General features: G+C 67.1%; 55 protein-coding genes and 2 tRNA genes (1 of these 57 only partly in view). 22 read left to right on the top strand and 35 right to left on the bottom strand.

Annotated features, from left to right (window positions below; genetic code table 11):
* On the bottom strand, positions 1-149 hold the start of the coding sequence (locus QP609_RS04865) for a YitT family protein (protein ID WP_014036228.1). 559 nt of this gene lie to the left of the window's left edge; the window shows 149 of its 708 coding nt (coding positions 1-149); it begins with the start codon at positions 147-149; its stop codon lies beyond the left edge, outside the window.
* 110 nt (positions 150-259) lie between these two features.
* On the bottom strand, positions 260-472 hold the full coding sequence (locus QP609_RS04860; RefSeq protein WP_014646220.1) for a DUF4287 domain-containing protein: 213 nt from the start codon (positions 470-472) through the stop codon (positions 260-262).
* Positions 473-770: 298 nt separating this feature from the next.
* Between QP609_RS04860 and QP609_RS04855 the strand changes: the two genes are divergently transcribed.
* The gene (locus QP609_RS04855; protein WP_014646219.1) at positions 771-1,667 is read left to right on the top strand and encodes a LysR family transcriptional regulator; all 897 of its coding nucleotides are present in this window, start codon (positions 771-773) and stop codon (positions 1,665-1,667) included.
* 62 nt (positions 1,668-1,729) lie between these two features.
* Here QP609_RS04855 and QP609_RS04850 read toward each other — a convergent pair whose 3' ends face one another.
* The 3 genes from QP609_RS04850 to QP609_RS04840 all read right to left on the bottom strand — a co-directional run bounded on the left by QP609_RS04850 (position 1,730) and on the right by QP609_RS04840 (position 5,114).
* Complete coding sequence (locus QP609_RS04850) at positions 1,730-2,713, bottom strand: aldo/keto reductase (protein ID WP_049405029.1); 984 nt, start codon at positions 2,711-2,713, stop codon at positions 1,730-1,732.
* A 121-nt stretch (positions 2,714-2,834) separates the two neighbouring features.
* Positions 2,835-3,998 (bottom strand): PilT/PilU family type 4a pilus ATPase, encoded by a 1,164-nt coding sequence (locus QP609_RS04845; RefSeq protein ID WP_042358565.1) that lies wholly within the window; start codon positions 3,996-3,998, stop codon positions 2,835-2,837.
* 78 nt (positions 3,999-4,076) lie between these two features.
* Positions 4,077-5,114 (bottom strand): type IV pilus twitching motility protein PilT, encoded by a 1,038-nt coding sequence (locus QP609_RS04840; RefSeq protein ID WP_004147099.1) that lies wholly within the window; start codon positions 5,112-5,114, stop codon positions 4,077-4,079.
* A gap of 87 nt (positions 5,115-5,201) precedes the next feature.
* On the opposite strand from QP609_RS04840, the gene QP609_RS04835 reads away from it, so the two are divergent.
* Positions 5,202-5,879 (top strand): YggS family pyridoxal phosphate-dependent enzyme, encoded by a 678-nt coding sequence (locus QP609_RS04835; RefSeq protein WP_032958502.1) that lies wholly within the window; start codon positions 5,202-5,204, stop codon positions 5,877-5,879.
* A gap of 18 nt (positions 5,880-5,897) precedes the next feature.
* Positions 5,898-6,719, top strand: coding sequence for a pyrroline-5-carboxylate reductase (gene proC / locus QP609_RS04830; protein ID WP_014646216.1), 822 nt, complete (start codon positions 5,898-5,900; stop codon positions 6,717-6,719).
* 59 nt (positions 6,720-6,778) lie between these two features.
* On the opposite strand, the gene QP609_RS04825 is transcribed toward proC, so the two are convergent.
* Positions 6,779-7,654 carry a LysR family transcriptional regulator gene (locus QP609_RS04825; protein ID WP_032958506.1) on the bottom strand — a complete coding sequence of 292 codons (876 nt, stop codon included), beginning with the start codon at positions 7,652-7,654 and terminating at the stop codon, positions 6,779-6,781.
* Positions 7,655-7,752: 98 nt separating this feature from the next.
* Here QP609_RS04825 and QP609_RS04820 point away from each other — a divergent pair, with 98 nt between their 5' ends.
* Positions 7,753-8,355 (top strand): short chain dehydrogenase, encoded by a 603-nt coding sequence (locus QP609_RS04820; protein WP_014646214.1) that lies wholly within the window; start codon positions 7,753-7,755, stop codon positions 8,353-8,355.
* Positions 8,356-8,427: 72 nt separating this feature from the next.
* Here the strand turns inward: QP609_RS04820 and soxR are convergent, their stop codons facing one another.
* Complete coding sequence (soxR, locus tag QP609_RS04815) at positions 8,428-8,862, bottom strand: redox-sensitive transcriptional activator SoxR (RefSeq protein WP_021202603.1); 435 nt, start codon at positions 8,860-8,862, stop codon at positions 8,428-8,430.
* A 29-nt stretch (positions 8,863-8,891) separates the two neighbouring features.
* On the opposite strand from soxR, the gene QP609_RS04810 reads away from it, so the two are divergent.
* Entirely contained in the window at positions 8,892-10,313 is a 1,422-nt protein-coding gene (locus tag QP609_RS04810) for an MFS transporter (protein ID WP_142234369.1), read from the top strand.
* Between the two features lie 87 nt (positions 10,314-10,400).
* Here the strand turns inward: QP609_RS04810 and QP609_RS04805 are convergent, their stop codons facing one another.
* Positions 10,401-12,422, bottom strand: coding sequence for an alpha/beta hydrolase (locus QP609_RS04805; RefSeq protein WP_134808570.1), 2,022 nt, complete (start codon positions 12,420-12,422; stop codon positions 10,401-10,403).
* Positions 12,422-13,396 (bottom strand): DUF4105 domain-containing protein, encoded by a 975-nt coding sequence (locus tag QP609_RS04800; RefSeq protein WP_014646210.1) that lies wholly within the window; start codon positions 13,394-13,396, stop codon positions 12,422-12,424. The genes QP609_RS04805 and QP609_RS04800 overlap by 1 nt, the downstream gene beginning before the upstream one ends.
* Positions 13,397-13,567: 171 nt before the next feature.
* On the opposite strand from QP609_RS04800, the gene QP609_RS04795 reads away from it, so the two are divergent.
* Complete coding sequence (locus tag QP609_RS04795) at positions 13,568-13,972, top strand: GFA family protein (protein WP_014646209.1); 405 nt, start codon at positions 13,568-13,570, stop codon at positions 13,970-13,972.
* Positions 13,973-14,250: 278 nt separating this feature from the next.
* On the opposite strand, the gene QP609_RS04790 is transcribed toward QP609_RS04795, so the two are convergent.
* Entirely contained in the window at positions 14,251-15,768 is a 1,518-nt protein-coding gene (locus QP609_RS04790; protein WP_197620920.1) for an MFS transporter, read from the bottom strand.
* 106 nt (positions 15,769-15,874) lie between these two features.
* On the opposite strand from QP609_RS04790, the gene QP609_RS04785 reads away from it, so the two are divergent.
* Positions 15,875-16,792, top strand: a complete 918-nt coding sequence (locus QP609_RS04785; protein ID WP_197620921.1) for a LysR substrate-binding domain-containing protein — start codon at positions 15,875-15,877, stop codon at positions 16,790-16,792.
* 49 nt (positions 16,793-16,841) lie between these two features.
* Here QP609_RS04785 and QP609_RS04780 read toward each other — a convergent pair whose 3' ends face one another.
* Entirely contained in the window at positions 16,842-17,705 is an 864-nt protein-coding gene (locus tag QP609_RS04780; protein ID WP_032958514.1) for a DMT family transporter, read from the bottom strand.
* A 133-nt stretch (positions 17,706-17,838) separates the two neighbouring features.
* Here QP609_RS04780 and QP609_RS04775 point away from each other — a divergent pair, with 133 nt between their 5' ends.
* Both QP609_RS04775 and QP609_RS04770 read left to right on the top strand, forming a co-directional pair.
* The gene (locus QP609_RS04775) at positions 17,839-19,218 is read left to right on the top strand and encodes a PLP-dependent aminotransferase family protein (RefSeq protein ID WP_069117551.1); all 1,380 of its coding nucleotides are present in this window, start codon (positions 17,839-17,841) and stop codon (positions 19,216-19,218) included.
* Between the two features lie 98 nt (positions 19,219-19,316).
* Positions 19,317-19,991, top strand: coding sequence for a methyltransferase (locus QP609_RS04770; RefSeq protein WP_197620922.1), 675 nt, complete (start codon positions 19,317-19,319; stop codon positions 19,989-19,991).
* A gap of 3 nt (positions 19,992-19,994) precedes the next feature.
* Here QP609_RS04770 and smqnr read toward each other — a convergent pair whose 3' ends face one another.
* On the bottom strand, positions 19,995-20,642 hold the full coding sequence (smqnr, locus tag QP609_RS04765; RefSeq protein WP_164077245.1) for a SmQnr family pentapeptide repeat protein: 648 nt from the start codon (positions 20,640-20,642) through the stop codon (positions 19,995-19,997).
* Positions 20,643-20,804: 162 nt separating this feature from the next.
* On the opposite strand from smqnr, the gene QP609_RS04760 reads away from it, so the two are divergent.
* Positions 20,805-21,581 (top strand): DeoR/GlpR family DNA-binding transcription regulator, encoded by a 777-nt coding sequence (locus QP609_RS04760; protein WP_019659483.1) that lies wholly within the window; start codon positions 20,805-20,807, stop codon positions 21,579-21,581.
* Between the two features lie 11 nt (positions 21,582-21,592).
* A complete protein-coding gene (locus QP609_RS04755; protein WP_197620923.1) occupies positions 21,593-22,726 on the top strand; it encodes an MFS transporter in 1,134 nt (377 codons plus the stop codon).
* 9 nt (positions 22,727-22,735) lie between these two features.
* On the opposite strand, the gene QP609_RS04750 is transcribed toward QP609_RS04755, so the two are convergent.
* The 3 genes from QP609_RS04750 to QP609_RS04740 form a co-directional block, all read right to left on the bottom strand.
* The gene (locus tag QP609_RS04750) at positions 22,736-24,241 is read right to left on the bottom strand and encodes a PepSY domain-containing protein (protein ID WP_197620924.1); all 1,506 of its coding nucleotides are present in this window, start codon (positions 24,239-24,241) and stop codon (positions 22,736-22,738) included.
* Between the two features lie 11 nt (positions 24,242-24,252).
* Positions 24,253-26,391 (bottom strand): TonB-dependent receptor, encoded by a 2,139-nt coding sequence (locus tag QP609_RS04745; RefSeq protein WP_197620925.1) that lies wholly within the window; start codon positions 26,389-26,391, stop codon positions 24,253-24,255.
* Between the two features lie 129 nt (positions 26,392-26,520).
* Positions 26,521-26,916 carry a DUF2946 family protein gene (locus tag QP609_RS04740; RefSeq protein WP_014646198.1) on the bottom strand — a complete coding sequence of 132 codons (396 nt, stop codon included), beginning with the start codon at positions 26,914-26,916 and terminating at the stop codon, positions 26,521-26,523.
* A gap of 241 nt (positions 26,917-27,157) precedes the next feature.
* Here QP609_RS04740 and QP609_RS04735 point away from each other — a divergent pair, with 241 nt between their 5' ends.
* The 3 genes from QP609_RS04735 to QP609_RS04725 are packed head-to-tail and all read left to right on the top strand — an operon-like array spanning position 27,158 to position 28,865.
* Positions 27,158-27,736 (top strand): hypothetical protein, encoded by a 579-nt coding sequence (locus QP609_RS04735; protein ID WP_032958533.1) that lies wholly within the window; start codon positions 27,158-27,160, stop codon positions 27,734-27,736.
* Positions 27,737-27,768: 32 nt separating this feature from the next.
* Positions 27,769-28,161 carry a hypothetical protein gene (locus QP609_RS04730; protein ID WP_289213872.1) on the top strand — a complete coding sequence of 131 codons (393 nt, stop codon included), beginning with the start codon at positions 27,769-27,771 and terminating at the stop codon, positions 28,159-28,161.
* Positions 28,122-28,865, top strand: a complete 744-nt coding sequence (locus tag QP609_RS04725; protein ID WP_289213871.1) for an XVIPCD domain-containing protein — start codon at positions 28,122-28,124, stop codon at positions 28,863-28,865. Before QP609_RS04730 ends, QP609_RS04725 begins: the two co-directional genes overlap by 40 nt.
* Positions 28,866-28,899: 34 nt before the next feature.
* On the opposite strand, the gene QP609_RS04720 is transcribed toward QP609_RS04725, so the two are convergent.
* On the bottom strand, positions 28,900-29,280 hold the full coding sequence (locus QP609_RS04720; RefSeq protein WP_014646195.1) for a tautomerase family protein: 381 nt from the start codon (positions 29,278-29,280) through the stop codon (positions 28,900-28,902).
* Positions 29,281-29,844: 564 nt separating this feature from the next.
* On the opposite strand from QP609_RS04720, the gene QP609_RS04715 reads away from it, so the two are divergent.
* Together QP609_RS04715 and QP609_RS04710 are read left to right on the top strand one after the other, a co-directional pair.
* Positions 29,845-30,273, top strand: a complete 429-nt coding sequence (locus tag QP609_RS04715) for a hypothetical protein (RefSeq protein ID WP_014646194.1) — start codon at positions 29,845-29,847, stop codon at positions 30,271-30,273.
* 199 nt (positions 30,274-30,472) lie between these two features.
* On the top strand, positions 30,473-31,519 hold the full coding sequence (locus tag QP609_RS04710) for an RHS repeat-associated core domain-containing protein (protein ID WP_080281850.1): 1,047 nt from the start codon (positions 30,473-30,475) through the stop codon (positions 31,517-31,519).
* 595 nt (positions 31,520-32,114) lie between these two features.
* On the opposite strand, the gene QP609_RS04705 is transcribed toward QP609_RS04710, so the two are convergent.
* The 14 genes from QP609_RS04705 to QP609_RS04640 all read right to left on the bottom strand — a co-directional run bounded on the left by QP609_RS04705 (position 32,115) and on the right by QP609_RS04640 (position 43,450).
* Positions 32,115-32,189: transfer RNA gene (locus QP609_RS04705), tRNA-Val, on the bottom strand.
* Between the two features lie 116 nt (positions 32,190-32,305).
* Positions 32,306-32,659 carry a PilZ domain-containing protein gene (locus tag QP609_RS04700; protein WP_005412452.1) on the bottom strand — a complete coding sequence of 118 codons (354 nt, stop codon included), beginning with the start codon at positions 32,657-32,659 and terminating at the stop codon, positions 32,306-32,308.
* Positions 32,656-33,612 (bottom strand): DNA polymerase III subunit delta', encoded by a 957-nt coding sequence (locus QP609_RS04695; protein WP_197620926.1) that lies wholly within the window; start codon positions 33,610-33,612, stop codon positions 32,656-32,658. Before QP609_RS04695 ends, QP609_RS04700 begins: the two co-directional genes overlap by 4 nt.
* A complete protein-coding gene (gene tmk, locus QP609_RS04690) occupies positions 33,609-34,274 on the bottom strand; it encodes a dTMP kinase (protein ID WP_197620927.1) in 666 nt (221 codons plus the stop codon). Before tmk ends, QP609_RS04695 begins: the two co-directional genes overlap by 4 nt.
* Positions 34,271-35,332 carry an endolytic transglycosylase MltG gene (gene mltG / locus QP609_RS04685; RefSeq protein ID WP_142234361.1) on the bottom strand — a complete coding sequence of 354 codons (1,062 nt, stop codon included), beginning with the start codon at positions 35,330-35,332 and terminating at the stop codon, positions 34,271-34,273. Before mltG ends, tmk begins: the two co-directional genes overlap by 4 nt.
* Positions 35,333-35,524: 192 nt before the next feature.
* Positions 35,525-36,889 carry an aminodeoxychorismate synthase component I gene (locus tag QP609_RS04680; protein WP_197620928.1) on the bottom strand — a complete coding sequence of 455 codons (1,365 nt, stop codon included), beginning with the start codon at positions 36,887-36,889 and terminating at the stop codon, positions 35,525-35,527.
* A gap of 92 nt (positions 36,890-36,981) precedes the next feature.
* Positions 36,982-38,244, bottom strand: a complete 1,263-nt coding sequence (gene fabF, locus QP609_RS04675; RefSeq protein WP_197620929.1) for a beta-ketoacyl-ACP synthase II — start codon at positions 38,242-38,244, stop codon at positions 36,982-36,984.
* A gap of 143 nt (positions 38,245-38,387) precedes the next feature.
* Positions 38,388-38,627 carry an acyl carrier protein gene (acpP, locus tag QP609_RS04670; protein ID WP_005415509.1) on the bottom strand — a complete coding sequence of 80 codons (240 nt, stop codon included), beginning with the start codon at positions 38,625-38,627 and terminating at the stop codon, positions 38,388-38,390.
* A gap of 152 nt (positions 38,628-38,779) precedes the next feature.
* Positions 38,780-39,523 (bottom strand): 3-oxoacyl-ACP reductase FabG, encoded by a 744-nt coding sequence (fabG, locus tag QP609_RS04665; protein WP_005408312.1) that lies wholly within the window; start codon positions 39,521-39,523, stop codon positions 38,780-38,782.
* Positions 39,524-39,605: 82 nt separating this feature from the next.
* Positions 39,606-40,550, bottom strand: a complete 945-nt coding sequence (gene fabD / locus QP609_RS04660) for an ACP S-malonyltransferase (RefSeq protein ID WP_197620930.1) — start codon at positions 40,548-40,550, stop codon at positions 39,606-39,608.
* A 159-nt stretch (positions 40,551-40,709) separates the two neighbouring features.
* Positions 40,710-41,492: a serine/threonine protein phosphatase gene (locus QP609_RS04655; RefSeq protein ID WP_046429200.1), complete on the bottom strand. Its 783-nt coding sequence runs from the start codon at positions 41,490-41,492 to the stop codon at positions 40,710-40,712.
* A gap of 77 nt (positions 41,493-41,569) precedes the next feature.
* Positions 41,570-42,547, bottom strand: coding sequence for a beta-ketoacyl-ACP synthase III (locus QP609_RS04650; RefSeq protein WP_014646186.1), 978 nt, complete (start codon positions 42,545-42,547; stop codon positions 41,570-41,572).
* 91 nt (positions 42,548-42,638) lie between these two features.
* Complete coding sequence (gene rpmF / locus QP609_RS04645; RefSeq protein WP_004154640.1) at positions 42,639-42,833, bottom strand: 50S ribosomal protein L32; 195 nt, start codon at positions 42,831-42,833, stop codon at positions 42,639-42,641.
* Positions 42,834-42,940: 107 nt separating this feature from the next.
* Positions 42,941-43,450 (bottom strand): YceD family protein, encoded by a 510-nt coding sequence (locus tag QP609_RS04640; protein WP_049404889.1) that lies wholly within the window; start codon positions 43,448-43,450, stop codon positions 42,941-42,943.
* Positions 43,451-43,563: 113 nt separating this feature from the next.
* Here QP609_RS04640 and QP609_RS04635 point away from each other — a divergent pair, with 113 nt between their 5' ends.
* The gene (locus QP609_RS04635; RefSeq protein WP_046429198.1) at positions 43,564-44,133 is read left to right on the top strand and encodes a Maf family nucleotide pyrophosphatase; all 570 of its coding nucleotides are present in this window, start codon (positions 43,564-43,566) and stop codon (positions 44,131-44,133) included.
* 103 nt (positions 44,134-44,236) lie between these two features.
* Here QP609_RS04635 and QP609_RS04630 read toward each other — a convergent pair whose 3' ends face one another.
* Positions 44,237-46,072: a glycosyltransferase family 39 protein gene (locus QP609_RS04630; RefSeq protein ID WP_197606096.1), complete on the bottom strand. Its 1,836-nt coding sequence runs from the start codon at positions 46,070-46,072 to the stop codon at positions 44,237-44,239.
* 42 nt (positions 46,073-46,114) lie between these two features.
* Between QP609_RS04630 and QP609_RS04625 the strand changes: the two genes are divergently transcribed.
* The 4 genes from QP609_RS04625 to QP609_RS04610 are packed head-to-tail and all read left to right on the top strand — an operon-like array spanning position 46,115 to position 50,481.
* Complete coding sequence (locus QP609_RS04625; protein WP_032958559.1) at positions 46,115-47,068, top strand: AAA family ATPase; 954 nt, start codon at positions 46,115-46,117, stop codon at positions 47,066-47,068.
* Positions 47,069-47,091: 23 nt separating this feature from the next.
* Positions 47,092-48,015, top strand: coding sequence for a DUF58 domain-containing protein (locus tag QP609_RS04620; protein ID WP_049441032.1), 924 nt, complete (start codon positions 47,092-47,094; stop codon positions 48,013-48,015).
* Positions 48,008-49,957: a DUF3488 and transglutaminase-like domain-containing protein gene (locus QP609_RS04615; RefSeq protein WP_197620931.1), complete on the top strand. Its 1,950-nt coding sequence runs from the start codon at positions 48,008-48,010 to the stop codon at positions 49,955-49,957. Before QP609_RS04620 ends, QP609_RS04615 begins: the two co-directional genes overlap by 8 nt.
* Positions 49,954-50,481, top strand: a complete 528-nt coding sequence (locus QP609_RS04610; protein ID WP_014036182.1) for a Slp family lipoprotein — start codon at positions 49,954-49,956, stop codon at positions 50,479-50,481. Before QP609_RS04615 ends, QP609_RS04610 begins: the two co-directional genes overlap by 4 nt.
* 103 nt (positions 50,482-50,584) lie before the next feature.
* On the opposite strand, the gene QP609_RS04605 is transcribed toward QP609_RS04610, so the two are convergent.
* The 4 genes from QP609_RS04605 to dnaX all read right to left on the bottom strand — a co-directional run bounded on the left by QP609_RS04605 (position 50,585) and on the right by dnaX (position 54,086).
* Entirely contained in the window at positions 50,585-50,944 is a 360-nt protein-coding gene (locus QP609_RS04605; RefSeq protein ID WP_014646179.1) for a histidine triad nucleotide-binding protein, read from the bottom strand.
* Positions 50,945-51,010: 66 nt separating this feature from the next.
* Entirely contained in the window at positions 51,011-51,610 is a 600-nt protein-coding gene (gene recR, locus QP609_RS04600; RefSeq protein ID WP_049441038.1) for a recombination mediator RecR, read from the bottom strand.
* An 82-nt stretch (positions 51,611-51,692) separates the two neighbouring features.
* The gene (locus tag QP609_RS04595) at positions 51,693-52,013 is read right to left on the bottom strand and encodes a YbaB/EbfC family nucleoid-associated protein (RefSeq protein WP_005408298.1); all 321 of its coding nucleotides are present in this window, start codon (positions 52,011-52,013) and stop codon (positions 51,693-51,695) included.
* 6 nt (positions 52,014-52,019) lie between these two features.
* Positions 52,020-54,086 (bottom strand): DNA polymerase III subunit gamma/tau, encoded by a 2,067-nt coding sequence (gene dnaX / locus QP609_RS04590; protein ID WP_197620932.1) that lies wholly within the window; start codon positions 54,084-54,086, stop codon positions 52,020-52,022.
* A gap of 143 nt (positions 54,087-54,229) precedes the next feature.
* Here dnaX and QP609_RS04585 point away from each other — a divergent pair.
* Positions 54,230-54,322 (top strand) — tRNA-Ser (locus QP609_RS04585).
* The last annotated feature ends 790 nt before the right edge of the window (positions 54,323-55,112 follow it).

Genomic DNA, 55,112 nt, shown 5'->3' with positions numbered 1-55,112 from the left:
CCCTGCACGTCCTCGGCGATCGAGTGACGCAGCGCTTTTTCGTCGGCGGTGGTGCCAGCACTGTCGGGCGGCGGGGTCAGCGGACCGGCGGTGACCAGGTGGCCGTCAGCGTCGTCGCACGGCGCGGGGCCATGGGAAGGAAGGGACATGCGGTGGGGGAACAGCAGGTGGGGAGCGGTATTAGACACGATCTGCATGACAGTTGCAGATGAAATCGTTCAGCTGAATGCGCCTCGCACTGCCCCGGGCTCGGCGCTGCTCAGCCCTTGCCGGCCAGATGGTGAGCCACCAGTGCGTTGGCATGGCCATGGCCCAAGCCATGTTCACTCTTCAGGAAGCTGACCAGTTCCATGTGTTTCAGGCCCTTCTTCCCGGCCAGCAACCCGAACCAGTGCGCCACCGGCTGCCCGTAGGTCTTCTCGATGGAGGGGAAATACGAGGCCGGGCCTTTCGGCTTGGTGTCAGTGCTCATGTGCAGCTCCCGTTGAAGTCATTCATTCGACGAACCACAGACGCAGAAATCGACACACCCAAACGTCCGACCCCGCCTCGCCCGACAGGCCGCAGCCAACTGTCGAAGGCGGGGTGGGTCCGGTTGAGGGGGTGTGAGCGGCATGGATGCCGCGACCAAGCCCCCGTGGATGGGTTTACGGCGTCCCCCTCAACCGGGCCCACCCCGCCATCTCACGGATAGCCAGTTTTTGAAGTTGACGTGGCCGTTGACGTTGCTTCGGCAGGTGCCGGGCGCAGCCCGGCCGTATCATTCCAGCATGCCCCGCGAAAACCTCAACGACCTGCAGGCCTTCGTCCACGTCGCCCGCGAGGGCAGCTTCACCCGGGCCGCCGCCCAGCTGGGCGTGTCCCAGTCCGCGCTCAGCCATGCCATGCGCGGCCTGGAACAGCGCCTGGGCGTGCGCCTGCTGACCCGTACCACCCGCAGCGTATCGACCACCGAAGCCGGCGCCCGCCTGCTCGACACCCTGGGCCCACGCCTGGCCGAGATCGAGGACGGGCTGGCCGCACTGGCCGAGTACCGCGAACGCCCGGCCGGCACCATCCGCATCAACGCCACCGGCCATGCCGCCGAGTACATCGCTTGGCCGCGGCTGGCGCCGTTGTTGCAGCGTTATCCGGACCTGAAGGTGGAACTGACCACCGACTATGGCCTGGCCGACATCGTCGCCGAGCGCTACGACATCGGCATCCGCCTCGGCGAGCGCCTGGCGCGCGACATGGTCGCGGTGCCGATCAGCCCGCCGCTGCGCATGCGCGTGGTCGGTGCACCCAGCTACTTCCGCCAGCACGTGGTGCCGCAGCATCCGGACGACCTGGCCAAGCACAACTGCGTGACCCTGCGCCTGCCTACGCATGGGGGACTGATGCCGTGGGATTTCGGCCAGGATGGCAACGAACTGAGTGTGCGCGTTGGCGGGCAATGGACGTTCAACACCATGGGCATGACCCGCGCCGCTGCGCTGGCCGGCAGCGGACTGGCCTGGCTGCCGGAAGACCAGGTGCAGCCGATGCTGGACGATGGCCGCCTGCAGTCGGTGCTGGACGACTGGTGCCCGCACTTCGATGGCTACTACGCGTACTACCCGTCGCGCCGCCACGTCACCGTGGCGATGCGCACGGTGCTTGATGCGCTGCGCGGGCCGCTGGGGTGAGGGGCAAGGCGTGCGGACCAACGGTCCGCACCCACCACCAACGGTCCGCACCCAGCTGGTGATCAGCCCTTGGCCTGGGCGGCGCGCTGCGCGTTGTAGCGCTCGCCGACGATCGACACTTCGTCCAGCGCCTGTGCGATGCGTTGCAGCTCCTCCGGTGCCAGCTGCAGGTCGGCCGCGCCCAGGTTTTCTTCCAGGCGATGGATCTTGGTGGTGCCTGGGATCGGCACGATCCACGGCGCCTGTGCCAGCAGCCAGGCCAGCGCCACCTGCGCCGGCGTCGCGCCCCGTGCTGCCGCAATCGTACTGATGCGATCCACCAGCGCCTGGTTGGCGCGGCGCGCCTCCACTTCGAAACGCGGAACGCTGTTGCGGAAATCGTTGGCATCGAAGGTGGTGTCGGCGTTGATCGTGCCGGTGAGGAAGCCGCGGCCAAGCGGGCTGAATGGCACGAAGCCGATGCCCAGCTCCTGCAGCGTCGGCAACAACTCGCGCTCCGGTTCGCGCCACCACAGCGAGTACTCACTCTGCACGGCGGCAACCGGCTGCACCGCATGCGCGCGACGCACGGTGGCAGCGCTCGCCTCGGACAGCCCGAAGTGGCCGACCTTGCCTTCGGCGATCAGGTCGCGCACGGTGCCAGCCACATCCTCGATCGGCACGTTCGGGTCGACGCGGTGCTGGTAGAACAGGTCGATATGGTCGGTGCGCAGGCGCTTGAGGCTGGCTTCGGCAACGGCACGGATATTCTCGGGGCGGCTGTCCAGGCCGTCATCGGTGCGCGCGCCCTTGAATCCGAACTTGGTGGCAATCACCAGCCTGTCGCGGTAGGGCGCCAGCGCGCGGCCGAGCAGGTCTTCGTTGGTGTACGGACCATACACCTCGGCGGTGTCGAAGAAGGTCACGCCGCGCTCGACGGCGGCCTGCAGCAGGGCGATGCCCTGGCCCTGCTCGACCGGCTGCCCGTAGGCATGGGTCAGGCCCATGCAGCCCAGGCCGAGGGCGGAAACCTTCAGGCCACTGCGGCCCAGTTCGCGTGTCTGCATCGTCGTGCTCCAGAGGGGGAGTGATGACGATACGCCTGTCGTGGCGCTGGATTGAGCCAGCCCGGCCGCAGTCGGTCATGACCGGAATTCATCAATCCAGCCACGACCGATGCCGGCCAGGTCAACGGATCTCCGAGATCTCCACGCCGTCCAGCCCCTGCGACAGGGTACGTGCGTCGCCGCCCTGGCTGAGCTTGATGCGCAGGCGCACCTCGTTCTGCGAATCGGCGTAGCGCAGCGCGTCCTCGTAGCTGATCTCGCCGGCCTGGTACAGCTCGAACAGGCTCTGGTCGAAGGTCTTCATGCCAAGCTGGACCGAGTCCTTCATCACTTCCTTCAGCTTGTGGATCTCGCCGTCGCGGATGTAGTCCTGCACCAGCGGCGTGCCCAGCAGGATCTCCATCGCCACCTTGCGCGAGCGGCCATCGGGCGATGGCACCAGCTGTTGCGCGACCACGCCCTTGAGATTCAGCGACAGGTCCATCAGCAGCTGGTTGCGGCGGTCTTCCGGGAAGAAGTTGACGATGCGGTCCATCGCCTGGTTGGCGTTGTTCGCATGCAGGGTGCACAGCACCAGGTGGCCGGTTTCGGCGAACGCGATGGCGTGATCCATGCCTTCGCGGGTACGCACCTCGCCGATCATGATCACGTCCGGCGCCTGGCGCAGGGTGTTCTTCAGCGCGGCTTCCCAGCTGTCGGTATCGATGCCGACCTCGCGCTGGGTGATGATGCAGCCCTCGTGCTTGTGCACGAACTCGATCGGGTCTTCGATGGTGATGATGTGGCCGGTCGAGTTCTGGTTGCGGTAACCGATCATCGCTGCCAGCGAGGTCGATTTACCGGTACCGGTGGCGCCGACGAACAGGATGATGCCGCGCTTGGTCATCGCCAGCGTCTTGATGATCGGCGGCAGGCTCAGTTCTTCCACGGTCGGAATGCGCGTCTCGATGCGACGCAGCACCATGCCGACCTGGTTGCGCTGGTAGAAGCAGCTGACGCGGAAGCGGCCGACGCCGGACAGGCCGATGGCGAAGTTGCATTCGTGCGTCTTCTCGAATTCCTCGCGCTGCGCCGGGGTCATCACGTTGAGGACCAGGTCGCGGCTCTGCTGCGGCGTGAGCGGGGTCTGGGTGATCGGCGAGATCTTGCCGTTGACCTTCATCGCCGGCGGCATGCCGGCCGTGATGAACAGGTCCGAGGCGCGCTGGTGCGCCATCAGCTTGAGGAACGAAGTGAAATCGATGGTGGTCGCGGTGCTGTTCACGGCGGGCTCCCAAGAGGGCATTTACCAGGAAACGGTCGGTGGAGGAAACGGCACGGGGACGGCGCCGCACTGGTGCACGCCGCCCGTGGTTGTCCCGCCTTACTCGAACAGGCGCTTGTCCTTGGCGTACTCGCGGGCCTGGTTGCGGGTGATCAGGCTGCGCTTGACCAGGTCCTGCAGGTGCTGGTCCAGGGTCATCATGCCGTACTGCTGGCCGGTCTGGATGGCCGAGTACATCTGCGCCACCTTGTCTTCGCGGATCAGGTTGCGGATGGCCGGGGTGCCGACCATGATTTCCCACGCTGCGGTACGACCGCCGCCAACCTTCTTCAGCAGCGCCTGCGAGATCACCGCACGCAGCGACTCGGACAGCATCGAACGCACCATCGGCTTTTCGCCGGCCGGGAACACGTCGATGATGCGGTCGATGGTCTTGGCCGCCGAGCTGGTGTGCAGGGTTCCGAACACCAGGTGGCCGGTTTCCGCGGCGGTCAGTGCCAGGCGGATGGTTTCCAGGTCGCGAAGTTCGCCCACCAGGATGATGTCCGGGTCCTCACGCAGTGCCGAGCGCAGCGCTTCGTTGAAGCCATGCGTATCGCGGTGCACTTCGCGCTGGTTGATCAGGCACTTCTGCGAGGTGTGCACGAATTCGATCGGATCCTCGACGGTGAGGATGTGGCCGTATTCGTTCTTGTTGATGTAGTCGATCATCGCCGCCAGCGTGGTCGACTTGCCCGAACCGGTGGGACCGGTCACCAGGATCAGGCCCTGCGGTTGCTGGATCACCTCGCGGAACAGCGGCGGGCAGGCCAGGTCCTCGAGGGTGAGCACCTCGGACGGAATGGTACGGAACACCGCACCGGCGCCACGGTTCTGGTTGAACGCGTTCACACGGAAGCGCGCCAGCGACGGGATCTCGAAGGAGAAGTCCACTTCGAGGAATTCCTCGTAATCGCGGCGCTGCTTGTCGGACATGATGTCGTACACCAGCGCATGGACCTGCTTGTGGTCCAGGGCCGGGATGTTGATCCGGCGAACGTCGCCGTCCACGCGGATCATCGGCGGCAGGCCTGCGGACAGGTGCAGGTCGGACGCTTTGTTCTTTACGGAAAACGCCAGCAGTTCGGCGATATCCATGAGCGGCTACTCCCCAATAACGGCTTCGACTGGAAGGATCTTTCCCCGGGCGGCAGTATAGCCTCCTGATTCAACGGAACGCGTTACGTGGCCACTCCCCTGCCCCAGATCCTGAGCAACCTGCATGCCGCCGCCGAGGCGGCCGGCCGGCCCGATCCGCGCCTGCTGGCCGTTTCCAAGACCCAACCGGCCGAGGCCGTGGCCGCGCTGGCCGCGCAGGGCCAGCAGGCCTTCGGCGAGAACTATGTGCAGGAAGCGCTGGCCAAGATGCAGGCGCTGCAGCACCTGGCGCTGGAGTGGCACCTGATCGGCCACCTGCAGTCGAACAAGGCCGAGGCCGTGGCCACCCACTTCGATTGGGTGCAGAGCGTGGACCGGCCCAAGCTGGTAACGGCGCTGGCGCGCCATCGCCCGGCAGCGCGTGGTCCGCTGAATGTGCTGATCCAGGTCAACATCGACGATGAATCCAGCAAGCACGGCTGTGCGCCGGAGGATGTCGAGGTGCTGGCCGCTGCGATTGCCGCCGAGCCCACCCTGCGCCTGCGTGGCCTGATGGCGATTCCCGCGCCATGGCCCGAGGCGGAACGCCGTCGGGATGCGTTCGTGCGCATGCGCACACTTTTCCAGTCGCTGGCCGCCCAGCACGCGCAGGTCGACACGCTGTCGATGGGCATGAGCAGCGACTACGCCGACGCCATCGCCGAGGGCGCCACTTTGGTGCGCATCGGCACCGCCCTGTTCGGCGCGCGTCCTCGCCCGGCCTGATCTTGCAAGGAGAGTTTCATGACAGCTGATTCCATCACCTTCATCGGCGGCGGCAACATGGCGCGCAGCCTGATCGCCGGCCTGATCCGCCAGGGCGTGCCCGCCGCACACATCCACGTGGCCGAACCGGTTGCAGCACTGCGCGAGTCGCTGGCCACGGATTTCGGCGTGCAGGTGCACGACAATGCCGCCGATGCCGCCGCACAGGGCCGCACCTGGCTGCTGGCGGTGAAGCCACAGGTGCTGCGCGAGGTCTGCCAGTCGCTGCAGGCACTGGCCCAGGCAAGCCGGCCACTGGTGGTGTCGATCGCCGCCGGCATCACCAGCGCGCAGCTGGAACGCTGGCTGGGTGGCAACCTGCCGGTGGTGCGTGCAATGCCCAACACGCCGGCCCTGCTCGGCGCCGGCGTGACCGGCCTGTATGCCACGCCGTCGGTGGATGCACAGCAGCGCTCGCAGGCCGAACAGGTATTGGCCAGTGCCGGCCGTACCGTGTGGATCGAGCGCGAGGCGCTGATGGATTCGGTCACTGCCGTGTCCGGCAGCGGGCCGGCCTACGTGTTCCTGCTGGCCGAAGCGATGGAAGCGGCGGGCATTGCCCAGGGCCTGCCGGCCGACGCCGCGCGCACGCTGGTGGTGCAGACCCTGCTGGGCGCCTCGCGCATGCTGGATGAAGCCGGCGAAAGCCCGGCCGAGCTTCGCCGCCGTGTGACCTCGCCGAACGGCACCACCCAGGCCGCGATCGAGAGCTTCCAGGCCGGAGGTTTCGAAGTGCTGGTGGACAACGCGCTGCGTGCTGCGCAGGTGCGCGGGCAGGAATTGTCTGCGGCGAATGATTGATCCCGATGTGTGCCGACCAACGGTCGGCACCTACCATCATCCACGCATGGCGTGGATGCTCATTGCCCCAACGTGGTCATGACGAAATCCACGAAGCACTGCAAGCGCGGGCGCGGGCGTCGATCGGGCAGGTAGATCAGGTGCATCGGTCGCGGTTCGGGCAGGTAGTCGCGCAGCAGCGGCTTCAGGCGCCCTGCTGCGATCTCCCCCGCCAACAGCGCGGTGGGCTGCAACACCAACCCGGCCCCGGCCACGGCGGCTTCGCGCAGCGCGAACCCGTCGTTGCAGGTCAGCCGCGCCTCCCAATCCACCTGTTCACCGTTGGCCAACTGCCAGCCATGGCCACCACGCCAGGCAAGATGGCTCAGGCAATCATGCCCCTGCAGGTCCGCCGGCGTGCGTGGCGTGCCGCGCCTGCGCAGGTAAGACGGCGCCGCGCACAGGCTCATCGCATACGGCGGCAGCGGCCGCGCCACCACCTCCTGCGATGGCAACGGCCCGACCCGGATCGCCACGTCGAAGCCGTCCTCGATCAGGTCCACACGGCGGTTGCTCAGATCCAGTTCGATGTTCAACTGCGGCTGCGCGCGCAGCAGGCCGGCCAGCTGCGGCGCCAGCACGCAGCTGCCCCAGGTGGTCGGCGCACTGACCCGCAGCAGGCCACGCGGCTGTACCTGCAGACCGGCCACATCGGCCTCGGCCTGCTGCACCTGCTCCAGCACTTGCCGGCATCCGGCCAGATAGGCGCTGCCGGCTTCGGTCAGGCGCTGGCGGCGGGTGTTCCGTTGCAGCAGCGCGGTACCCAGATGCGCCTCCAGCTGCTGGATGTACTTGCCCACCATCACCGCCGAGACCTGCAGCTGTTCGGCGGCGCCGGCGAAGCTGCCACGCTCGGCCACGGCAACGAAGGCCTGCATGCATCGAAGGGTATCCATTACTAATCCTTAGTTAGGAATCTGCGAATCATACGCCGCTTACCTAACCCCATTGTGAGGGCGCAGACTGCGCTCACTCCCTTACGCAAGGAACGGCCATGAAGATCCTCCTCGTTGGTGCCAGCGGCACCCTCGGCCAGGCAGTCGCCCGCCAGCTCGGCCAACAGCATCAGATTCTCGCCGCCGGCCGCAGCAGCGGCGAACTGCGCGTGGACCTGACCGATGACGCCAGCGTCGCCGAACTGTTCGCACGTACCGGCCCGGTCGATGCGGTGATTTCCACCGCCGGCAAGCTGCACTTCGGCCCGCTGCAGCAGATGACGCCGGCGCAGTTCAACCTCGGCCTGCAGGACAAATTGCTGGGCCAGGTGAGGCTGGCACTGGCCGCGCAGCATCATCTCAACAGCGGCGGCTCGATCACCCTGACCAGCGGCATCGTCAGCGCACAACCGATCCGCGACGGCGTCAACGCCACCTCGGTGAATGCCGCACTGGAAGGCTTCGTGCGCGCAGCTGCACTGGAGCTGCTGCCGCGCGGCCTGCGCATCAACGTGGTCAGCCCGAACGTACTGATCGAATCGATGGCCGCCTACGGCCCCTACTTCCCGGGCTTCGAGGCGGTAAGCGCACAGCGCGCGGCACTGGCCTTCCAGCGCGCGGTGGAAGGCATCCAGAGCGGCGAGACGATCACGGTCTGGTAAGAAAAAGGGGACGGAGGGGATTAAGTCGCAAGTGCACAAACGACATAATCCCCTCCGTCCCCTTTTTGTCGCTCACTCCCAGCGCATCGGGCCGTCGCCGCGTTCGCCGAGGACGTCGCCGGGATTGGCCAGGCGGCAATGCTGCAGCGACAGGCAGCCACAACCGATGCAGCCGGTCAGTTCGTCGCGCAGCAGCTGCAGCATGTGGATGCGCTCTTCCAGCTCGGTGCGCCAGCGCGCGGACAGCCTGGCCCAATCCGCTTTGGTCGGTGCGCGTCCGTCAGGCAGGCTTTCGAAGGCACGGCCGACTGCTTCCAGCGGCATGCCCACCCGCTGCGCCACGCGGATCACCGCCAACCGGCGCAGCACGTCCCGGCTGTAACGACGTTGGTTGCCCGAGGTGCGCAGGCTGCTGATCAGCCCCTTGCGCTCGTAGAAATGCAGTGCGGAAACGGCCACGCCACTGCGCTGGGAGACCTCGCCAACGCTGAGTTCCTGGGATGCCATTGCTTGACCTCAACTACAGTTGAGGTGGCATGCTGCTACCTTCGCCGCCCGTTGACAAGCGCGGCCTGCACCTGACCCGTATGACCCCGACCCTCTCTCCCGCCGACACCCACCTGCCGGCTGACAGCTCGATCCTGTCCGCGCGCTACCGCGCCACGACCATCGGCATGGTTGCGCTGGTCGCGCTGCACGCCTTCGAAGCACTGGCCGTCGCGGCCGCGATGCCCACCGTGGCCGAAGCACTCGATGGCCTGCGCCTGTACGCGCTGGCCTTTGGCGGCACCCTGGCCACCAGTGTGATCGGGATGACCCTGGCCGGGCGCTGGGCCGATCACCACGGCCCCGCGCGGCCACTCTGGTACGGCCTGGGCTGCTTCGTGCTGGGCCTGCTGCTGGCCGGCTTTGCGACGCGCATGGGCATGCTGGTGGCCGGGCGCCTGATGCAGGGCCTGGGCGCGGGCGCGATTTCGGTCTCGCTCTACGTGATGGTCGGCCGCAGCTACCCCGAGCACCTGCGACCGAAGGTGTTCGCGGCGTTCTCCGCAGGCTGGGTGGTGCCCTCGATGGTCGGCCCGGCGTTGAGTGGCCTGATGGTGCAGCACCTGGGCTGGCGCTGGGTATTCCTGGCAGTGCCACTGCTGGCGATACCGGCCGCACTGCTGCTGCGCCCGGCACTGGCGCGCATGCAACCTCCCGTTGCGGTCTGCAACGATGGCGAACGCAGCAACGTGGTGCGCTGGGCCTCTGGCGCCTCACTGGCCGCACTACTGCTCTACGTCGGCGGCCAGCAACAGGGCATGGCCGCCCTGCTCTGCATCGGCGTGGCGATGCTGGCGCTGCTGTTCTGCGTGCATCGGCTGCTGCCGGCCGGAACCCTGATCCTGCGCCGCGGCCTGCCCAGCGTAATCGCGTTGCGCGGCATTGCTGCAGCGGCGTTCTTCGCCTGCGAGGCCTATCTGCCCCTGCTGCTGCAGCGCGAACGCGGGCTCTCGCCCAGCTGGGCAGGCGCCGTGCTCAGCCTCGGTGCGCTGGGCTGGTTCGCCGGTTCATGGCTGCAGGGCCACCAGCAGCGTGGCTGGTCACGCCAGCAGCTGCTGCGCGTTGGCACGGTGATGATGACGTTCGGCATCGCCGCAACGCTGTCGGTGCTGTTCAACCCGATGCCGCTGCCGGTCGCGCTGGTCGGCTGGGCCGTGACCGGCTTCGGCATGGGCATGATCTACGCCAGCCTGTCGGTGTTGACCCTGTCGCTGTCAGCACCGCATGAGCAGGGTGCCAATACCTCGGCGCTGCAGCTGAGCGAGGCGTTGTCGGTGACCACCGCGCTGGCCGTGTCCGGCGCGTTGTTCGCCATGTTCGTGGAAAGCGCGCCGCACACCGGCTACCTGCTTTGCCTGGCCATCACCTTCGGTCTGGCGGTGCTGGCCGCAGTGATCGCGCGGCGGGTGTAGCGCCGCCGGATTCCGGTAGTGCCGGCCGCTGGCCGGCAACCTCCGCGCACGCGGGAATCCCATGATGGCGACGGCCAGAGGCCGGCATTACCGTGTACCGGTCCCGACATCATCGATATCCCGATGCAGGATGCGGCGCACTTCCAGCACGGCCTGCGGGGTCTCCTGCACGCTGTGGCCGGAAATGATCACCTTCTCCGACAGCGCGCCCGGCAGATGCGCGCTCCAGTACGGCACCAGCCCGTCATCGGACTTCTCCACCGGCAGCTCCGGCTTGCGCTGGGCGATGATCGAGTGGTACTTCAGGCCCGCTTCGATCGGCAGCTGTGCGGCGGCCTTCACGAACGGATCGCTGGCCTTGAGGTTGTCGATGCTGTTGGGAATCTTCGGCTTGGCGGTGCCGTCGACCTGCTGCTCGGCCTGTGCCAGCGCCATGAACACGTCCTCGAACTTGCCGAGAATGGTCAGCGGCAGGCGTACCAGGCGCCCGATCAGCCGCCCGACCTTGTTGCCTGCGATATCCGTGCCCTGGTGCGGCGCGGCGATGAAGATCGCGCGTTCCACGTTCGGCTGCGCCTTGAAATGCAGCAGTGGCCCCAGCTTGGCCTGCACGCGCTTCAGCCGCTCGCCCTTCAGGTCATAGTTGGCCAGCAGGTCATCCCACAGCACATCACCCGAGTCGCTCACCAACAGCCGCGCGAGCACGCCGCCCATGCTGTGGCCGATATAGACCATGTCCTTCGATGCGCGTGTGCTGCCGTTGGGGTCGAAGTGCTTGAGCGTGTCATTGAACGCGTTGGCGATCTCGTAGCGGTTCAGCGCGATCGGTGCATTGGTCGGGTAGTAGACCTGCCACACCTGGAACTGCTGGCGCAGCTCGGGGTCGCCCATGATCTCGTTGGCCAGGTTCACCCAGGCTTCCGGGCTGCTGGCCAGGCCGTGCAGCATGAAGATGATGCGGCGGTTCGGGTCCCAGGGCTGCATCAGGTAGATGTGCGGTTCGCCGATGCCCTCACTCATGCCGAACAGGGTGCGCAGTGACTGCCGGGCGAAGCCACTCTGCGCCAGCCACAGGCCGTAGGCAGCGGTGAAATTGCCGGCCAGCGGCACCTGTTCGCCGTGCAGGGTGATGCGTTCAGTGGCCTCCGGCGAATAGGCGTCCAGTTCAACCCGGCGCGTGCGCATCACGTCTTCCAGGCTGCTGCCTTCGAAACGCAGCAGCGCGGTGACGTTGATCGAGGACATCTCGCTGAATTCCGGCACCGAATCGTCATGCCGATGGCGGCGGCCACGGCGCTCGTCGTCGGCATCATCCGCCGCTGTTTCCGCCTTCGGCCCATCGCCCGCGATCACCGGCGCGACCAGCTTGGGCGGGTCCATCACCATCACCAGCTCGGCACCGAAGCCATCGCGGCGATAGGTGCTGCGCAGGCCGACGAAGCTGACCGTGCCGGCCGGCACCAGCTGCGCCGGAATGCTCTTCAGGTTCAACTGCTGGTAGTTGGAGGCCAGCGACCAGCTGCCGACCGAGATCGGCTTCGTATAGTCCTCGCCGGCCAGTGCCGCTGCACGCGCGCGCACGAACAGCACCACCGCCGCCTTCTCGGCGGCGTAGTTGTAGTAGTCGCGCACCTGCGTCTGCCGGTCCTCGAAGGCGCGGTCGGACGGCGAGCGGCCGCTGTAGAACAGGTAGGCATAGGCATAGCGCGCGGCTTCCAGCCAGGCATCCAGCGCCGCGTCGCTCATCGGCGGATCGCCGGCGGCGGTCTTCTTCGGCGTCAGCGCCAGCGCGGCCTTCACCCACAGTTCGGACAACGCCGACAGCCGCTGCTCGACGTTGAGGTCATCGGTCATCAACAACGTGCTGCGGCAGACCAGGAAGTCCTTCTCGCACTGCGACTCATCCAGGCCCGCCGCGCTGAGCGTCTCGCGCGCGGCCGGGCTGAGCTTGCCGGTGTTGAGCACATCGGCGCGCTTGTTCACCAGCGAATCGCTGGACTTCACCTGCTTGACAGTCACCATCGCGCAGCCGCTGCTGCCCAGCAGCAGGAAGGCGGCGAACAACACCGGCAGCGCGCGCTGCCAGCGGATCAGGAAGAGTCGGGTCATTACTGCGGGTCCTGCTCGGTGCCGGGCACGCCCTGGCGGATCACGGTGGAGAAGTGGTCGCCGCTGCCCAGGTCCAGCGCACGCTGGGTGATGCGGCCCTTGTCATGCAGTTCGGCATAAGGCACGCCCGGCGTGAGCGCGCCGACCTCCTGTGCGTATTCGGCCAGGTAGCCGGACAGCAGCAGGCGGTAGTCCAGCGGCAGGCGCGGCGCGATGTGGCGGGCCAGATCGAAGACGATGGTGGTGCAGTTGCTGGTGAGCGTGTTGTAGAAGCCCGGCTTCGCATCCAGTTCGCGCGCCTGCGCGATGTACGCGGCGAACAGTTGCTTCAGTTGCGCCTGGTCCATGCCGTGCAGGCGGTACAGGTAGACATCCTCGCCACGCGCGTTGGTGCGGGTGCGGATGATGTCGGTCTCCTCCGCGGCCACCAGGGTCATCTCGAATTTGCGGAAGAAGCCGCCCAGCGCCGAGAACGATTCGCCGCGTTCCTTGCGGATCTCCAGCGAGAACACCACGTGGCGCCCATCCTCGAAACCGAACGAGATCAGGGTGTGGGCGATCGCCGGGCCCATCCAGTACGACAGCACCAGATCGGCCGAGCGGAGTTGGTCCAGGTCGTACGCGCGGCGCACCCAGTGCGCGTCGTAGTCGGTCTCGCTGCGCCAGGTGAAATCACGCACGTTGTCGAGCACCACGTGGCGCCCGTCGAAGGACACCACGTGCAGGCGCTGGGCCACGTCATCGGCCCAGACGCGGTCCTGGCGCGGGGTGAGCAGCAGCCACCACAGGCCGGCCAGCGCCAGCGACGCGCCGAACGCCATGCCCAGGCGACGATGGCCACGGCCACGCGCGACCTGCCACGACGCCCACAGCGCAACCAGCAGCCACAGCACCGCAATGCCATTGGCCAGCCAGCCCGGCCCCGGCATCTGATAGGCCAGCAGCCCGGTCACCCACAACGCTGCCAGCGCCATGGCACTTCCCGTCATCCAACGTCCTGCGGCTCTCACTGGCATCCTGTCGCGGTCCCGAAGCCGCATAGTTAGCCACAAGCGGGTTCACCGTGGCATCTACGGCCCGTTCAGGGACCGCGGCGCACCGTCTGCGGCGGTCCATGCGGCCAGGTTCACCTCACAGGAGCAACGATGGGCATCACTTCCGTGGCCGGCGTTCCGGTCCAACCCCAGCACCGCGCCACCTGCCACTGCGGCACGGTCGAGCTGTTGCTGGACCTCCCGGACGGCATCGTCGACCCGCGCCGCTGCGACTGCTCGATGTGCCGGCGCCGGGGTGCCATCGCCGCCAGCGTCCCCCGCCAGGGCCTGCAGGTGGTGCGCGGGCAGCATCACCTGCAGAAGTACCAGTTCAACACCCATGTGGCCGAGCACTACTTCTGCGGGGTGTGCGGCATCTACACCCATCACCGGCGCCGCTCCAACCCCGACCAGTACGGCTACAACGTGGCCTGCCTGGAGGGCATCGACCCGTTCGCGCTTGGGGTGATCCCGGTCAGCGACGGGGTCAACCACCCATCAGACCGCACCGGCTAGTGGCGCGTGCGCCGCGGTGGCGTGGCCACCTTCTGCCAGGGCGCCATGCCGCTGCGCCCGGCCCGCGCCGGGCGTTTCAGCCAGGGCCGGCGTGACGGTGCCTGTGGCGCGTCCTCGACCGGGGGAGGAAGGGGTCGACGGCTGGGCCAGAGATGGTCGAGCAGCCACATGGCGGGTCTCCGTGGGGGACGGGGACGATCAACACTAGGCCCGGGTGGGCATAGGCGGCGTGAGCGGGACACGACAACGGGATGACGGCGGAGGCGGCGATGAGCCAGCTACACCAAGTTCCCGACCAAGGCACCTGTCCTTTTCCGCAGCAACAGGCGCAACACGGCGGCACAGGCGGCGGTCAGCAGCGCCAGTACGCGCAGCAGTGTCGCCAGCGCATCACTACTGGCGTGCTGCAGCTGCATGCGGCTCATCGTCGGTAGCAGTGCCTGCGCCTGTTCCCGCGCCCCCGTGGCCAGATAGGCACCGGCACGCACCAGCGATGCCGGCGACGCGCCCTGCAGCTGACGGCCGATCAGCAGCGCAAGCAAGGCAGTGACTGCGGCCAACGCGATGCCTTCGCCGGCCACCCGCACGGTTCCGAATATGCCTGCGGCCATGCCGGCACGTTGCACCGGTACCACGCTCACCGACAGTCCATCCATCAGCCCCCACGGCAAAGCCGTGCCTGCGCCGACCAGCATCAGCAGCGGCACCCACTGCAAGGGCGACGGGTGCGACGCCTGCCGCGACAACAGGTACAGGCCGGCGGCACACACCAGCAGACCCAGCGTGCACAGCCGCGCACTTCCCACGCGCTCCGCCCAACGCGCGGCCAGCATCGGCAGGACCAGCATCGGCGCGGACAGCGCCAGCATCTGCAGTCCCACCAGCGTCGCGCTCTGGCCATGCACGCCCAGCAGTTGCACAGGTAACACGACCAGCAGCACCACGTAGCCGAAGCAGGTCGCCACCGGCAGCAGCTGGACACCGAGGAACGCCGGTTGTGAGAACAGTGAGAGGTCCAGCAACGGTGAGGGGTGCCGCCGTTCGATGAAGACGAACACCCCGCCCAACAGCAGCGTCACCAGCAGCGCCAGCCGCACGCGCGCGGCATGCAGGCCGAACTCGCCCAGCCACAGCAGCGCCAGGGTCAACGCCGCCAGCGTCAGGCTGAAAATCAGCATGCCGTCGATATCCAGCGGTCGGCGCTCGCCATGACTTTCAGGCAACGCGCGTGCCCCCAGGCCGAAGGCCACCAACGTGAGCACACCGCCCGCGGCGAACACGCTGCGCCATCCCAATGTCTGCAGCAGCAGGCCCGCGAGCAAGGGCCCCAACGCCAGCCCCATGCCGAACGTGGTGCCCAGCAGGGCGAAGACACGGGCACGCGCCGGCCCCTGCCAGGCCTGTGCCAGCAGCGCCGTGCCGGATGCCAGCGCCGCCGCCGCGGCAACGCCCTGCAACCCGCGCGCCAGATCCAGCCATAGCAGCGTGCGAGCAAGGCAGACGGCGGCGGTGGCGGTGGTGAAGCCCGCCGTGCCCAGCAGGAACAGCCGCCGACGGCCATATCGATCGGCCAAGCCGCCCGCAGCGAGCAACAGACTGCCGAAGGTGAGCATGAAGGCGTTGGTCACCCAGGCCAGCGCGGTGGGCGATGCCGCCGCGGAACGGGCCAGCGCCGGCACCGCGACTGCACCGGCAGAGAAGGACAACGGCAACGCCAGCGCGGCCAGGCAGACCGCAAGCAGCGCCCAGCGCTGCTGCGCGCGGACAGGTACAGGGAGCATCGAATCCGGGGCCATGCGGGCCTCCATCCATCAGGGGCATTGATGATGGACAGGCCGCTATTCCAGAAAAACAGGCTCGGTGGATGTTGATTGCGGCCAGATATTCCGCAATCATCCAAGCATGGACTCCATCTCCGCCCTGCTCGCCTTCGTCCGCACCGCGGAGTCAGGCAGCATTGTCGGTGCCGCCCGCGTACTCGGCCTGTCAGCCTCGGCCGTCGGCAAGCGCATCGCCCGGCTTGAACAGGAACTCGGCACGCGCCTGTTCCAGCGCACCACCCGCCGCGTGCATCTCACCGACGAAGGCGAACTGCTGCTGCAACGCTGCCGGCGTGCGCTGGACGAGCTTTCCGAAGCACAGGCGGACCTGGCGCAGCGACAGCACGCCCCCAGCGGGCTGCTGCGCATCGGCCTGCCCACCATCGGCTACCGCTTCCTGCTGCCGGTGCTGCCCGGCTTCCAGCAACGCTATCCGCAGGTGCAGCTGGAACTGGACTTCAACGACCGCATCGTCGATGTGGTCAGCGAAGGCCTGGATGCGGTGATACGAAGTGGCGAACTGGCTGATTCCAGCCTGACCGCACGGCGGCTGGGGGGTTTTCGTTTCATCCTCTGTGCGGCGCCGGGCTATCTGCAGATGCATGGAACGCCCGGCGATGTGGGCGACCTGCGCATGCATACCGCGCTGCGCTTCCGTTACCCCACCACGGGAAAGCTGCATCCGTGGCAGCTGCCGGGCATCGAAGGCGACGCCGGGGCGCGCCTTCCCACGGCGATGACCTGCAACAACATGGAAGCCGTGCTGGCCGCTGCGATCGGATGCATGGGCCTGGCCTGGATGCCTGACTTCCTCGCCGCTGACGCGCTGGCCGATGGCCGCCTGCAACAGGTGCTGCCCACACTGCCCACGCACCAGGGGCAGTTCTCGCTGCTGTGGCCCGGCGGGCGCCATCCCAGTGCACGCCTGCGGGTGTTCATCGACTACGCCGTTGCGCACCTTTTCCGCCCGGAAAAGGGGACGGAGGGGATTAAGTCGTAATTGGTCCTGCTGTGCCTGAAACGACTTAATCCCCTCCGTCCCCTTTTTCCTAGCGGCTGAAGCGGCGCGCGCCGGCGACGCAGATCACCGCGACCAGAGTCACCAGCACCATGCTGAGGCTGACCGACTCGTGCAGCAGCAGCGCGGCCAGGGCCAGGCCGAAGAACGGCTGCAGCAGCTGCAGCTGGCCGACGGCAGCGATGCCGCCCTGGGCCAGCCCGCGGTACCAGAACAGGAAGCCGATCAGCATGCTGAACACTGCCACGTAGCCCAGTGCCCACCACGCCGAGGCACCGACCGCGGTGAACGAGGCCGGGCGCATCAGCACCGTCAGCGGCAGCATCACCGGCAACGCCAGCAGCAGTGCCCAGCTGATCACCTGCCAGCCGCCCAGATGACGGGCGAGCCGACCACCTTCCGCGTAGCCCAGCCCGCACACCACGATCGCCGCCAGCATCAGCAGGTCGGCCTGCAACGAGGCTTCGATTCCGTTGCGCGCGGCATAGCCGACCACGCAGGCACTGCCCAGCAACGAGAACAGCCAGAACGCCGGGCGCGGCCGATCGCCACCGCGCAGCACGCCGAACACCGCTGTACTCAACGGCAGCAGGCCAAGGAACACGATGGTGTGCGCCGACGACGCGTGACGCAGCGCGAGCGCGGTCAGCAGCGGGAAGCCGACCACAACGCCGAGGCTGACCACCACCAGCCCCGGCAGGTCGCCGCGCCGCGGCCATGGCTGGCGCAGCAGAAGCAGCAGCCCCAGACCGAGCACCGCGGCGATGGTGGCGCGTGCGGCGGTGACGAACCCGGCATCCAGCTGCAGCACCGCCAGGCGGGTGGCCGGCAATGAGCCGGCGAAGATCACCACACCGATGAAGCCATTGATCCAACCACTCGCCGACCGTTCCACGCCTGTACTCCTGAAGGTGCCGGACGATGCCCGGCTGCACCTGTATGGAAGCATCCGGCGCGGAACGACCCCAGCTACAATCCAGTACAGCCGCAAGTAACTGTACTGCCCACACTTCCACTACGGTTCCACCATGCCGCGCCCGCTCACCCGCATCGAATCGGTCATCCAGACCGTCCGCACCCGCATCAGTGCACGGGTGGATGGCCCCGGCTCCCGACTGCCTTCGGTACGTGCGCAGGCGGCGACCATGGGGGTTTCAGTCTCCACCGTGGTCGAGGCCTACGAGCGCCTGGCGGCCGAAGGCCTGATCAGTGCGCGCGCAGGCTCGGGCTTCTACGTCAGTGGCCCGGCCGCACCGCTGGCGCTGGCCGAAATGGAGCCGCGGCTGGATCGCGCGGTGGATCCGCTGTGGGTGTCACGGCAATCGCTGGAAACGCCCGCGGGCGATCTCAAGCCAGGGTGCGGCTGGATGCCCAGTGACTGGCTGTATCACGATGGCGTGCGCCGCGGCCTGCGCCGGCTGGCGCGTGCCGATGCCATGCAACTCGTGGACTACGCCGGTCCGCTCGGGCTGCCCGCGTTGCGCCAGCTGCTGCAAAGGCGCAGCGCCACGCTTGGCATCGATGCACCGATGGAGCAGATCCTGCTGACCGAATCCGGTACGCACGCGGTCGATCTGCTCTGCCGTTTCCTGCTCAAGCCCGGCGACTGCGTGCTGGTCGATGACCCGAGCTACTTCAATTACCACGCGCTGCTCAAGGCGCACCAGGTGCAGGCCATCGGCGTGCCGTACACGCACAGCGGCCCGGACCTGGAGGCGTTCGCGCAAGCCCTGCAGGCGCATTCGCCGCGGCTGTACATCACCAATTCCGGCCTGCACAACCCGACCGGCGCGGTGCTTTCGGCCAACACCGCGCACCGCCTGCTGGGCCTGGCCGAACGCAGCGAGTTGATCATCGTCGAGGACGACATCTTCGCCGACTTCGAACTGCAGCCGGCACCGCGGCTGGCCGCGCTCGATGGACTGTCACGGGTGATCCACGTCGGCAGTTTCTCCAAGACGCTGTCGGCAGCCTCGCGCTGCGGCTACATCGCTGCACGCCATGACTGGATAGAAGCATTGACCGACCTGAAGCTGGCGACCAGCTTTGGCGGCGGCCATCTGGCCGCGCAGTTGATGCACATCGCGCTGACCGACAGCGGTTACCGCCGCCACATGCAGTCGATACGTTCGCGCCTGGCCGATGCACGCCGGCACACACTGCGGAAACTGCAGGCGCTGGGCATCACGCCGTGGCTGCAGCCGGAAGCCGGCCTGTTCCTGTGGTGCCAGCTGCCCGACGGCCGCGACGCCGCCGCACTGGCGCGGCAATGCCTGCGCGAGGGCATCGTGCTGGCGCCGGGCAACGCGTTCAGCCAGTCGCAGCGCGCGGCCGACTATCTGCGCTTCAACGTCTCGCAGTGCCAGGACCCGAGGATCTGGCAGGTGCTGGCGCGGGCGTTGCGCTGAGCTGGATGCAAGCCGGTCCGCGCAGGCAGGAGCGACCCGCGGCAAAGGCACTTGCATGCCGCGGTACAGTGGTATGTCCCTGTTGCAGGAATGCACGCATGTCTTCGTTCTCCGATCCGCAGGCCGTTGCCCGCTATGCCGAGGGCCCGCTGCGCCAAGTGCCGGGCTTCCTCGCGTTGCAGCAGATGAGTCGCCTGCTGCTGGCCGAACACGTTCCTGCGCAGGGCCGCGTGCTGGTGCTGGGCGCCGGTGGCGGGCTGGAGCTGAAGGCATTTGCCGAGGCGCAGCCGGGCTGGCAGCTGCTGGGCGTGGACCCGGCTGCACCGATGCTGGCCCTGGCCGAACAGACACTGGGCCCGCTGATGTCGCGCGTGCAGTTGCTGGAAGGCTACATCGACGATGCCCCCGACGTGCGCTTCGATGGTGCCAGCTGCCTGCTGACCCTGCACTTCCTCGAGGGCGCGCAGCGCCTGCACACGCTGCGGGAGCTGCACAGGCGCCTGCAGCCCGGCGCGCCGCTGGTGGTGGCCCACCACAGCGTGCCGCAGGATCCGGCCGGCAAGCTGCGCTGGTTGCAGCGCTACGCCGCGTTCGCCGAAGCCTCCGGCGTTGCCCACGCCGATGCACAGCGCGCGATCGACGCCATTGCCGAGCGGCTGCCGCTGCTGGCCCCCGAACAGGAAGTGACGCTGCTGCAGGAGGCCGGCTTCGACGACGTGGAGCTGTTCTATGCGGGCTTCAGCTTCAAGGGCTGGGTGGCGTACGCCGGCTGATGCCTACGGCACCACGGTGATGCCGATCCGCTGCATCAACAGCGCCACCTGCTGGACATCCAGCGTGGCGCCACGCAGGTTGGTGCTGCGAAGGTCCAGCTCGCCCAGATCGGAATTGGTCAGGTCGCAGTCGGTGAAGTTGGCGCTGTTCCAGTCGATGCCCTCGAACTGGCCACCGGACAGGTCCGAGCCGGCAAAGCTGGCGCCGCTGACGTTTGCACCGTCCCAGCGGTTTTCCCACAGTTCGCACTTCTCCAGCGTGACCCGCGAGAAATTGGCATAGCGCAGGTTCGACTTCTTGATGAAGGCGCTGCAGAACCAGCTGCGCGTGGTGATCTGGTTCATGAAGCTGGCGTTGCTGGAATCCGCACCCTGCGCGCGGCACTCGCTGATCTCCAGGCCCAGCGCCTTGATGAAGTTGAAGTGGCACATGCTGATGTCGCAGCTGCGGAAGCTGGCCTCCTTCAATGTGGCGCCATTGAAGCGGCAGCCGCTGCGGCTGTCGGCATCGTAGAAGCTGCAGTTGATGAACTCGGTGGCGGTCAGGTCGGCACCGGAAAAATCGCACTCATGGAACTGCTGGTCGACCACTTTCTGGCCGGTGTACTGGTCCGCGCCGATGCGCAGCTTGCGGTGAACGGTGGGGGACATCAGGGATTCCATGCCAGGTGCCCCGCCATCATGCCGGGCCGCGAGGGCGATCCATAGACGTGGGCGCGGGCGGATTCACCGGCAGTCCAGCCGCCCTGTGCCCCGCCCAAACGCAGCATGCACGTTGTTGCACGTTAATGCACGAACGTGCAGACTTGCAGCATGAGCTCCGATCCCAGCCCCCTCCCCGCCCAGCGCACCCGGCAGATTCTGGAGGAACTGCGCCAGCAGGGCCGCGTGGTTGCCGCCGAGCTGGCGCGCCGCTATGCCGTGTCCGAAGATTCGATCCGCCGCGACCTGCGCGAGCTGGCCGCGCAGGGCCTGTGCCAGCGCGTCTACGGTGGCGCCGTGCTGCCACCGCCCAAGGAACGCCCGCTGCGCGAGCGGCTGACCCGCGACCGCGGCGACAAGGCCGAGCTGGCCGCCCGCGTCTGCGCGTTGCTGCAACCCGGCCAGGTCGTACTGCTCGACGCCGGTTCAACCAACCTGGTGATCGCCCAGCAGTTGCCGGCCGCCCTCGGCTTGACGGTGATCACCAACGCGCCACAGATCGCCACGGCCGCCAGCCTGCTTGAAGGCACCTCGGTGCAGCTGATCGGCGGGCGCCTGGCCAGCGGTGGCGGCGCGGTCGGCGCCGAAGCACTGGCCCAGGTGCAGCGCCTGCGCGCCGATGTGTACCTGCCCGGCCCCTGCGCGGTGGACGGCGACACCGGCGTGTGGGCAATGGATGCGGAAGAAGCCACGCTGAAGCGCGCGATGGTGGCCTGCAGCAGCCGTGTCATCGTCGCCGCCACGACTGAAAAGCTGGGTGCACGCGGCAACTGGCAGATTGCCAGCCTCGACGAGATCGACGACCTGGTGCTGACCACCACCGCACCGCCCGCATTGGCGGCACGCTTCCGCGCCGCAGGCATCGCGGTACACCCCACTCCCCCCTGACCGTACCGCTCATGTCCGTTGCCAACCGCGCGCGTGCCGAACAGCACGCGACCCGCGCTGCGTTCTTCATTCCCGGCTTCGCCACCGCGCTGTGGGCCACCCTGGTGCCGTTCGCAAAGGCACGCACCGGGATCAACGACGCCACGCTGGGGCTGGTGCTGCTCTGCCTCGGTGCCGGTTCGCTGCTGGCGATGCCGTTGTCCGGCGTGCTGGCCGCGCGCCTCGGTTGCCGGCGGGTGATGGTGGCCAGCAGCCTGCTGATCTGCCTGACCGTGCCCGGCCTGGCGCTGGCCGGTTCGGCCTGGACACTCGGGCTGGTCCTGTTCGTGTTCGGCGCCGCCGTGGGCGCGATGGACTGCACGATGAACGTACAGGCCGTCATCGTCGAGCGCGAAGCACGGCGCGTGATGATGTCCGGCTTCCATGCCTTCTTCAGCATCGGCGGCTTCCTCGGCGCGGCCACCATGACCGTGCTGCTGTCCGCACAGCTGCCGCCCTTGGCATCCGTGCTGGTCGGCGTCGGCGCCATGTTGCTGGTGATGCTGTTGTCGGCGTCGTACTGGCACAGCGAACGCATGCCGCATGACACACCGATGCTGGCCCTGCCACACGGCATCGTGCTGTTCATCGGCGTGCTGGCGTTCGTCGCCTTCCTCGGCGAGGGTGCGATGCTGGACTGGAGCGCAGTGTTTCTCAGCGATGTGCGCCGCGTCGATGCCAGCCTCGCCGGCGTCGGCTATGTGACCTTCACCCTGACCATGACCGTCGCACGCCTGTTCGGCGATGCGCTGGTGGCACGCGTGGGCCGCCAGCGCGCGATCGTGTTCGGCGCGTTGCTTGCCGCCGCGGGCGTGCTGGTGCTGACCCTGGTCACGCCGTGGCAGGCATCACTGCTCGGCTATGTGCTGGTCGGCCTCGGCTGCGCCAACATCGCACCGGCGCTGTTCTCGCTGGCTGGCCACCAGACCCGCATGCCCGGCGCGCTGGCCATCACCGCCGTTTCCACGCTGGGCTTTGCCGGCATCCTTGCTGGCCCGGCACTGATCGGTTTTGCCGCCAACCACTTCGGCCTGATCGCTGCATTCATCGGCGTGGCCACGGCCTTGTTGCTGGTGGCGATGTCCACGCGTTGGCTGCGGGTGTAGCCCAGGGCATCAGCGCCGCCTGCGCCGCAGCTTCATCCGCAATCGCCGATAGCCGATCACCGTCGCCGTGGCACACAACGCGGTGCCGGCAGCGCTCAGCAGCAGCAACACCGCCAACCGGGCACCTTCCTGGCGCAGCATCGCCGGCAGGTCCCAGCTATGCAGGAAGTAGAACAGCCAGCGCCCCACCCGCTCACGATGCCCCATCGTCAGCAACGGATCGCCGGTCGCCAGATCGAGATAGACGCGTGTCGCCTCGGCATCACCGAAATCCACCACTGCCACCGGGAAGCGACGTACCGCTGCACCATTCATGGCCTCGGGCGCACGGGGGTAGAAGTACGCATCCGCTGCATGCTGCACCACGAAACCCTGCATGGGTGTAGCGGACAGCGCACGTGCCCTCTGCTGCAACCACGCGGTCGGCAGCCACCGTGCGACATGCAGGTGCCCATTGCCGCCGGACACGATGCGCGTATCACCCTGCCCGTCCAGCAACACCGCGAACAGCTCACCACCGATCCGTCGCCACTGGATCTCCACCGGCTGGAAGCGCGCAGCTTCGGCCATCGCCAGAAGCTTCGCAGGATCACCCAGCGCACCATCCACCGCCACCGCGCCGCCACGGTAGTGCTCAACATCGATCGCTTCACCCGTACTGCTGAAGACACCCAATGGGTTCATCGACATCAGCCCGCTGAAGATCCAGGTGAACACGAGGGCGGACGCCATCAGGCCAAGCAGATGGTGCCAGCGCATCCACGACTCCACGTACGGCGTCTTCGCACCGGAACGATAGTGCCCACGGAAACGCCAGCGCCATACGCCCACCACGATGCCGCTGATCGCCGCCACCGTACACAGTGCGGACAGCACGATCACCACCCACGTCCACACCGGGTCGACCGACTGCATGCGCAGGAAGTACAGCCAGTGCAGCCAGGCGCCCACATAGTTCCAGCGCTGCTGCACATGCGGAGCGTCCAGCACCACTTCACCGGTACGCGAGGACACATACAGGTCGCCCGGCTGCGCGCCGCCCACCTCCACCCGATACAGCGGCCGATGCGCGTCCAGTGCACGCGAATGCGTCCAACGATCCTCATTCACGCGCATCGCACCCACGAAGGCCTGGCCGCCCGCGAACTGCGCAGCGGATGCTTCGGCGCGCTGTGCCGACACCGGCAGCAGCGCCTGGCCGGTCACGGCAGACCAGGCGCCCACGTTGCTGCCACTGCGCACCACATACGCCGGCTCGCCACGCAGCGTGGTCAATGCCACAGCCTCCGGCTCGGCCTGCACGGCGGCAGGCAGTACCGACAGCCCCTGCAGGTCGCGGGCCTCACCCAGCACCGGCAACGCCGCCAGCCGCTCGCCGGGCGTCAGCTTCGGGTAACCAATGAACAGCATCACCATGCCGCTGACGAACCACAGCAGCATCAGCAGGCATCCGCCGATGCCCAGCCAGCGATGCACCAGGTAGGTCCAGCGCTTGGCGGTGGAACGCATCGTCATCGCCAGCGCCCTCAGAAGCGATGGTCGACGGTGAATTCGACGCGCCGGTCCGCCCCCAGCAGCCACTGCGTGCTGGTGTAGTACGCGGTGGCGTAGTACGCCTTGTCGAACACGTTGAACAGGCGTGCGGACAATCGCGTGTGCGGTGCCGCCTGCCAGGTCAGGGCGAGGTCGGTGGTGCTGTAACCGGGCAACTCCAGCGTGTTGGCATTATCGGCGTAGCGCTTGCCGACATAGCGAACGCCACCCGCCGCGCTCCAGTCCGGCGCGAACTGCCAGCTCAGCCACACACTGGCCAGGCGCTCGGCCACGTTCGGCGGCACGTTGCCATCGCGCGACACCAGCATCGGCGGCGAACCCGTGGTTTCCAGGAAGTCCTCGAACTCGGCCTTCAGCACCGTCGCGTTGGCATCGAGCGACCAGCGCGGCGCGAAGTTCCAGTTCAACGACGCTTCAATACCGCGCGAGGTCTGCGCGCCCACCTGCACCCGGCGATCCGGCACCAGCGGATCGCGGCTGAGCAGCCCGGTCTTGCGGATGCGATACGCCGCCAGCGTCCACTCGCCACCGTCGAAGGCCTGCTTCAGGCCCACCTCGATCTGCCGCCCCTTGGCCAGATCGAACGCTCCATTCGCGGGGCTGATCATCAGCAGTCCACTGACCGGGTCCGCCGCCTGCGAATACTGCGCATACAGGCTCAGCGTCGGCTGCAGCGCGAGTACCGTACCCGCACGCCAGCCTGTGCTGCTGTAGGTCTTCGAGAACGCGTTCTGGCCGCTGATCAGATCGGTGCGATCAATGCGCGCGCGGTCGTGGCGCAGGCCACCCAGCACCGACCAGCGCTCGCTCAGCGCCAGCCGGTCTTCCACGAACAGCGCGTACTGCTCGGCACGGTTGCGGTAGCGCGGCAGGTTCGGCGCGTCGCTCGCGAACTGGCCCGGGACAGGATCGAACGGATCGACCGGGCCCGAGCTGCCGGCATAGGTGTTGTTGGTGTGCTTGAAGTGCGCGCGGTTGGCGTCCAGGCCCACCGCGAAGTTGTTCTGCAGGCCACCCGCCGTTCCCTGCACACGCAGCGTCGAGGTCAGTCCGGTCTGGTCCTGGTTGTGGGTGATCTCGGTATTGCCCGAGCGATCGATCAAGCCGGTAGCGCGGTTGTAGACATAGGCCTCGGCATTGCGCCAATCACGCTGGCTGTCGATCTGGTAGACGCGGGTTCGCCATTCCACGTTCGCGTTTGGTGTCCACAGCGCGTCGAGCTGGGTCCAGCGGTCGCGGAAGCGGATCTCGCTGTCGTCCACGTTGTAGTTGCGGTGGCGCAGCGCCTCCAGCTGGCGGCCCTCGACCAGCGGCGTGCCGAAGTAGCGCATGGGTTTCTGGTAGCCCTGCGCATGGGTGAGCATCAGCTGCAGGTCCGCACGTGGCTGCCACAGCAACGCACCGGAGAATGTCGCGTCGCTGTTGCGTCCACGATCAACCCAGCCACCGCTGTAGTTGCCGCTCACATCCAGCCGGTAGGCCAGCTCGGGCGTCAGCGCGCCACCACTGCCGAAGCCCAGCCGCGCGGTGTCCTCGCTGCCCACGGTCACGCTGATCTCGTTCTCGATCGCCCCACGCGTGGGCTTCTTCGGCACGATGTTGATGACACCGCCGATCGCACCGTCGCCATGGATGACCGAGGCCGGGCCGCGCAGCACTTCGATGCGCTCGATCGACCAGGTATCGAACGGGAACGTGATGCCCACGCCGCCGTACTGGCGCAGCCCATCGTACAGCCGCATCACCGAGGCACCGTCGGTGAAGCCGCGGCTGGACAGCGCACTCAGGCCATTGCCCGGATGCGGCATGGCACTGATCGCACCCGCTCGGCTGATCGCATCGTTGAGGTTGCTGTCGCCGCGCTGCTCCAGCTGCTCGCGCGAAATTACCGTCAGGCTGGCCGGTGTCTGCAGCACGCTCAGGCCCAACGCAGAGCCCGCGCTGGCGGTGGACGACAGTTCACCGCTGCGGGTATCGACCACCCGCACGGTATCCAGCGTGGTCGGTGGGGCCGCGTCAGCGGCAAGTACGGGGGCGGTGTGCAGGAGCAACGCGTACAGGACAGGCAGCGTCGCCCGGCGCAGGCGCGCGGAGTTGGGGTTCGTTTTCATTTTTTCACGGCATGCAAGGCCACCCCGCAATGGCAGGGCAGCAATCAGAAAGGGACAGACACGCGCGTGCGGGCACCGGCCGTGGCCGGCAACCTCATGGAAGAACGTTCAATACAGCGCGCGTGCGGCTCAGGCGGCCATCAGTGCCGGCGGCCCACGCGCGCCCAATGTGCCGCTGATCCGTTGCGGCAACGCCCGCACCGCGCCGCGCAGTGCGCGGCACACCGGTGCCATCGGCGCCAACAGCAGCACGGCCGCCACCAGCAGGGTGATCAGCCGTGCAGCGATCAGGCAGTAATCGCAGTCCACACCCATCTCATGATCGGCATGTGGATCGGCGGGCGGCTTCTTCGTGGCCCCGCCGTGCGGCATGGCCATTGCGTGATGGTCGTGGTGCCCTTCCATCGCGTGCAGCGCGTGCTCTGCGTGCATTGCGTGGTCCATGGCCGCCACCGGCGCAGCGGCAGCCACGTGACCATGCGCCAGCCAGCGGCTCACCAGCGGGGCGAGCAGCACCAGCAGCATGGCAAGCCATGCCAGGGCCTGGAACCGGCGGTGGAGAGCAGAATGGCGCACGCCGCCATTCTACGGGGCCATAGCCAACCTTGGACCCCGTTCAGGGTTTGGCCCCTGCGACACGGTGACGCAGGGGCTCGCCTCCAGCGGCGACATGTGAATGCACCGCACCGCGGTCCCTACGCTTGCAGGCCCCGCCTCGCCAACGTTAGGGTTCAGATGGCCACGGCAAGGAGCCAGAGGGATCCGCATGACCACTCGCATCACACACCGGCTGCGCATCAGCCTGCTCGGCCTGACCGCGTTGCTTGCCGCCTGTGCCGACAAGGGGCCGCCCCCACCGCCAGAGCCGCTGGAACTCTCACAGCCCATCGCCGTGGACACGCCGGGCCAGCAGGTGCAGTTCGAGTTCGAAACCACGGCGCGCAATTTTGCCAGCTACCGCACTTATGCGGTGGAACTGGAACTGCAGCGGCGAAGTCCAGCTACAACGGGCACGCCCGATATAGCAAGTATCAACATCCCATTCGAAGTATCCCTGCAGCGTCGGGAAGGTACTACCTGGCAGGAGATTGCAACACAGGACAGCTATCAGGCACGCGCGCGCAACGGTGTTGAGCCGCTCCCCTCGTGGCACCACTCTGAGAGCTGGCGCTATGCCTCGCTCGCATCAGGCAGCGACGGCAGCTACCTCCTGAACGTGACAGCGCTGCCGCTGGAGCTCGACAGCAGATACCGGCTGCAGATTCAAACGGTCCATGCCATATCAGGACTGCAAGACTATTCGGCAAGGCTAGTCGTGCACGCCTCGCGTCCTGCAGGGAAGTGACACCATTCATTCGAAGGAACGAAGGAGTTTCCATGAACAAGCCCCGCTACAGCCTGGACATTGTCATTGCCGCACCCGGCACCCCACTGCTCGATCCCGATTCGGGAAAGCAGCAGCTGACGCCCGATGGCACTCCTGATACTTCCGGGCCTGGCCACATGTTCTACGTTCTGCACGCTCCAGGTAAAGCGGCGCAGAGTTTCGGCTTCGCACCCGTCGAGCATGGCAGCATGAATGGTCCCGGGCGCATCGTCAGAGACGACGTGAAAGTCTATAAGGACCCCGCCCATGTCCGTACCATCGAAATCACCGAAGCCCAGTACAACAAGCTCAAGGCGTCGGCGACGATCCAGTGGCGCACGGCTTCAGCAAGCACTACGCCGACGTGCGTCACAACTGCGTGGACTTCACCTGGGACGCATTGAATCATGCCGGCATCCAGCGCAAGCACAGCCTGGACGTGAACAGCATCGGCGGCCCCGTCGGCCAATTGCTGCCAGACGTCCGCATTCCGCTGGGCGTCCAGTCACAGGGCAAGGACGGTTATCGCCCCCTGCGCAACATCCATGGCGTGGACAGCATTGAACCGCCCTTCCCCAACAGCGAACTCAACCGCACCACCACTCATCCCCTGCCCGAGCGCACCCTGAAGCAGCACCTGCTCAGCGAAGTCGATAATGTCGATGGTCGCATCGGCGAGCGCCTGGCCGCGGACGCGCGCGCACCGGGGCACAGCCTTCATGCCTTGGACCAGAAAGTGCGTACCGCACTCGCCCAGGCCAGCGAACAGCAGGGACTGCCCCCCGGACAGGAGCACGAACGACTGGCCGGCCATCTGACCCACGCGGCGGTGCAGGCCGGCTTCAGCGAAAAGGACACGCTGCAGGTGGCATTCAGTTCAAACAGCACCGCCGAGGCACCCGGCTACGTATTCCTGCATCGCAGCGGCGACACCGCCTCGCCGGACCCTGCCGCCAATCGCCAGCGCCTGTCCCTGCTCGATACGCAGCAGGGCGACGCGGACACGCTGTATCAGCAGGTCAACGTGCAGCAGCAATCCCGCGACGCAAGCCGGCTGGCGCAGGACGAGCAACAGGCACAACAGCAGGCGTCGCCGCGCATGGCCTGACCAAACCGCGTGAGGCGCAGGCACCGTTCCCGCATCAACTCACGTACTGCGCCTGCCCATTGCCAAACGACCAGTTCTCCTTCTTCACCTCCACCAGGTTGATGAACACATCCTCGCGGCGGATACCCACCGCCGCATGCAGGCCATCGGCAATGCCCAGGTACAACGCCTTCTTCTGCTCCAGCGTGCGCCCTTCGTTCCAGGTGATCTGGATGCAGATGAAGTCGTCGGTGCGATCCACGCCCAGGTAGCCGGGGTCGTGGATCAGCGTGCCGGGCGCGTGTTCCTGGAAGATCTGGAAGCGATCATTTTCCGGCACCCCCACCGCGCGCATGGCCTGGTAGATGGTTTCGCCGACGCGTTGCAGGTAGTCGGCGGATTTACCTTTGCGAAGATCGATGCGGGCGAGCGGCATGGTGGCACTCCAGAGTGGATGGGCACGGCAACGGGCTGAGACTACGCCTGCCCGGGGCGGCGGGACAGCGCAGGGATGGAACCCTCTGGCTCCATGCGTGGCATGGTCCCGCCTCGCCGCGCAGGGTGACGCGATTGCCGTGGCGGCGCCGCTCTGGAGTCGTCTCGTGCACGGTCGGCAGGGCGGCGATGTGCGCCATCAGTGATGGGCCGCACTACTCGCAGGTGTCCGACGGCACACATCGGAAAACGTCTGGCCTGCCTAGGGCCAGTTGAGAACTTTCCTTACAGACTGATGTGATGGCCCGGCTTGAAGATCGCCGCGCCGAGGCAAGACGCCTTGGCCGGGATTGGCGTCTCGAATAAACGAACAGGCTTCAAGGACTGCGAGAGAAATCGCAGTTGAGAGAATGCACCGACTGCCCTCAATGGCGGGCGGTGCGTGGGGATCGCAAGATCCGCCAGGCGTTCTTCTCCCTTGAAGCTTGTTTGCCTTGGCACGCCAACCCGCACCCTCCGCCACCTTCACTCCAGAAGGTGGCCCTACGCCAGTGAGGGTTTCGCCATGACCAACCGAACCGCCATCCATCCCCGCCTGCACGCGCTTATCGGCGACGTCGCAGCCGACGTGCCCGAAGACCTTGCGCGTGAGATCGAATGCGCTCTAGCGGAGCGACTGCTGCCGCCTTCGCGCCCAACGTTCCTTTCCTGCCTCGATGCCATCCGCGCCGGTGATGACCAAGCCGGGCGCGCATGTACCCCGCAGACACTCAGCGCCACAGGCTTCGGCTCGCTCGACCGCTCGCTGGCCGCTTTGAATGCCGTACTGGATCTACTGCATGCCGCCGAACGTGCGCGCCTGGATGGCGATCCGCAGGATCAACTCGGTGACTTCCATCGGGACGGATTGATCGTTGCCGCACGCCAGATCGCGCGCGCTGCACAGGATGGGCTAGGCCATGCCATGGGATTCGCGGCAGGAAGACCTGGCTGATGCACGCGCAGCAAAGATGGCCCATTGCTGGAGGCCCTTTTTGTTCTGCAACATGGTAGGTGGCACAGGGATGGACGCGGCTCTTCTACCCAGCGAAGGCGGCCATTGCGGTATATGATCCACTCGGATCGGTGCACGAACGCCACGGTCATACTGCCTAGTCAAGTCATCTTGGACAGCGCTTTCGGGGAAAGAAAGGATGCATACATTCAAAAGGAACGCGGGCGATGAATCCGCCTGCGCATCAAGGGTTGGAGTTCGTCTCCGAACACTGGTTGCAGCAAGTACTTGGCTACACATTGCGCTGCCAATTGGGCTTGGCCTGCCTCCATCCGCGAACGCTGCAGGTCCGGAGACGGTTACCTACATTCATACCGACGCCCTTGGCTCCCTTGTTGCTGAGAGCGACGCCAACGGCAACGTGATAAAGCGTTATGACTACGAGCCCTATGGGACCCTGGTAGGAGGACAGGTCACCGACGGACCCGGATACACAGGGCATGTGAGCGACTCGACTACGGGCTTGAGCTACATGCAACAGCGATACATGGATCCGGAGCTGGGAGTCTTCCTCTCAGTGGACCCGGTCTCAGCGTATGACCAGCCTGTAGGCCAGTTCAATCGCTATCGGTATGCCAACGGGAATCCGTACAAATTCACTGATCCAGATGGGCGAAATCCAGCCCTGCCATTCATCTATGGCGCGATAGCGGGGGGCCTGTCCAATATTGCCATCCAGAAGCTGATGAATCCGGATAAACCAATCGATCAGACGCAGGCATTGATAGCAGCAGGGGTGGGTTCGGTCTCAGGCGGCGTGGGCGGTATCGCTGTCGCAGCCGTGGAGTCTGGAGTGATTTCTGTCGGCCGAGCCGTTGCCATTCAAGCAGCGGCGAATTTCGTCACTGGCGGCGCCGGTGCCGCCGCAGAGAGCGCCCTCAAGGGAGAGCCGATTTCCGCTGGTGGAGTGCTCACGGCAGCGACCGGAGGCGCTGTTGGTGGTCTGGCAGGTTCCGGTGTTGCAGCTGCAGCAGGCGACTTCGCGGGACCAGCCGCCAAAGGCGCTCTGAATAGGCTGAGCAGCTCCGCATCTCCCGGCGCCCCGAACATCGCCTCCACCACCGCATCAACAGGAGTCGCAATTCCTCGTCAGTCGATCACACAAGCGGGAGCATCACAGCTAGGGCAGAGCACCGCCGGAGCCGCCGTAGATGCGGCACAAAAGACGATGGAGAAGAAGAAGTGAATCCAGTACTACGTGGCTTTCTCGCATACCAAGCCGGGGGCATTCTCGTTCTTGGCGCCCTCTACTTCATTGCGATTCAATCAGGAAATCCGCATCCCTTTCGCGCATCATTCAGATTGTGGGCGGCGTATGCAGTTTTCTTTGCTGCCATATCTGCATTTGAGCTAGTAAAGCGACGACGGTATCGCAATCGGCGATGATCGGCCTCTGAAGTCGGGCTGCGCTCAACAATCGAATGAGAATCGAAAAGCGCTGAACCTAAAATCGGTCATCCAAACGTCCTCGAACTTCGACCATCGACTTGCAAGGACACGGATAGTGGAGTTCACGAAGGGTTTCGAGTACGAAAGCGTACAGGTGATAGTGGAGCGGGTAATCGAACGCAGAGACCTGCTTGACTATGTACGCACAAGCCTTTTCGCTAGGGAAAAAGTCAAAGCGGGCCAGGGTAAGCTAGTAGAGTCCCATATCCATCTGACGGCGAGTCACCGGTTACTTGGAGCCGACACGACCTCCATGCACTTACTCTGCGCATACGAAAAAGCCGGCTGAAAGCCGGCTTCTTCATAACACCTGAAAAGTCAGGTCTACTATTTGGTGGGCGGTACAGGGATCGAACCTGTGACCCTTGCCGTGTGAAGGCAATGCTCTACCGCTGAGCTAACCGCCCGGTGTGTTGCTGAGCCGCTCATTATAGGGGCTTTTCAGAGGCCGTCAACAGTTTTTCACAGTCGTGTTCACGGCGCTTCGGGGCACGCAGCTGGGCATGGCCCGGCGCTACCGGAATCACATCGTATGGGTCGGTTTGTCCGAACCGGTCAGCCCGGCCAGCAGGGTCTCGATCTTGTGGCGCACGCCCTCGCCTTCGGCACCGTCGGCCAGCTGCACGCCGATGCCGGCGGTGCGGTTGCCCTGCGCGCCGGCCGGGGTCACCCAGATCACCTTGCCGGCCACCGGCAGGCGCTCGCTGGAATCGGGCAGCGTCAGCAGCAGGAACACCTCGTCGCCCAGGAAATAGCGCTTGGGCGTGGGCACGAAGATGCCGCCATTCTTCACGAACGGCATGTACGCGCTGTACAGCGCGGCTTTGTCCTTCACAGCCAGGGACAGGATGCCCTGGCGGGCGTTGCTGGCACTCATCGATTTCTCCTTGCGGCAGGCCGCTCGTTCACCTTGTTCCAGGCCAGCAGCAACTCGACCACCGCAAGGTCTGCACGCACCGTGGTGCGCAGCAGGTCGCGGGTGCGGTTGGCCGCATCGAACCAGGCTGCAAGCTTGTGCAATCGCTCCGGCGTGGTCAAGGCATCGGTGCTGGCCTGGGCCAGCGCCAGGTCGGCAGCGAAGCGCAGGCGCAGCGCCGCGTTGTCATCACCACACCACTTCTGCGCCAGCTCCACCGCGCCGGTCTTGCCGGCGGCCAGCTGTTCCAGATCTCGACCGACTTCGCGGCGCAGGCTCAGGCCGTCTTCGCGCAGCCAGTTGTCGGCCTGGCCGGGATGGCCGCGGGCGGCCTCCAGCGCTTCGCGCGCCGATGCTTCACTGTGGCCCAGCTGCTGCAGCCAGGCCAGTGCTTCGTGCTGCGGCGGCAGCTTGAATTCCAGTCGCTGGCAACGGCTGCGGATGGTCTGCGGCAGGCGTGCCGGGTCGCTGCTGATCAGCCAAAGGTAGCGGCCGGGCTGCGGCTCTTCCAGGGTCTTCAGCAGCGCATTGGCCGCCGAGCGGTTGATCGCATCGGCCGGATCGACGATCACCACCTGCGCCACGCCGTACTGCGGGGTCAGCGCCAGCTTTTCGGTGATCTCGCGCACCTGCTCGATGACGATCTCGGTACGCAGCTTGTCGCCGCTCTTGTTCGGAATGAAGCTGACCAGCTGCAGGTCCGGATGGGTGCCGGCGGCGATCAGCTGGCGCGTGCGCGTGGCGTGCGTTGCATCACCCTGCGCCAGCACGTGGTCGGCCAGCGCCAGCGCCACCTCGCGCTTGCCCAGCCCGGCCGGGCCGCAGATCAGCAGGCCATGACCGAGGCGACCGGCGTCGAGCGCGGCCACGGTCTGGTCGAACGCGCGCTGCTGCCACGGCGAAAACGTGCTCATGCGCCCTCCCCGTCCTGCAGCCAACGCTCGACACGTGCAACCACATCGGCGGCCACGCGTTCCTGCACCTGGCCGGCGTCGATCAGCGCGAAGCGCTGCGGGTCCTGCTGTGCGCGGCTGCGGAACACGGAGCGCACGCGCTGGAAGAAATCGTCCTGCTCGCTCTCGATGCGGTCCGGCCACAGGTCACGGCCGTTGGCGCGTGCGCGGCCCACGGCCACGTCCACATCCAGCAGCAGGGTCAGGCCCGGCAGCAGGCCGACCGCGCGGCGCTCCAGGTCGGCAATCCACTGCGGGTCCAAGCCACGGCCACCGCCCTGGTAGGCGTAGCTGGAATCGGTGAAGCGGTCGCTCAGCACGTAGGCACCGCGCTGCAGCGCCGGCCGAATCACCTGGCGCACATGCTGCGCGCGTGCGGCGAACACCAGCAGCAGCTCGGCTTCGGCGCTGAGCGGTTCGGCAGCGATCTCGGCATCGGGCTTCAGCAGCAGGCCGCGGATGCGCTCGGCCAGCGGCGTACCGCCCGGCTCGCGGGTCAGTACCACCTCGTGGCCGTGGCGGCGCAGGCAGTCACGGATGGCATTGATGGCGGTGGTCTTGCCTGCGCCCTCGCCGCCTTCCAGGCTGACGAAACGCGGGTGGCGAAGCAGCGCGGGACTCATTGCGCCGGGGTCTCCTGGGTACGTTGCTGGCGCAGCTGCTGCAGGTAGCGGGCTACGGCGGCGTTGTGCTGGTCCAGGCTGGGCGAGAACACGTGCGCGCCGCTGCCGTCGCCCACGGCGACGAAGTACAGCGCATCACCGGCGGCCGGCTGCGCCGCGGCCATCAGCGCGTCGCGACTGGGCATGGCGATCGGGGTCGGGGTCAGGCCGGCACGGGTATAGGTGTTGTACGGCGTATCGGTGGTCAGGTCGCGGCGGCGGATGTTGCCGTCATACGCGGCACCGATGCCGTAGATCACGGTCGGGTCGGTCTGCAGGCGCATGCCGATCTTCAGGCGGCGCATGAACACGCCGGCGATCTGCGGGCGCTCGCTGGCCAGCGCGGTTTCCTTCTCGATGATCGACGCCAGCGTCAGCAGTTCGTAGGGCGTGTTGATCGGCAGGTCCGGCGCGCGGCTTTCCCAGGCTTCGTCCAGCGCCTTTTCCATTGCGGCGTGGGCGCGCTTGAGCACGTCCAGATCACTGTCGCCGCGCTGGTAAACGTAGGTCTCCGGCAGGAAGCGGCCTTCCGGGTGCTGGCCACCGAAGCCAAGGCGCTGCATCAACGCGGCGTCATCCAGGGTATCGGTGGTGTGCAGCAGCGGCTCGGCGCGCTTGAGTGCGGCACGCAGCTGGCGGATGTTCCAGCCCTCGACAATGGTGACGCGGTGCTGCAGCACCTTCCCGGCGCGCATGCGCAGCAACAGCTCGCGCGGGGTCAGCTCGCCACTGAGCGCGTACTCGCCCACCTTCAGCTTGCCGGCCGCATCGAGCTGGCGCGCCAGCAGTTGCCACTGGGTGTCCTGGCCCTCGTCCACGCCGGCATCGCGCAGCTTGCGCAGCACGCTGTTCATGCCATCGCCGCTGGCGATGACCACGCTCTCGGCGGTCGGGGTGATCGGGGCGTCGGCGAAGCGGGTCTGCTGGTAGAAGAACCACGCGCCCGCGCCGGCCACGACGGCGGCCAGCACCACCACCAGCGTTACCACGAACAGACACCCGCGCTTGGCTCCCGCCATGGACTACCTCTGCACTCGATTCCGTCGTGCAGGATACCGTGCCGGTGGATTGGGGTCATGACCGGGGTGGCGCCTGCGTGCCGGCCAACGGTCGATCAGTAGATCCACGCCATGCGTGGATGAACGCCCGGCGGCATGACTGCGGGGGTCAGAGCCCTCGCGCGGTGCGCAAGGGATCCGACCCCGACCGGATCAGCCCGGCTGGCCCAGCGCGCGCAGCAGGCCGCGGGCCTTGGCGCGGGTCTCGTCCAGTTCCTTGTCCGGGTCCGAATCGACCACGATGCCGGCGCCGGTGCGGAAGCTGACCTGGTGGCCATCCACTTCGGCGGTGCGGATCAGGATGTTCAGGTCCAGGTCGCCATCGCGGTTCAGCCAGCCGAACGCGCCGGTGTAGGCACCACGCGGCACCTGCTCCAGCTCGCTGATGATCTGCATGCAGCGCACCTTGGGGCAGCCGGTGATGGTGCCGCCCGGGAACGTGGCGGCGATCACCTCGCCCGGGGTCACATCGGGGCGCAGGTGGCCGCTGACGTTGCTGACGATGTGGTGCACATGCGCGTAGCTCTCCACCGTCATCAGCTCATCGACCACCACGGTGCCGGGCAGGCAGATGCGGCCCAGGTCGTTGCGCTCCAGGTCGATCAGCATCACGTGCTCGGCGCGCTCCTTGGGGTGGCCGACCAGCTCCTGGATGCGCGCGGCATCATCGTCCCCCTCGAAGCGCGGACGCGTGCCGGCAATCGGACGGGTCTGCGCGTGGCCGGCATGCACCGACACCAGCCGCTCCGGCGAGGAACTGACCACATGGCGGCCGTGCGCGCTGAACAGGCCGGCGAACGGTGCCGGGTTGGCGCGGCGCAGCTGCGCGTACAGCGCCTGCGGGCTGACCGGCGCGGCAAACTGCGCGCTCCAGCGCCGCGACAGGTTCACCTGGAACACGTCGCCGGCACGCAGGTACTCGATCACCCGGCGCACGCCATCGGTGAAGCGCTGCGGCGCATCCTCGCCCACCGCCTGCGGCGGCTGCCAGCCCTGCCCGGCCTCGGGCAGCGCGGCCGAGGCCAGTGCCACCAGCGCATCCAGCAACGCCTGCTCGCCGGCCTCGGCGATGACGAAGCTGGCGCCGTTGTGATGGTCATGCAGCACCGCGGCCGGGCAGCGCAGCGCCAGCGCGGTCGGGCGGCCGTCCTCGCGCGCACGCGCCGGCAGCACCGGTTCGATCTGGCTGGCCACTTCGTAATCGAGCATCAACGCCCAGCCGCCGCGGAACGGCAGGCTGTGGCTGCCGTCATGCGGCAGGCGTTCGCGCTGCCAGGCACGGTCCAGCACCTGCAGGAAGCTGCCGGCGTGCACCGCGTCGTGCTGGTCGCGCACCTGGCCATCCGCATCCAGTCGCAGGCCATCGCCCTGCGCGGCCAGCAGCAGGCTCCAGCGGCCCTGCGCGGTGCCCGAGGCAGTGGATTCCATCAGCAGCGGAAAGCGCGCCGGGTCATGCTGCTGCAGGGCCAGCAGATCGATCGGGTGCGGCAGCGGGTGGATCAGCGGTGCGTGGGTCATGGCAGCCAGTTCTGGGGTTCAGATGCACGGAAGCCGCCTTGCGGCGGCTCCGTAGAACGCGGCGTCGAGCATGGCCCGACGCTACAACTCGGTCAGACGCGCTTGAAGACCAGCGTGCCGTTGGTGCCGCCGAAGCCGAAGCCATTGGACATCACCACGTCGACCTTGGCCTGGCGCGCTTCGTTGGGCACGTAGTCCAGGTCGCAGCCTTCGCCCGGCTGCTGCAGGTTGATGGTCGGCGGGATGACGTTGTCCTGCAGTGCCATCACCGAGAAGATCGCTTCCACGCCGCCGGCAGCGCCCAGCAGGTGGCCGGTCATCGACTTGGTGGAGCTGACCATCATCTTGTAGGCGTGGTCGCCGAAGGCGGTCTTCATCGCCATGGTCTCGCCCAGGTCGCCCAGCGGCGTGGAGGTGCCGTGCGCGTTGAGGTAACCCACCTGTTCCGGGGTCACGCCCGCGTCCTTCATGGCCATGACCATGCAGCGCGCGGCGCCTTCGCCGTTCTCGCTCGGTGCGGTCATGTGGTACGCGTCGGAGCTGGCGCCGAAGCCGGCCAGTTCGCAGTAGATCTTCGCGCCACGTGCCTTGGCGTGCTCGTACTCTTCCAGGATCAGGATGCCGGCGCCGTCGCCCAGCACGAAGCCGTCGCGGTCCTTGTCCCATGGGCGGGAGGCCTGTTCCGGGGCGTCGTTGCGGGTACTCATGGCCTTCATCGCGCAGAAGCCGCCCAGCGCGGTCGGCGACGAGCCACGTTCGGCACCGCCAACCACCATCACGTCGGCGTCGCCGTACTGGATCATGCGCATCGCGGTACCGATCGAATGGTTCGAGGTCGCGCAGGCCGACACCGCCGAGAACGACGGGCCCTTCAGGCCGGTGATGATGCTCAGCTGGCCCGGCAGCATGTTGATGATGGTCTTTGGCACGTAGAAGGGCGAGATCTTCTTGCCCTCGTGGAACTCGATGGTCTGCTCTTCGATGCCGAGCAGGCCGCCGATGCCGGCGCCGACGATGGCGCCGATGCGCTCGGCATTGGCGTCGGTGATCTCCAGGCCCGAGTCGTGCAGGGCCATGAACGAGGCACCGAGGCCGTAATGGATGAACGGGTCCATCTTCTTGGCATCCTTGCCGCTGACCCGGAACTTGCCGAACAATTCATTGTCGGCGGTGATGTCGAATCCCTTGACCTCACCTGCAATCTTGGTGGTGAACCGATCCAGATAGGCATCCGCAACGTTGGTCAGCGGACCGATGCCCGAACGACCGTGGGTGATGCCTTCCCAGCTGCTGGCCAGATCATTGCCCAACGGCGAGACGATACCCAGGCCGGTTACGACGACGCGACGCTTCATTGCTGATTCTCCTGACCCGGCTGATTTCAACGGGCAACTCGGTTTGCTTCGGTGTGATGCTCAAACACACGGGGCCGCAACTGCGGCCCCATGGGGTGCGGTGCGCGGCGAGCGTGGGCCCGCGCGCGCACTGCCGTCTGACATCAGGCCTTGACGTGGGCCTTGATGTAGTCGATGGCGGCCTGCACGGTGCTGATCTTCTCGGCTTCTTCGTCCGGGATCTCGCACTCGAATTCTTCTTCCAGGGCCATCACCAGCTCGACGGTGTCCAGCGAGTCAGCGCCCAGGTCATCGACGAACGATGCGCTGTTGGTGACTTCTTCTTCCTTGACGCCAAGCTGTTCGACGACGATTTTCTTGACGCGTTCTTCGATGGTGCTCATGGGATCTCGCTCCAGATGGAGTTGTGGTTCAAAAGTGGTCGCCATCAAAGGCGATGGCCGTGGGATAGTGTAGTGGAAACCGGCGCGGCCTTGCATTGCAGCAAAAACCTCCGCAGATCAACCACTTGCGGCGCAATCCCTGCGCCCCTTGCTTACGGCATGTACATGCCGCCGTTCACATGGAGGGTTTCGCCGGTGATGTAACCGGCAGCCGGGCTGGCCAGGAAGGCCACCGCATGGGCGATGTCTTCCGGCGACCCCAGGCGTTCGAGGGCGATGTCGTTGATCAGCGCGGTGCGCGCTTCTTCCGGCAACGCCTTGGTCATGTCGGTGTCGATGAAGCCAGGTGCGACAACATTGACGGTGACGCCGCGCGAACCGATTTCCTTGGCCAGCGACTTGCTGAAGCCGATGATGCCCGCCTTGGCCGCGGCGTAGTTGGCCTGGCCGGCATTGCCGGTCACGCCCACCACCGATGCGATGTTGATGATGCGGCCCTTGCGCGCCTTCATCATGCCGCGCATCACCGCCTTGCTGGTGCGGAACACGCTGGTCAGGTTGGTGTCGATGATCGACGCCCAGTCCTCGTCCTTCATGCGCATGAGCAGGTTGTCGCGGGTGATGCCGGCATTGTTGACCAGGATCGAGATCGGGCCGAATTCCTTGGCGATGCCATCGAGCACGCTGTCCAGCGCGGCGGCATCGGTGACGTTCAGCGCGCGGCCGTGACCACCGTGGGCGGCCAGGCGTTCGCCGATCGCGGCAGCGCCGGATTCAGTGGTGGCGGTACCGATGACGGTGGCGCCCTGGGCGGCCAGCAGATCGGCGATGGCGGCACCGATGCCACGGCTGGCGCCGGTGACCAGTGCGATTTCACCCTGCAGGGGCTTGCTCATGATGTTTTCCTCAGGCTGGGGCGACCGCCGCACCCGTGCCGCTTGCCGCGGCCACCGGTACGGTCGGCAGGAACAGGGGGGATCAGGCCGACCATGCCTCGCGGGCGGCGTCGAAGTCGCCCGGCGTGGCCAGCGAACGGCCGTCGATGGCCTTGTCGATGCGCTTGACCAGGCCGGTCAGCACCTTGCCCGGGCCGCACTCGGCGATCCGGGTGACGCCACGGGCAGCCAGCGCCTGCACGCACCCGGTCCACTGTACCGGCTGGTACAGCTGCTGGACCAGCGCGGTGCGGATCGCGTCGATGCCGCTGTGCACCTGGGCGTCGACGTTCTGTACCACCGGCAGCTGCGGCGCGTGCCAGGACAGGCCGGCCATCACTTCGGCCAGGCGGTTGGCGGCTTCGCGCATGAGCGGGGTGTGCGAGGGCACGCTGACGGCCAGCTTGACCGCCTTGCGCACGCCCTTCTCGGCCAGCAGCGCCAGCGCACGGTCGACCGCGTCGGCGTCGCCACCGATCACGATCTGGCCCGGCGAATTGAAGTTGGCCGGCACCACCACCTGGCTGCCTGCCGCTTCGGCGCAGACGTCCAGCACCAGCTGGTCTTCAGCGCCGAGCACGGCGGCCATGGCGCCGACACCGGCCGGTGCGGCTTCCTGCATCAGCTGGCCGCGCAGGCGCACCAGGTGCGCACCGTCATGCAGGCTCAGTGCGCCTGCGGCAACCAGGGCGGTGTACTCGCCCAGGCTGTGGCCGGCCAATACCGACGGGTGCGGACCGCCCACGGCGTTCCAGGCGCGCCACACGCCGATGCTCGCGGCCAGCAGGGCCGGCTGGGTGTATTCGGTACGGTTGAGCATTTCCTCCGGGCCGCCCTGGGACAGCGCCCACAGGTCGACGCCGGCACCATCGGATGCCTCGGTGAAGGCTTCACGCACCTGTGGGTGCAGTTCGGCCAGCTCGGCCACCATGCCCACAGACTGCGAGCCCTGGCCGGGGAAGACAAAAGCGAGGGTGGATACGGTCACGCGGTCATCCGCTTGTTGCAATCGAAGCGGGCCATGATAAGGGGGAACATGCCGTGTCGTCTGTACGTGCGCGTATGCACGCGTATGGTGAATGGCCGGGCAAGCGCAACGGGGTCAGATCCCTTTTCCTGCGGAAAAGGGATCTGACCCCTATCAGCCTCAGCAGAACAGCTGCAGGACGTCCAGGTCGCCGTCGGCGAGGAAATCCACGCACAGGCCCACCAGCATCAACACGCCGGCGGTGCTGGCGCCGTGGGCGATGAAGATGGAATGGGCCAGCGCGCGCGCCGAACGGCCCAGCTTCATGCAGACCCGGGCCAGGCTGCGCAGGCGGCCGCTGACCGCATGCACGTGCTCGCGCACCGGTGCCTGAACGTCACCCATCGCCTCGGCCATCATCGCCTGCAGGTGCCCGGGGCGGTCGGCGTAGTACTTGGCCACGCCGTAGCCGAACATCAGCCAGTCGCGGGCCTGCGCTTCGGACAGATCCATCACTTCCAGCGGATCTTCCTCGAAATCGATGAAGCCGACCTTCTCGCCATCCCATGTGAGGTTGCGCGGCAATGGCTGCCCGAAATAGGCGCCGCGGGCATGAGCTTCAGCAATGGCCAGCATCGCCGCCATCACCAGCTGATCGCGACCGGCTTCGTCGGCTTCGCGCAGGCAGGTATTGAACGAGCTGCCGTTGTCGCCGATCACCAGCGCGGCATGACCGGTGCCCAGTACGTCCGGCACGTTCACACCCTGCGCCTGCAGTTCCGCGAGGCGGCGGGCCTCGGTTTCGCGTGCGGCGTCGCCACCGCGGTGCGGCGGCGGGCGCAGCGCATCCAGATGGAAACGGCGCGCAACAAAATTGAGCAGGCCCAGGGCCATTGCCCGGCTTCCCTTGCCGTATTGCTTCAGCCAGGCACGTTGCCCTTCGATGACGATGGGCTCAACCATGACAGGTCCTCCTTAAACGCGTTACGGCCCCGGAGGGGCCGTAACGACAAGACTTCACATTGTCGTAACTTGCACTATCAATAGCGCAGCAGGGCCGAACCCCAGGTGAAGCCGCCGCCGAAGGCCTCCAGCAGCAGCAACTGGCCACGCTCGACCTTGCCCGAACGCACCGCGGCATCCAGCGCCAGCGGCACCGAGCCGGAGGAGGTGTTGCCGTGCTTGTCGACGGTCACCACGACCTGGTCCATCGACATCTCCAGCCGCTTGGCGGTGGCTTCGATGATGCGCAGGTTGGCCTGGTGCGGGATCAGCCAGTCCAGGTCGGATTTGTCCAGGCCGTTGGCAGCCAGGGTCTCGTCCACGACCGAGTCCAGCGCCTTGACGGCGTACTTGAACACGTCGTTGCCCTTCATGTTGATGGTGCCGCCACCGTTGGCGCCGTCCTTGAAGCCGGTCGAAACGCCGACCGGGTTCCACAGCAGTTCCTTCTTGCTGCCATCGGCATGCAGGTGGGTGCTGAGGATGCCGGTGTCTTCGTCGGCCTTGAGCACGACGGCGCCGGCGCCATCGCCGAACAGCACGCAGGTGGTGCGATCGTTCCAGTCGACCATGCGGGTCAGCGTTTCGGTGCCGATCACCAGCACGTGCTTGCAGTCGCCGGAGCGGATGAACTTGTCGGCCACGCCCAGCGCGAACACGAAGCCGGAACAGGCTGCGTTGACGTCGAAGGCGGGGCACCCGGCCACACCGAGCTTGGCCTGGATCAGGCACGCGGTGGACGGGAAAATGAGATCAGGGGTGGTCGTGCCGACCACGATCATGTCGAGCTGCGAGGCATCGATGCCTGCGGCTTCAAGCGCGCGCAGGGCGGCGTTGTAGCCAAGGTCGCTGGTGGTTTCGCCTTCGGCCGCGATGTGCCGTTCACGAATGCCGGTGCGCGACTGGATCCACTCATCCGAGGTTTCGACCATTTTTTCCAGGTCGGCGTTGGTCAGGACTTTTTCCGGCAAATAGCTACCGGTGCCCGCGATCCTCGAATAGATCCGCTTGCTCATCATGTTTCCTGTTGCGCGGGCCGCCGATCACCGGCACGCCCGGGAAAGAAGGCAAAGGCCGCTGCCCGGAGGCAGCGGCCTTCCCGGCACATCAATCTTCTTCGACAGCCGAGGTCTTGGTCTGGATGACCTTCTTGCCGCGGTAGAAACCGTCGGCAGTGATGTGGTGACGCAGGTGCACTTCGCCGGTGGTCGGGTCGGTCGACAGCTGCTTGGCGCTCAGGGCGTCGTGGGCACGACGCATGCCGCGGCGGGACGGGGTGACACGGGATTTCTGCACAGCCATGGGATTGCTCCAAACTCGGTTCGATTTGCTTCGTCGTATCGTCGCGCAGGACGCCAGCGCCCAGCACACTTTCGCTTTCGCCGCAGCCGCCGACGACAATCCGGCTGCTATTGTTTCTTCAGTGCTGCCAACGCCGCAAACGGGTTGGCCTTCTTCGTTTCTTCTTCGCTCGGTGCCCAGTCCTTGTCGACTGCTTCACCGTCGGGCGACAGCGGCACCACGGGCACCGCCAGCACCAATTCGTCCTCGACCAGATCCAGCGGACGCAGCTGGCCGTCTTCCGGCACCAGCAACGCCTCGTATTCCTCCGGCAGGGACGATTCCTCGTCCTCGTCGCGGATCAGGCCAAGCCTCTGGGTCACCTTCACCGGCAACAGGAATCGCTGCATGCTGCGCTGACAGGTCAGCGGCAGCGCGGTGTCGATGGTCAGTTCCACATAGGATACCCGCAAGACGTCGTCGCGACCGAATTCAAGCGAGTAGACACACTCGCCGTCGGTATCTGCGACCAACCCCTGCAGGCGGGTCAATTCAGCCAGGGAGACCTGACCGTCGAAGCGCCTTCGCGCTACAACCATCCGCCAGGCATCCAGCGTTTCGGGCACGTTCGCGGACATAAGCCGCTGAATACTAAGGATCGCACCGCCCGCTGTCAAATGCCCGCCCTGCAGCACTTGCCGCTGGCGCCGTGGAGGGGCCAGACTGCCGCGCCCTGCCCCGGTATTGTCACATGTCACTGGTCCTGGCCTCCACCTCCCGCTACCGTCGCGAACTGCTGGAACGGCTGGGCCTGCCCTTCGACTGCGCACGCCCGGACGTGGATGAAACCCCTCTGGGCGCCGAGACCCCGCTGGCCCTGGCCACGCGCCTGGCCGCCGCCAAGGCCGCCGACGTGGCCGCCCGCCATCCGGGCGCCTGGGTGATCGGCTCGGACCAGGTGGCCGACCTGAACGGTCAGCCGCTGGGCAAGCCGGGCACGGTCGAGGCGGCCTGTGCGCAGCTGGCGGCAATGTCCGGACAGACGGTGCGCTTTCACACGGCGATCAGTCTCAGGCGGGATGGAGAATCCCTCGCCACCCTGGATCTGACCGAAGTACGCTTCCGCGTGCTGGACCCGCAGGAAATCATCCGCTACGTCGCCGCCGAGCAGCCGCTGGACTGCGCCGGCAGCTTCAAGTGCGAGGGCCTGGGCATCAGCCTGTTCGAGGCAATCGACAACCGCGACCCGACCGCGCTGGTCGGCCTGCCACTGATCGCGCTGTGCGGCCTGCTGCGCAGGGCTGGATTCGCGGTGCCGTGAACGGTAGAGCCGAGCCCTTGCTCGGCCGTCTTTTTTTTAGGCTGCCCGCCATCTGTAGCAGAAGCAGCCGAGCATCGGCTCGGCTCTACAGGACCAGGGGACCTCAACGAACTTCGAACGGCTGCTCCTGCCACGCCTCCACGCTGCCGTCGCGGCCGTGCAGGCGCAGGCCAAGCCAATGCCGCCCCGGCGCCAGCGTGGTGGTATCCAGCGATGCGTCGAAGCCCACCGCCGGATGCTGCGGATCGGTGCTGTCCGGCCAGGTGTGGCGGATGTCGAACATGCGCCCGTAGCGCGCATCGCCAATCGAATGGCCATCGACCAGCACTTCGATGCGCGCCAACCCCACGCCATCCTTGAATGCCCAGCCCTTGATGGCGAGCGTTCCGGAGACCTTCTCACCGTTGGACGGCGCATCCAGCCAGGCCATTGCCGGCGTCACGCAGGGCCCCTGCGCGCGCTGCACCGGCAGCTGGAACAGCAGGAAGCGCTGGAAACCATGATCGCTGCTGACCACGCGCGGCGCCGGCAACGGCCCCACCTGCTCGCAGATGGCGTGATAGCGCGCCAGCAGATCGCGGTAGCGCTGGTCGCTGGGTGACAGCACCAGCAGCATCGGCGCACTGCGCGGGCCTTCGTGCAGCAGGCCCCACTGTGCCAGCTGTGCGGTCCGCCCATGCTTGTCGTTGAGCGGGTGCGGCAACACCTCGATATCACCGTTGCCCAGCTGGAAGCCCAGTTCGGCACCGACCTTGAAGTTGCCCGCCAGCACACGCGTGCCCGGCGGCATCTGCCGCAGTTCGTCGCGCACCGCCACGGCCAGCGGCTGCCAGCCGGCAAAGTTGCGCGGGTAGTACTTGCTGCCGGCCATCTGCTCGCGCAGCGCCGGCGTGGACGCCATCAGGTAGTAGCCGAAAGCCAGTACGGTGCCTGCAGCCGCCAGCCACCAGCCGGTGCGGCGCAGCCAGCGTGGCCAGCCGTTGAGGACCACCGGCACGGCCACCAGCAGCGCCAGGTAGCCCGGCAACGGCCAATGGAAACTGATCCGCTCGACATCGGTGAAGAAGCCCAGCAGGAAGATGCCCAGCGTCGACACCCCGCCCACCAGGCCGAAATAGCGCCATTGCACCCGCACACCACCACCGCTGCGGGTACCCGCCAGGGCGACCTTCCACATCGCGATGCACAGGATCGGCGTCACCAGCATCGGCTGGATCACCAGGAACCACAGCCCTTCCCACTCGAACGTCCACGGGTGGCGCTCGACCACCTGGAACTTCAGGCCGGCATCATGGTTGTCCGCATTCCACGCCAGCAACGGCAGCCAGGCCAGTACACCCACCGCCAGCGCCACCCATACGCGCGGGTCGGCCAGCATGCGGCGGCCCTGCGGCAGCGCCAGCAGCGCAATGAAGCCGACACCGATGACGCCAATGAAACGGTAGTGGCTGAGCGCACCGATCAGCAGGCCCAGCGCCAGCTTCATCGCCGACGACGCATCCACGTTGTGCAGCAGGCGCGCACCGGCCTGCAGGCAGATCACCGCCGCCAGCGCCATCGGCACATCCGGCACGGCCAGCAGGCCCAGCGTGGCCGACAGCGGCATCAGCAGGGTCAGGCTGCCCGCCTGCCACCCTGCGACGTTGCCAAACCAGCGCGTGGCGATGCGCACCACCAGCAACGGCAGCAACGCACCGATGGCCAGGAACGGCAGGCGCAATGCGAGCACGTGATGGCCACCGATTTCCACGCCCAGGCGTGCAAGCCATGCTGTCAACCCCGGCAGGTCGGAATAGGCGGCGGCCAGGTGCTGGCCTTCCTGCCAATAGAACGCCTCATCGACGAACAGCGGCAGGCGTGCAGCCACCACCAGCTTGGCCGCTGTGATCAGCGTCCATAACCAGAGAAATATTGCCCGCGCGCGCTGTTCGCCTTGCATTGCTCTATGGATAATCGAGTGGATTCCAGACCTGAGACGATCATGCCAGCCTCGTCCCCCAATCCCAGCATGCTAACCGATCAACTGCGCCAGGCCCTGCGGGAGGCACAGGATCAGGTGAACGCACTGGTACTGGGCAAGGTGCCGGAAGTCAGGCTGGCCTTTGTCGCCCTGCTTTCCGGCGGCCACCTGCTCATCGAAGATCTGCCTGGGCTGGGCAAGACCACGCTGGCGCATGCATTGGCCAGCAGCCTCGGCCTCAGCTTCCAGCGCGTGCAGTTCACTTCCGACCTGTTGCCGGCGGACGTACTGGGCGTATCGGTGTACGAGGCCGGCAGCCGCCAGTTCCAGTTCCACCCCGGCCCGGTGTTCACCCACGTGCTGCTGGCCGATGAGATCAACCGCGCACCGCCGCGCACGCAGAGTGCGTTGCTGGAGGCGATGGCCGAGCAGCAGGTCACCCTGGATGGACAGACGCATCCACTGCCCGATCCATTCTTCGTGATCGCCACGCAGAACCCGGTCGACCTGTCCGGCACCTTCCCGTTGCCGGATTCGCAGCTCGATCGTTTCCTGCTGCGGCTGGCGATGGGCTACCCGAGCGTGCAGGCCGAGCGCGAGCTGCTGCGTGGCAGCGATCGCCGCGACCTGATCGCCCGCGCGGTGCCGAAGCTGGATGACACCCAGGTGCGTGCGCTGCGTGAAGCCGTTGGCCAGGTACACGCCAGCGACGCGCTGATCGACTACGTGCAGGCACTGTTGACCCGCAGCCGCCAGCATGCCGGCGTACGCGTGGGCCTGTCACCGCGCGCCGGGCTGGCCCTGCTGCGTGCCGCCAGGGCGCATGCACTGCTGCTCGGCCGCGGGCATGTGGTGCCCGAAGACGTGCAGACCCTGTTCGTGGCAGTGGCCGGCCATCGCCTGGTGGCGGAGGCCGAATCCAGCTCCGGGCCGGCACTGGCGCGGGCGATCCTGCAGACCGTCGCGGTGGACTGAAGGTGGCCACACGCTGGGCACGCATGCAGCTGCTGGCACGCCCACGCAGGCCCGAAGCCCTGCCGCAGCGACTGGATCGCCATCGCATCTATGTACTGCCGACGCGCTTCGGCCTGTTCGTCGCCACCCTGCTGTCGGCGATGCTGCTGGGCGCATTGAACTACAACAACAACCCGGCCCTGCTGCTGGCACTGTTGCTGGCCGCAGCAGCGATCGCCAGCGCCATTGCCGCGCACCTGCAGCTGTCCGGCATACAGATCGATGCAATCTCCGCCGAGCCGGTTCCGGCCGGGCACCCCCTGCGCCTGCGCGTGGACCTGTCGTTGCGCGACCCGCGCGCGCGCCACGGGCTGCACCTGCAGCTGGGCGCAAGCGAGGCGTGGGTCGCACTGCCTGCACACGGTCGCGGCGAAGTGGAGCTGGATGTCCCCAGCGAGCGCCGCGGCTGGCTGGAACTGCCGCGCATCCGCCTGTCCAGCACGCAGCCGCTGGGGCTGGTGCGGGCATGGTCGTGGGTGTGGCCGGAGCAGCCGCTGCTGGTTTATCCACTGGCCGAGGCACTGGCACCACCCCTTCCGGAAAGTGGCAGCGATCCACTGCACACCCGCGCCCATGCCAGTGGCGAAGAGCTGCACCAGCTGCGCCCCTATCGTGCCGGCGACGCCCCGCGCAGCATTGCCTGGAAACACTCGGCACGCCGCGACAGCCTGCTGGTGCGCGAATACGAGAAGCCGATCGGCATCGAAGTGGTGCTGGACTGGCGCACGCTGGCGCCGCTGGGCCATGAAGCACGCATCGCGCGGTTGGCACGCTGGGTCGACATGGCCGAGCGCGAAGGCCGGCGCTACACGCTGCTGCTTCCAGCCCATCCCCCGTTCGGGCCCGGCCAGGGCGCCAGCCACCACCACCTGTGCCTGCGCGCACTGGCGCTGATGCCCCATGACTGAGCCTGCCGTCCTGCTCGATCGCAACGCCCGCAGCTGGACCCTGACCAGCGCAGCGCTGGCGCTGCTGCCACTGCTGCTGCAGCTGCCGCCGGTGCTGGCCGTCGTGATCGCGATCACCGCCGTGCTGACCGCTGCGCTTTCCTGGCGGCGGGTGCTGCCGATGCCGGTGCGCCTGCTGCTGGTGCTGGCCATGCTCGCCACCATCGTCTGGCAGATGGGCATGGTGCGGCCGGGGCGTGATACCGGCTGTGCGCTGCTGGCGGCGATGCTGGCCATCAAATCCAGCGAACTGCGCAACCTGCGTGATGCGCGCAGCCTGCTCGGTTTCGCGCTGTTCTCGCCGTTCGCGGCCTTCCTGCTCGACCAAGGCCCGCTGACCACGGGACTGGCTGCGCTGGCCGCGGTTGCCGCACTGCTGGCCCTGCAACGCCTGGCCCAGGACGAGGGCCGCAGCCCACGCCTGCCACTGCACGGTCAACTGCGCGGCGTCGGCCGCCTGCTTGGCATCGGCCTGCCGCTGGCACTGGCCTGCTTCTGGCTGTTCCCGCGCTTGTCCACGCCGTTGTGGGGCGTACCCGAACGAGCGGTGGGTACACCCGGCCTGGCTGACAGCATGGCGCCGGACCAATGGCTGGACCTGATGGCCGACGACACCCCGGCGCTGCGCGTGCAGTTCTTCGGCGCGGTGCCCGAGCCCGCGCAGCGCTATTGGCGCGGCCCGGTGCTGACTTCCTTCGATGGCCACCGCTGGAGCCGCGATCGCGCGACGGCCCGGCGCCCCGCCCCCGTGGTCGAAGCCGCCGCACAGGGATGGGACTACCAGATCGACTACGAACCCACCGACCGTCGCCTGCTGGTGGCCCTGGACCTGCCCAGCCGCGCACCGGAAGGCAGCAGTTTCGATGCGGACATGAGCCTGCGCAGCGACCGCACGCTGTCCGCGCTCAGCCGCTGGCGGTTGCATTCGGCGCCTCCGCAACGGTTCGACACCGATCTGTCGCCCTACCTGCGCCGTGCCGCGCTGCAGCTTCCCCCCGGCTTCAATCCGCGCACCGCCCAGCTGGCACGGCAATGGCGGCAGGAGGCCGGCAACGATGACGAAGCCATCGTCCGCCGAGCGCTGCAGTGGATCACCCGCGACTTCTCCTACACGCTCGATACCCCGGTGGCCGGGCGCGATCCGGTCGACGATTTCCTGTTCAACTACAAGGCCGGCTTCTGCCAGCACTTCAGCTCGGCCTTCGTGGTGCTGATGCGCAACGCCGGCATTCCGGCCCGGGTGGTGACCGGCTTCGCAGGTGGCACCCGCAACCGCATCGGGGACTACTGGGTAGTGCGGCGCATGGACGCCCACGCCTGGGCCGAAGTCTGGCTGCCCCAGCGCGGCTGGGTCCGGGTGGACCCGACTGCGGCCGTGGCACCGGAACGCATCCTGGACACGCTGGACGACCGCTTGCAGGCCGGCACGGACACCCCGCTGCAGCAGCGCTGGCTGCAGCTGGGGCAGATGGGTGACTGGCTGCGCCGTGGCTGGAACGACCTGGTGCTTTCCTTCGACGCACGCCGTCAGCAGCAGCTGCTCAGGCCGTTCGGGCTGGATGATCTCGGGCCGGCGCAGCTGGTGGCCGGCTTCGTGGTCGCCGCACTGCTGGCATTGGCATGGATGGCCTGGCTGCTGGCCCGCGGCGAGCGCGAGCGCGACCCGCTGCTGCGCGCCTGGCACCGGCTGGGGCGGCGCTATGCGCGCCTTGGCCTGGCCCGCGCCCCCCACGAGACGGCATGCGACTGGTCACGACGGGTACACGCCGTGCGCCCCGACCCCGCCCTGCTGGCACTCAGCCAGCGTTTCGCCGACGCGCGTTACGCTGGAACTTGCACCGACCTCGCTTCATTATTGCGGGACCTGCGCAGGCATCGCCCGACTTCCGGAGCCTCCCCATGAACACCAAGTTCCTCCTCACCGCTGTGGCCACGCTGGCCCTGTCGGCCTGCGCCACGGCCCCCAAGCCGCTGCAGGGACAGTTCAGCCTGGTCTCCCCGCGCGACTCGGTCGCCACCCAGCAGGTCGGCACGCCGGTCCGATGGGGTGGTCGCATCATTGAGACCAAGCCCGGCCAGGGCGAGACCTGCTTCCAGATGATCTCGCGCCCCCTCAACGCCAGTGGCCGCCCGAACACCACCTCGTCCGACGCCAGCGACGGCCGCTTCATTGCCTGCCGCGCCGGCTTCTACGACCCGGCCGTGTTTGAAGCCGGCCGCGACGTGACCTTCATCGGCAAGATCGACGGCTACCAGAACACCCGCATCGGGGAGTACGACTATCGCCTGCCGAAGCTGTCGGCCGATGTGATCTACCTGTGGCCGGAACAGCGCCAGGTCGATGTGGTGCCCTACCCCTATGGCCCGTGGGGCCCGGGCCCGTATGGCCCGTACTGGGGTGGTTACGGCCGTTGGGGCTGGTGGTGATCGCCACCGGCCATGCGTGATCGAAAAAGGCCGCCTTCGGGCGGCCTTTTTTTCATCCACGCATCGCATGGATCCACTGCGGGCAATGGTGGATGCCGGGCGCTCAGCGCCCCGGCGTACCGAAATGCCCCAGCGGCGCACCGGCCAGCAGGTGCATGTGGATGTGGAACACGGTCTGCCCGGCATCCTCGCGGCAGTTCATCACGATGCGGTAGCCGTCCTGCGCGAACCCTTCGCGGCGCGCATATTCGGCGGCAGCCAGGGCAAGCTTCCCGATCAGGTGCGCCTGCGACGGCTGCAGGTCGTCCAGGGTCGGGATGATCTCGTTCTTCGGAATGAACAGTACGTGCACCGGCGCCTGCGGTGCGATGTCCTTGAAGCCCAGCACCTCGTCGTCCTCGTAGACGATGGTGGCCGGGATCTCGCGACGGATGATCTTGCTGAAGAGGGTTTCGTTGCTCATGGTCGGCCTCGGCGGGATGTCTTCCGCATTGTAGGCCGGACACGCCGGGCGCTGCCCGGACAGCGCTCAGTCGCGGAATTCGCTGCGCGTGCCGAACGCGTGCGACAGCGTGCCGCGGTCAACGTATTCGAGTTCGCCGCCGAGCGGCAGGCCCTGCGCCAGGCGGCTGGGCTGCACCTTGCGCGCGCGCGCCAGCTGCGCCAGGTAGTGCGCGGTGGCTTCGCCTTCGACGGTGGCACTGGTGGCGATGATCAGCTCCTGCACCTCACCTTCGGCCAGACGCTGCTCCAGCTGCTCCAGGCCCAGCTCGCGCGGGCCGATGCCATCGAGCGGCGACAGCCGGCCCTGCAGCACGAAGTAGACACCGCGGAAGCCGGTGGCGTTTTCGATGGCCAGGCGGTCGGCCGGCGATTCGACCACGCACAGCTGGCTGCGCTCGCGGCTGCTGTTGGCACAGGTCGGGCACAGCTCGGTTTCGCTGAAGTCGCGGCACTGCGCGCAGTGGCCGATGCGCTCCACCGCCAGCGCCAGGGCTTCGGCCAGTCGCTGGCCACCTTCGCGCTCGCGCTCGAGCAGGTGGTAGGCCATGCGCTGTGCGGTCTTCTGGCCCACGCCAGGCAGCACCCGCAGTGCGTCGATCAATTGTTCAAGCAGGGGTGCGGACACGGCGGCATGCTTTCATGGCGTCGAGCAGGCTCGACAGCTACAGATTCTGTGGCACCCGCTTGCACGGGTGCCACGCTGGCAATCAGAACGGCAGCTTCATGCCCGGCGGCAGCTGCATGCCGGCGGTGGCCGAACCCATCTTCGACTTCGACTCGGCGTCGATCTTGTTCGAAGCGTCGTTGAAGGCGGCGGCGATCAGGTCTTCCAGCATCTCCGGGTCGCTGGTCAGCGACGGGTCGATGCGCACCTTGCGGCATTCCTTGGCACCGGTCAGGGTCACGCTGACCATGCCGCCGCCGGCACTGCCGGTCACTTCGATCTTGGCGATTTCTTCCTGGGCCTTCTGCAGGTTTTCCTGCATCTTCTGGGCCTGCTGCATCAGTTGGGCGATGTTTCCGCGCATGGTGTCTTACTCGTCAAAAGAACGGATGGAATCGGAAACAACCCGGGCACCGTGCTGCTGGATCAGCACCTGCACTTCCGGGTCGTCCATGAAAACGGCCTCTGCCACCTGCTGCCGCTCGCCACGCTGGCGGTCGGCCCGCTGATGCAGGGTCTCGGCCGGAACGTGTTCGGTTTCCACGGTCTCGACCACGATCTTCGGCGCCTGGCCGAGGGCCTTCTGCAGCATCTCGCCCAAGGCAGCCAGCGCGCGCTCCGAGCGCAGGTATTCAAATCCGGGCGAAAGGCCCAGTTTCAAGGTCCCATGCTGGCAGCTGATGAAGGCGGCGTTGGCGGCCAGCTGTCGCGAGGGGCCGCTGAGGCCGCTGTTGGCGACCAGGTCCAGCCAGTCTTCGGCCGTGGCCAGCTCGCTGACACCTTCCTGCGGCGCGGCGGCATGCGCCGGGGCCGGCTTGGCATGTTCGGCCGGCGCAATGGCAATGCCTTCGGCGCGGAACGGGCGCTCGGGCGGCGCAGGCTCGCTGGGAGCCGCGACGGGAGCCGGCGGTTCGTGCCAGGGCGCAGCCATGGCGGCGTCCGGGCCGGACATCTCGGCCGCCAATGCCTCGTCACGCGCCACGGCTTCGTCAGTGGCCCACGGCGGCAGGTCGTCGCCTGCCTCTGCAGTGACGGCAGGCGCCGGCGCCTGTGGCTCAGCCTTCACCGGCGGCGGCGACACGGGCTCTTCCACCGGCACCGGCTCGGGCTCGGGCGTCGGATCTGGTTCCGGTTGCGGGGCCGGTTCGGGCTCGGGTTCAGGTTCGCGCGGCGCGGCCTGCACCGGCGCGGCTGCCTGCGCCGCCACCGCCGGGCTGCCCGAAGCGGCAGCAGCGGCCGGCGTCGCATCGCGGCTACCGGTACCGGCGCCACCACCGGCAGCGTTGCCACCCGGCGTGCCGCCCAACGCACCGTCGACGGCCTTCGGCACCGGCGGTACCGCTGCGGCCGGACGGAACGCCAGCATGCGCAGCACGGCCATTTCAAAGCCCGCGCGCGGGCTGGGTGCCAGCGGCAGGTCGCGGCGGCCATTCAAGGCCATCTGGTACCAGAGCTGCACCACTTCCGGGCGCAGGCGCTCGGCGAATGCGGCGACATCCAGGCCTTCCGCCGCAGCAGCGCCCGGCACCAGCTGCTGCACCTGGATGCGGTGCAGCCCTTCGGCCAGCGCTTCCAGCACACCACTCCAGTCCGGCGAGAACTCTGCCAGCGCGGCTACCACCTGCAGCAGGCGCGGGCCATCGCCGTCGGCCAGCGCATCGAGCATCGCCGCCACCTGGGTGCGGTCCACGGTACCCAGCATGGTGCGCACCACGTCCTCACGCAGCGCGCCGCCGGCATAGGCGATCGCCTGGTCCAGCAGTGACAGGCCATCGCGCAGGCTGCCGTCAGCGGCCTTGGCCAGCTGCACGATGGCGCTTCCATCGGCCTCGATCGCTTCCGCCGCCAGGATGCGGGTCATCTGGCCCTGGATCTGGTCTTCATCCAGGCGCTTGAGGTTGAACTGCAGGCAGCGGCTGAGCACGGTGACCGGCAGCTTCTGCGGATCGGTGGTGGCCAGCAGGAACTTCACGTGCTCCGGCGGTTCTTCCAGCGTCTTCAGCAGCGCGTTGAACGCCGCCTTGGACAGCATGTGCACTTCGTCGATCAGGTAGACCTTGTACTTGCCGCGCGAGGGCATGTACTGCGCGTTCTCGATCACCTCGCGCACGTCATCCACACCGGTGTTGGACGCGGCGTCGATTTCCAGCAGGTCGATGTAGCGGCCGGCGTCGATGTCCAGGCAGGCCGCGCACTGGCCGCACGGGTCGGCGCTGGTACCCTGCTCGCAGTTCAGCGACTTGGCGAAGATGCGCGCGATGGTGGTCTTGCCCACGCCGCGGGTGCCGGTGAACAGGAACGCGTGGTGGACCCGGCCGCTGTCCAGCGCGTTGCTGAGCGCACGGACCACGTGTTCCTGGCCCACCAGCTCGGCGAAACGCTTCGGACGCCACTTGCGGGCAAGGACGAGATAGGACATCAGGCCACCGTTTTCCATCGGATGTTCCATTGTGCCATGCCTGTCCAGCCCCCTCGCCACCCATGGCCATGGATACGCCGTCGATCGGGGTGCTTGTGTCCGGCCGCGCCGCCCGCTAGAATCTGCGCCCCTGCTGAGGCGTTTGCCGATGGCAGGGATCCGGAGAGGTGTCCGAGTGGTTGAAGGAGCACGCCTGGAAAGTGTGTAAGCGTCTAAACCGCGCTTCGGGGGTTCGAATCCCCCTCTCTCCGCCAGATAACTGAAAAAGGCTGCCTTCGGGCAGCCTTTTTCAGTTATCTGGCGGGGGATGCGAAGTGCGCTGCGCGCGCTTCGCCCCAAACGTTGCTGCGCAACGTTCGGGCCCCTCCCCTTGCCGGCCTCTCCCCGCCCCTGTCGGGGCAGCCCCTCAACAGAGGGGCTTGTTGCTCCAGATCCATCAATGGGTTTCCGCCGTGCGGGGATGCCTGGTCGGCTGTACCTCGCAGAAGCCACTGGCGGGAGATGCGAAGTGCGCTGCGCGCGCTTCGCCCCAAACGTTGCTGCGCAACGTTCGGGCCCCTCCCCTTGCCGGCCTCTCCCCGCCCCTGTCGGGGCACCCCTCAACAGAGGGGCTTGTTGCTCCAGATCCATCAATGGGTTTCCGCCGTGCGGGGATGCCTGATCGGCTGTACCTCGCAGAAGCCACTGGCGGGAGATGCGAAGTGCGCTGCGCGCGCTTCGCCCCAAACGTTGCTGCGCAACGTTCGGGCCCCTCCCCTTGCCGGCCTCTCCCCGCCCCTGTCGGGGCAGCCCCTCAACAGAGGGGCTTGTTGCTCCAGATCCATCAATGGGTTTCCGCCGTGCGGGGATGCCTGGTCGGCTGTACCTCGCAGAAGCCACTGGCGGGAGATGCGAAGTGCGCTGCGCGCGCTTCGCCCCAAACGTTGCTGCGCAACGTTCGGGCCCCTCCCCTTGCCGGCCTCTCCCCGCCCCTGTCGGGGCAGCCCTCAACAGAGGGGCTTGTTGCTCCAGATCCATCAATGGGTTTCCGCCGTGCGGGGATGC

This window comes from Stenotrophomonas sp. 8(2023), assembly GCF_030345295.1.
In the GTDB taxonomy this organism is placed as follows: Bacteria; Pseudomonadota; Gammaproteobacteria; order Xanthomonadales; family Xanthomonadaceae; genus Stenotrophomonas; species Stenotrophomonas muris.
The sequence above is the reverse complement of the archived record's forward strand: the minus strand, read 5'-3'. Positions and strand labels throughout refer to the sequence as shown.

Excerpts from the sequence above, each read along its gene's own strand:
- QP609_RS04795 (WP_014646209.1), top strand. The coding sequence starts at position 13,568 with ATGGGCATCACTTCCGTGGCCGGCGTTCCGGTCCAACCCCAGCACCGC.
- QP609_RS04610 (WP_014036182.1), top strand. The coding sequence starts at position 49,954 with ATGAACACCAAGTTCCTCCTCACCGCTGTGGCCACGCTGGCCCTGTCG.
- QP609_RS04790 (WP_197620920.1), bottom strand. The coding sequence starts at position 15,768 with ATGGCCCCGGATTCGATGCTCCCTGTACCTGTCCGCGCGCAGCAGCGC.
- smqnr (WP_164077245.1), bottom strand. The coding sequence starts at position 20,642 with ATGTCCCCCACCGTTCACCGCAAGCTGCGCATCGGCGCGGACCAGTAC.
- QP609_RS04630 (WP_197606096.1), bottom strand. The coding sequence starts at position 46,072 with ATGCAAGGCGAACAGCGCGCGCGGGCAATATTTCTCTGGTTATGGACG.
- QP609_RS04800 (WP_014646210.1), bottom strand. The coding sequence starts at position 13,396 with ATGGCGCTGGCAGCGTTGTGGGTGACCGGGCTGCTGGCCTATCAGATG.
- QP609_RS04605 (WP_014646179.1), bottom strand. The coding sequence starts at position 50,944 with ATGAGCAACGAAACCCTCTTCAGCAAGATCATCCGTCGCGAGATCCCG.
- QP609_RS04770 (WP_197620922.1), top strand. The coding sequence starts at position 19,317 with ATGTCTTCGTTCTCCGATCCGCAGGCCGTTGCCCGCTATGCCGAGGGC.
- QP609_RS04750 (WP_197620924.1), bottom strand. The coding sequence starts at position 24,241 with ATGACGATGCGTTCCACCGCCAAGCGCTGGACCTACCTGGTGCATCGC.
- QP609_RS04650 (WP_014646186.1), bottom strand. The coding sequence starts at position 42,547 with ATGAGCAAGCGGATCTATTCGAGGATCGCGGGCACCGGTAGCTATTTG.
- QP609_RS04805 (WP_134808570.1), bottom strand. The coding sequence starts at position 12,422 with ATGACCCGACTCTTCCTGATCCGCTGGCAGCGCGCGCTGCCGGTGTTG.
- QP609_RS04755 (WP_197620923.1), top strand. The coding sequence starts at position 21,593 with ATGTCCGTTGCCAACCGCGCGCGTGCCGAACAGCACGCGACCCGCGCT.
- QP609_RS04860 (WP_014646220.1), bottom strand. The coding sequence starts at position 472 with ATGAGCACTGACACCAAGCCGAAAGGCCCGGCCTCGTATTTCCCCTCC.
- QP609_RS04595 (WP_005408298.1), bottom strand. The coding sequence starts at position 52,013 with ATGCGCGGAAACATCGCCCAACTGATGCAGCAGGCCCAGAAGATGCAG.
- QP609_RS04740 (WP_014646198.1), bottom strand. The coding sequence starts at position 26,916 with ATGCTGCTGGTGCTGCTCGCCCCGCTGGTGAGCCGCTGGCTGGCGCAT.
- QP609_RS04700 (WP_005412452.1), bottom strand. The coding sequence starts at position 32,659 with ATGAGTGCCAGCAACGCCCGCCAGGGCATCCTGTCCCTGGCTGTGAAG.
- QP609_RS04640 (WP_049404889.1), bottom strand. The coding sequence starts at position 43,450 with ATGTCCGCGAACGTGCCCGAAACGCTGGATGCCTGGCGGATGGTTGTA.
- QP609_RS04855 (WP_014646219.1), top strand. The coding sequence starts at position 771 with ATGCCCCGCGAAAACCTCAACGACCTGCAGGCCTTCGTCCACGTCGCC.
- QP609_RS04715 (WP_014646194.1), top strand. The coding sequence starts at position 29,845 with ATGACCAACCGAACCGCCATCCATCCCCGCCTGCACGCGCTTATCGGC.
- QP609_RS04820 (WP_014646214.1), top strand. The coding sequence starts at position 7,753 with ATGAAGATCCTCCTCGTTGGTGCCAGCGGCACCCTCGGCCAGGCAGTC.
- QP609_RS04620 (WP_049441032.1), top strand. The coding sequence starts at position 47,092 with ATGCAGCTGCTGGCACGCCCACGCAGGCCCGAAGCCCTGCCGCAGCGA.
- QP609_RS04845 (WP_042358565.1), bottom strand. The coding sequence starts at position 3,998 with ATGCCCTCTTGGGAGCCCGCCGTGAACAGCACCGCGACCACCATCGAT.
- acpP (WP_005415509.1), bottom strand. The coding sequence starts at position 38,627 with ATGAGCACCATCGAAGAACGCGTCAAGAAAATCGTCGTCGAACAGCTT.
- QP609_RS04850 (WP_049405029.1), bottom strand. The coding sequence starts at position 2,713 with ATGCAGACACGCGAACTGGGCCGCAGTGGCCTGAAGGTTTCCGCCCTC.
- QP609_RS04695 (WP_197620926.1), bottom strand. The coding sequence starts at position 33,612 with ATGAGCACGTTTTCGCCGTGGCAGCAGCGCGCGTTCGACCAGACCGTG.
- QP609_RS04710 (WP_080281850.1), top strand. The coding sequence starts at position 30,473 with ATGCATACATTCAAAAGGAACGCGGGCGATGAATCCGCCTGCGCATCA.
- QP609_RS04635 (WP_046429198.1), top strand. The coding sequence starts at position 43,564 with ATGTCACTGGTCCTGGCCTCCACCTCCCGCTACCGTCGCGAACTGCTG.
- QP609_RS04840 (WP_004147099.1), bottom strand. The coding sequence starts at position 5,114 with ATGGATATCGCCGAACTGCTGGCGTTTTCCGTAAAGAACAAAGCGTCC.
- QP609_RS04825 (WP_032958506.1), bottom strand. The coding sequence starts at position 7,654 with ATGGATACCCTTCGATGCATGCAGGCCTTCGTTGCCGTGGCCGAGCGT.
- soxR (WP_021202603.1), bottom strand. The coding sequence starts at position 8,862 with ATGGCATCCCAGGAACTCAGCGTTGGCGAGGTCTCCCAGCGCAGTGGC.
- mltG (WP_142234361.1), bottom strand. The coding sequence starts at position 35,332 with ATGGCGGGAGCCAAGCGCGGGTGTCTGTTCGTGGTAACGCTGGTGGTG.
- tmk (WP_197620927.1), bottom strand. The coding sequence starts at position 34,274 with ATGAGTCCCGCGCTGCTTCGCCACCCGCGTTTCGTCAGCCTGGAAGGC.
- fabF (WP_197620929.1), bottom strand. The coding sequence starts at position 38,244 with ATGAAGCGTCGCGTCGTCGTAACCGGCCTGGGTATCGTCTCGCCGTTG.
- QP609_RS04625 (WP_032958559.1), top strand. The coding sequence starts at position 46,115 with ATGCCAGCCTCGTCCCCCAATCCCAGCATGCTAACCGATCAACTGCGC.
- QP609_RS04730 (WP_289213872.1), top strand. The coding sequence starts at position 27,769 with ATGAACAAGCCCCGCTACAGCCTGGACATTGTCATTGCCGCACCCGGC.
- QP609_RS04680 (WP_197620928.1), bottom strand. The coding sequence starts at position 36,889 with ATGACCCACGCACCGCTGATCCACCCGCTGCCGCACCCGATCGATCTG.
- QP609_RS04655 (WP_046429200.1), bottom strand. The coding sequence starts at position 41,492 with ATGGTTGAGCCCATCGTCATCGAAGGGCAACGTGCCTGGCTGAAGCAA.
- rpmF (WP_004154640.1), bottom strand. The coding sequence starts at position 42,833 with ATGGCTGTGCAGAAATCCCGTGTCACCCCGTCCCGCCGCGGCATGCGT.
- QP609_RS04745 (WP_197620925.1), bottom strand. The coding sequence starts at position 26,391 with ATGAAAACGAACCCCAACTCCGCGCGCCTGCGCCGGGCGACGCTGCCT.
- proC (WP_014646216.1), top strand. The coding sequence starts at position 5,898 with ATGACAGCTGATTCCATCACCTTCATCGGCGGCGGCAACATGGCGCGC.
- QP609_RS04760 (WP_019659483.1), top strand. The coding sequence starts at position 20,805 with ATGAGCTCCGATCCCAGCCCCCTCCCCGCCCAGCGCACCCGGCAGATT.
- QP609_RS04735 (WP_032958533.1), top strand. The coding sequence starts at position 27,158 with ATGACCACTCGCATCACACACCGGCTGCGCATCAGCCTGCTCGGCCTG.
- QP609_RS04785 (WP_197620921.1), top strand. The coding sequence starts at position 15,875 with ATGGACTCCATCTCCGCCCTGCTCGCCTTCGTCCGCACCGCGGAGTCA.
- fabG (WP_005408312.1), bottom strand. The coding sequence starts at position 39,523 with ATGAGCAAGCCCCTGCAGGGTGAAATCGCACTGGTCACCGGCGCCAGC.
- dnaX (WP_197620932.1), bottom strand. The coding sequence starts at position 54,086 with ATGGAAAACGGTGGCCTGATGTCCTATCTCGTCCTTGCCCGCAAGTGG.
- QP609_RS04720 (WP_014646195.1), bottom strand. The coding sequence starts at position 29,280 with ATGCCGCTCGCCCGCATCGATCTTCGCAAAGGTAAATCCGCCGACTAC.
- QP609_RS04775 (WP_069117551.1), top strand. The coding sequence starts at position 17,839 with ATGCCGCGCCCGCTCACCCGCATCGAATCGGTCATCCAGACCGTCCGC.
- QP609_RS04810 (WP_142234369.1), top strand. The coding sequence starts at position 8,892 with ATGCTGCTACCTTCGCCGCCCGTTGACAAGCGCGGCCTGCACCTGACC.
- QP609_RS04615 (WP_197620931.1), top strand. The coding sequence starts at position 48,008 with ATGACTGAGCCTGCCGTCCTGCTCGATCGCAACGCCCGCAGCTGGACC.